This window comes from Barnesiella sp. WM24 (genome assembly GCF_004570975.1).
Taxonomy (GTDB): domain Bacteria; phylum Bacteroidota; class Bacteroidia; order Bacteroidales; family Muribaculaceae; genus Muribaculum.
In genome coordinates this window covers 1-57,671 of sequence record NZ_SPPC01000008.1, presented here as the reverse complement: position 1 = coordinate 57,671, position 57,671 = coordinate 1, and the positions used below count along the sequence as shown (strand labels likewise).

Below are 57,671 nucleotides of genomic sequence, written 5' to 3'. Positions count from 1 at the left end.
CACTTATCTGGATCACCCTCACGACTACGAAAAACGCGTCGTGGAATGGCTCAAATCCATAAAAGACGATGCCAAGGAACTTTACATGCTCGGTGACATACTTGACTATTGGTTTGAGTACAAGACTGTGGTCCCGCGCGGATATGTAAGGTTTTTCGGCGCTCTTGCATCGCTTGCCGACGCCGGAGTAAAAATCTATTGGTTTATCGGCAACCATGACATATGGCTCTTTGACTATCTCCGCGACGAGATAGGGGTGACTGTAATCGACGGATATCTTGTAAAGGAGGTTGAAGGCAAAAAATTCTTCCTGTCCCACGGTGACGGCGTAGGGAAGCTAAAACCATCGTTCCGCTTAATGCGCTCAATTTTCCGCAACAGGACATGTCAGAAGCTGTACAGCGCAATCCATCCCCGCTGGACCATACCGTTTGCACTCCGGTGGTCATGCTCAAGCCGCAACTTCTCAGCCGAGATACCGGTCGTAAAGGATCCTGACGAAGAGTCGCTCGTCAGGTTTGCCAGGGAATATGCCGCAGTACACAGTGACATTGATTATTTTGTATTCGGTCACCGTCATGTACTGCTTGACTACAATATTTCAAATCATTGTCACGTTATCATATTGGGCGACTGGATTCACCACTTCTCGTTTGCACGATTTAACGGAGAGTCCATGGAGATATACAGATATGTACAAGAATTTAATAAAATAGTACATATTTAGAAAATTTCAAAGATTTAAATATCTGTTAACATTAGTAACAAACCATTATGATACAGATATTTACACCATCAAAGCCGAATAACCGGCAATGCTATTCGCCAAAAGCATGTTGCTAAACATGTTTTTTTGCTTGGTTAACTCAAAAAAAAGGGTGACCTTTGTACCACAAACCTAAAACAATCTTTTTTACCTTAGAAATTGTACCTATTGGAAACCCATAAAAAGGAGCTTAAGTGATTAAGCTCCTTTTTATTTTTGCTTAAACCGCGAGTATTGAGTAATTTTGTAAACATGACTGAGACAACGATATATTGCATAATAGTCGCAGCCGGAACCGGTACACGGTTTGGCTCCGACCTTCCCAAGCAGTTCTGCGACATGAACGGCAAACCGGTTCTCATGCACACAATCGACGGATTAAGAAAAGCATGCAGAAATGTTAAAATAGTATTAGTCTTAAACAAGGCGCATATTGACTTCTGGCACGAACTGTGTGCCGGTCATGATTTCATTTCACCGACTGAAGTCACCGGAGGCGGCACACGTTGGGAATCAGTCAAAAACGCGCTTTCCACAATCACGATTCCGGAAAGCGGCAAAAGCATAATAATGGTACATGACGGAGCCCGTCCGGTCGTGGACAGCCAACTTGTAGCACGCATTATCGAAGCGGCAAGACAATCGACCGGGGTAATCCCGGTAGTCCCGGTGAGTGATTCGCTGAGACACCTCAGTCCCGACGGAAGCTCGACTCCGGTTGACCGCAGCGAATTTCGCGCAGTCCAGACCCCGCAGGCATTTGACGGCAAATTGCTGCTTGACGCCTACAGCCTGCCCTACCGTCACGACTTTACTGACGACGCATCGGTCATGGCAGCAGCCGGTCATGACGACATAACACTCGTAGACGGAGACCCCCACAATATAAAAATCACGCTCCCCGACGACATTAAAATCGCGTCGCTTTATATCGAGAAATGAACCGCCTGCGTAGTCTTGACATAAAATTTCTGCGTGGAATCGGTCCGAAACGTGCCGAACTGCTGAACAAGCAGCTTGGCATATCGTCATATCGCGACCTTCTCTACCATTTCCCTCACCGGTATGTCGACCGCTCCACCTTTTATAAAATCTCTCAGTTTGAAGGCGACATGCCGGCAATACAGGTCAAAGGGAGATTCCTTGCATTTGCTATTCACGGCGAGGGTGCCAAAACAAGGCTTGTAGGGGTGTTTACCGACGGGACGACCACGATGGAAGTCGTGTGGTTCCGCAAGGTAAAACAGCTAAAAGACAGCTATCACACCGGCAACCAGTACATACTTTTCGGTAAACCGGAAAGCTTTAACGGCAAATGGAGCATGGTGCATCCTGAAGTAGACATGCCCGACTCAGCGGGTGCCGCCCAGGGATTGCGCGGGATATACCCTCTCACCGACACACTCCGCAACCAGGGCATAGCCACAAGGCAGATTTTCACATGGGTACAGACTGCCCTTGCCGCAGCGCCCCACATGACGGAAACGCTGCCCGACCACATCATAAGGAAGCTGAGACTCATGCCACTGCGTGACGCCCTGGTCAACATACATAATCCGAAGTCAATCGACGCGCTGAACGCGGCAAAGCTCAGGCTTAAATTTGAAGAGCTGTTTTATCTTCAGCTCAACATCCAGCGCTATTCACGCCAACGCAACATGGCGCTTGCCGGATTCCGCTTTTCAAGGATCGGCGATTACTTCAACCGGTTCTATTTTGAGCGCCTGCCCTTTGAGCTTACAGGCGCCCAAAAACGCGTGATAAAGGAGATTCGCGCCGATATTGCCACAGGGAGGCAGATGAACCGCCTTCTACAGGGAGATGTCGGCAGCGGCAAAACGCTTGTGGCACTACTCTGCATGCTGATTGCACTTGACAACGACACCCAGGCATGCCTGATGGCGCCTACTGAAATCCTTGCCACTCAGCATTTCGAGACTATATACAAGCTTGCCGCACCTCTCGGAATCAACATCAAACTGCTTACCGGGTCGACCGGCAAAGCCGAGCGCGACATTATTCACCGACAGCTCCATGACGGGTCACTGCACATATTAATCGGCACCCATGCTGTGATTGAGGACAATGTGCAGTTCAAAAATCTCGGATTTGTAGTGATTGACGAGCAACACCGCTTCGGTGTCGCCCAACGCGCGAGACTATGGTCAAAAAACCGCATAGCCCCTCATGTCCTTGTCATGACAGCGACCCCTATCCCCCGCACTCTCGCCATGACCATCTACGGCGACTTGAGCGTATCGGTCATCGACGAGCTTCCTCCCGGAAGAAAACCGGTCACTACATTATTACGGTATGACGACAACCGCATGAGCGTCTATCAGGCAATCGGCAGGCAACTTAAAGAAGGACGGCAGGCATACATCGTATATCCGCTTATCAAGGAGAACGAGAAACTTGACCTGCGCTGTCTTGAAGAAGGTTACGAACTTGTCAGGGAAACTTTTCCGCAATACAAGGTATGTTATGTACACGGAAAGATGAAACCGGCGGAAAAAGACCACCAGATGACACTGTTTGCATCAGGACAAGCCCATATAATGGTAGCCACGACTGTAATAGAAGTCGGGGTAAATGTGCCAAACGCCACAGTGATGCTTATCGAGAATGCTGAGCGTTTCGGGCTTTCGCAGCTCCATCAGCTCAGAGGACGTGTTGGCAGAGGAGCCGACAAAAGCTACTGTATACTGATGTCTCATCATAAAATAGCCAAAGAAACGCGACGGCGCCTCGAGATAATGACATCGACGACCGACGGATTTGTCATAGCTGAAGCCGACCTCAAAATGAGAGGCCCGGGCGACATTGAGGGCACAATGCAAAGCGGAATGCCTATCGAACTGAATATTGCAAATCTTGCCACCGACGGTCAGATTGTACAGCTCGCGCGTGACACCGCCATCGAGGTTCTTGACACCGACCCGGAGCTGAAAGCACCTGAAAACACAGTTTTACGCAACGAACTCGCCATGTCGGGCAACAACCGTGTTGACTGGTCGCGCATAAGCTAACAGCCTCACACAACATATTTTAACATTATTACAGGTCGAGAAACAGGCACGACAACAAGGAAGTTTGAAAACATGTTGTAAAACATATTTCTATAAAACATCTGATTAACAGTGTTTTATCTCGACATTTTAATTTCTGTTGATATTTTTTGCACTTTTTGTCTTGACAATGTATTCAACCCAAGCGGAAAATTTCTTATATTTGAAGTACAGACGTAAGAAAAGGTTAAAATATCAAAACTGACATGGAGCAAACTTTAGTAATACTCAAGCCCTCTGCCATACATCGTGGACTGACCGGTAAAATCATCGGTAGATTTCAGGACAAGGGACTCATCATCACAGGAATGAAGATGATGCAACTTGACGAGACAATACTTCGCGAGCATTATGCTCACTTGGTAGAAAAACCTTTTTTCCCATTTATCCTGGACTCCATGATGGCGACTCCCGTCATTGTAATGTGTCTTAAAGGCATCGATGCCGTAGAGACCGTAAGACTAATGACCGGAGCCACAAACGGAAGGAAAGCTCTCCCCGGCACAATCAGAGGAGACTTCTCCATGAGCGGGCAAGAGAATATCGTGCATGCCTCCGACAGCGTTGAGAGTGCTAAAATCGAATTAAACAGATTCTTCAAGCCGGAAGAAATATTTGATTACACTCCATCTGATTTGAGCTTTTTCTACTCGCCTGACGCCAATTAATTGAAAAAACAGACCGATGCAATTTAATATCAAAAAATTTACCGCCGCGACGGCATTAGCTTTAGCAACTGTACTTTCGGTATCGGCACAAACCAATTTCAACCGCCGACCCGCACAGCACAACGCCGAGCACCAGGATTTGCTCGCGTACCAGACAAACATCGACGAACAGATCAAGCTGAAAGAAACGCTTGATTACATGGACAATATCTTCAATGAAGAAGAAGAGCCCGAAATGGACATCTACACCGAAGGATGGGACAGCGGAACCGTCAATCCCTACCGCAGCTCAGATGTTCCGGAGACAAAAAAGATAGATGTAAGTAATTTTGCCATGCCTACCAACGGCTACGTGACATCACCCTACGGATATCGTCCGAGGTTCCGCCGTATGCACAAAGGAATCGACCTCAAAGTGCAGATAGGCGACACGATACGTGCTGCATTTGACGGAAAGGTGAGACTCACCAAATTTGAGCGCAAAGGTTACGGATATTATGTAATCGTTCGCCACGAAAACGGGCTTGAGACCGTGTACGGTCACTTGTCAAAATTCCTTGTAAAGCCCGATGAATATGTAAAGGCAGGTGATCCTATCGCACTCGGCGGCAACACCGGACGTTCGACCGGACCCCATCTCCACTTCGAGACACGCTATATGGGATATGCGATAAATCCCGCAGCAATTTTCGACTTTGCCAACCAGACAACTCATACTGACGAGTTTACATTCAACAAGAGTACCTACCAGAACTCTCGCGACTACTCGCCAAAGAAGAAATCCACAAAAGCAGTTGCCTCTTCAAGCAAATCGGGAAATTCGTCAACTGTCAGAATAAAGAAGGGCGACACGCTTTCTAAAATAGCAAAAGCCAACGGCACTACAGTCGACAAGCTGTGCAAGCTCAACGGCATAAGCCGCACAACAACCCTTACAGCCGGCAAACCCTTGAAAGTAAGATAAAACAATACGCTTCAATACATTCTTCTCAATAGGATTTATACAAAAGGTCACCGGAAAAACCGGTGACCTTTTCCTTGAATATCCGCGCGGTGTTGACAACAGTGTAAATAACTGTGTTGATAACTTTGTTGATAACTGCCGAACAAATAAATTAAATTAACATTTTGAAATCTGACGGCAACTCCGTAACTTTGTATTGTGAATTTGATGATACGTCATATTGAGTACTTGATGCTGCGACACGAATGTGTGGCAATACCCGGTTTTGGAGCTATCATAGCCCATTACCGTCCGGCGTATATTGACCGTGAGCTTGGTTGCATGTTTCCGCCGTCACGCACCCTTGGATTCAATCCCGACATCACCCACAATGACGGACTGCTCGCATCATCAATAGCAAGAGGGACAGAGACAACCTTTGATAATGCTATGGCAATGCTGTCGAAAGAAGTGGCGGCATTAAAGCTTCAACTTGAAAACTCAGGTGAATTTGCTCTCGGACGCTTAGGCATATTCAGCCGCAGCGACAATGGCGCCATAACCTTTGAGCCTTTTTCAAAGACAGCCATCACCCCTCGCCTTGCCGGATTACGGGCAATAGCCATGACCCCGATATCGGAAACTGTCAGAAACGAGGCTGAAGCCACTGCTTCAGAACAGGCAAACACATCTTCTGTGCGCCGTCGTGTTCTTAACATAGCGGCATCAATCGCCCTACTCTTATGCCTGGGCGTGACAATGACCACCCCGATTATTGAAAACAAGGCGGCATTTGCCGGTATCGCAAGCGGCATCACATCCACGTCTCATATTGAAGAACCGATGTTTGAGCCTGTGTCACAGCCCGACCTTGACTTGCGTATCGCTCTTCCCGCAAAGGAAGAAAGCAGTATCATCAAAAGCGTTGCAGTCGCTGAAATCACACAAAACACCGTACCTGCCGCAACATTGCATCTTGACCCGTCTGACAGATATTACCTTATAGTAGCGTCACTCCCCACGCTGGAGAAAGCAAAGGAATATATCGCCTCTCAAAATCATGGCGACAGAATGGAAATTACTGAAGCCGACGGAAGATTCCGTGTATATATCGCAACCGGCAGCACCATTGACATGGCGCGCCAACCGGTAACTATTGACCAATATGCGATAAGATACCCTAACGCATGGGTGTGCCGTCGTTAATCCCGACATCAATTTTCTCATATATTTACCAGCACAATATCTTATGAGCGATTTTCATAACCTTATTGTCAATCGACGCAGCATACGCCGATATACAGAAGAAGAGATTAATCCCGAGGACGTAAAGACAATCCTTGAAGCCGCACTCATGGCTCCGTCATCAAAAAGCACACGCCCCTGGCATTTCGTAGTAGTGGAGGACTCCGCTGTGCTTGAAGCTTTAAGCAAGTGCAAGGAACACGGAGCAGGACCTGTAGCCGGGTGCTCACTCGCAATCGTGGTGGCTGTGGATGTAGAGGCCACCGACCCCTGGATTGAAGACGCAGCAATAGCCGCTACCTATATTCAGCTACAGGCTCAGGACCTCGGACTCGGAAGCTGCTGGATACAGCTCCGCGGAAGATACACGGCAAACGACATGGAGTCGGAGACATACGTGCAAAATCTGCTTGAAATGCCCGATATAATACTGCCTGTGTGCATAATAACTCTCGGACACAAGGCAGAAGAGCGCAAGCCTCAGGCAACCGATAAGCTCCTTTGGGAAAAAGTGCATATAGGCACATGGAAAGAACGCTGAACGGGATTGAAGGTGGAGTTGTAATACTCGGTGCCGGCAATGTCGCGACACATCTTGCGATAAATCTTGCGCGACACACTCACGTCAGGCAAATATACAACCATAATCTGTCAGGAGCAGAAGTCCTTGCCGCAAAAGTAGGGGCACAGGCTATTGACAGTCTTGATTCGCTATGCACTGACGCGGGGTTATATATCATATCGGTAAAAGATGACGCCATAGCCGAGATAGCACAAAAGCTCAAAGGCGTGGGTGGCTTGTGGGCACACACCTCAGGCTCTGTAGGGATGGAAGCACTTGCCGCAATTTCATGCGACTATGGCGTATTTTACCCGATGCAGACATTTTCCAAGGATGTCGATGTCAATATGCACGAGGTGCCGATATTCATAGAGGGCAACAACCCTGAGACAGCGAGACTTCTCAAGCAATATGCATCACTTATCTCAGAAAAGGTCTATTATGCCGACAGTGAACACAGGGCAAAGCTGCATATCGCCGCGGTATTTGCCTGCAATTTCACCAACAGGCTATGGGACATCTCTGCATCGCTGCTTAAAGAACTTGGACTTGGATTCGAGACAATGCGCCCGCTTGTAGAAGCAATGCTCGCAAAAGCCTGCGAGGTGACTCCCCGGGAAGGACAGACAGGACCGGCTCGAAGAAACGACAGGAAAATCATCAACAAGCACCTTGAAATGCTTGACGGAGAGAATAAAGAGCTATATTCCATTCTTTCAGAAAGCATTATAAAACAATACTATCCTCATGAGCAAGATTAATTATGACCTTGGCAAAATTCGCGCGATAGCCTTTGATGTAGACGGAGTGTTGTCACCCTCCACGATTCCGCTTGGCGAAAACGGCGTCCCATCGAGAATGGTAAATATCAAAGATGGCTACGCGTTACAGCTCGCGGTAAAACACGGCTATATACTATCCATAATAACAGGAGCCGACAGCGAGGCGATAAGAACAAGATTTGCCGCCCTCGGCATCAAGGATATATACATGAAGGCGGGAGTCAAAATAAATATACTCAAGGAGTGGATGGAATGTTACGGGCTCAAGCCGGAGGAGGTAGCATTTGTCGGCGACGACATTCCCGACTATGAGTCGATGTGTCACGTAGGACTCCCTGTCGCCCCCGCCGACGCTGCCACAGAAATCAGAGAAGCGGCACGATATATCTCGCCGGTAAACGGCGGCTACGGTGTGGCACGCGACCTGATTGAAGAAATAATGAAAGCACAAGACTGCTGGATGTCATCAGAAAAGGCATTCGGATGGTAATCAACCCTATACGTTAACCCCAAAATACTTTCCAAATGCCGCTACGAAATCTTGACGGGAAAAAGATTCTCCTTGCAAGCCACTCTCCCCGACGCCGCGAGTTGCTCGGGATGCTCGGCATAGACTTTGACATAGCTGACATAATTGAGGTCGATGAGAGCTATCCCGATGACATGCCGGCAGAATCAGTGGCAGAATATCTTTCAGCAAAAAAAGGCAAAGCCTATCTGCCGACAATAACACCTGACACAATTATAATAACCGCCGACACGGTAGTGATTGTTGACGGCATGATTTTAGGCAAGCCGTCATCGGAAGAGAGGGCAAAGGAAATGCTGAAAATGCTATCAGGGAAAAGCCATAAAGTCGTAACAGGTGTGACCGTGTCTACATCGGTCAAAAGCGCGTCATTTTCAGCCGAGACAAAAGTCACATTTGACAATCTCACCGATGAAGAAATCGATTATTACATCAATAAATACCGTCCCTATGACAAAGCCGGGGCATATGGAATCCAGGAATGGATAGGCGCTGTTGGCATAAAAGGAATCGACGGAAGTTTCTACAATGTCATGGGGCTGCCTGTACACAAGCTTTACAAGCATCTGTCGGAAATAAGCTGACCGCCGGCTTCCATAATAAAGTTGAACCCGCCGGCTGAAGGTGGGGTAAGAAACACGCTACCTTTCAGTAATTTCCCATTTTCAATCACCGGAGCGGTCACCGATGAAGGAACGCCTGACAATACACGGTAGACACCCGTAACCCCATCAGGAAGATAGCGCGATTTCAAGATATGGGCTACAACCCCCATTGTCATGCGAAGATTAAGCTCTATGCATGGAGCTATCATGCCACTCTCCGTAATCAGCATATCAACTCCGAAGTAACCTTCGTAGGCGTCACCGATTATATCAGCAAATACATCGACAAGGAGATCGCGTATCGCATGCAGCCGCTCACGCGCAGCTCCATTTGCAACCAGCAGATCTTCAATCCGGCTGTCATCGGCAAGCATATTTCCGCCATAAGCATCGCCGACAGCATTGAAAAAAAACGAATACCCCACCCAACTGACTATACCGCCGGATATATTAAACAGCATGGCGAAATCACATTTCTTTTCAAGAGCATCCTCGACAAGCACGCTTCCTTGACGACGCAACACGCCTTCAACACGGGCAAGCACACGCTCATCAACAGTATCTACCCTAAACACACCCCTGCCGCTGCTTGACCACGGCGCCTTGACATAGACGGGAGATTCTGAAACACGCCGCAGCAGACTCCCTGTATCGGAAATCTCAACCGGCACACGAGGAAGAGGGAAGTCCAGATTCTCATGCAACCGTTGCATGATTCTTACGGTCACCCTTCTATGACTCAACGAGGCAATAGCGTCGATTTTTTCGTCACTAATTACAGCAGCCCCGGCTGACGAAAGCCTGCGCGACGCATCAAACGACCACCCCCAAGGAGAACCATTGTATACCCCATGACGGCAAGACTTGGTCACGTCAGCCCCGATGCCAAACGAAGCCCTCACAAAGTCAAGCCACTCCCCATCATGACAAACACCTAAAACAGCGTCACAATCAGAAGCGTACCACATAGGCAGTAACGCGCCGTCATCATGCAGGCGGGCGACATTCTGTGACATCGTGAACCTCCGCCTGCCATAAGCGAGCGCGATGTCATTCTCCGGATTAAAAAGATATAATTTCATTATTAAGAGTAAAGTTAGCTATATTTGCAAAAAGAGAAATCAAAAAGACGGTGAAAATTCTGATCATAACATACAACACGGGAAAAGGAATTGCCGAAATCATAAAAAAGGCAAACGCATCACATCACGAAATAATTGTGGCAGCAGCGGAAAAGCAGGAAATAACCGCTCCACCACCGGCAATAAAGATAGGGTCCAAAGCCGACAGGTTAATTCATAGAACCCTCGGCTACATCAGCGACTCGTATCACCTCCATTCGATAAGAGCCACGTCTACCCTCCTTGACCGTATTGCAGAAGTACGTCCCGACATTATACATATTTACACCCTTGACGGAGACTATCTCAACCTGCCGATGCTCGCCTATGTACTGATGAGATATAAGATACCTACCCTCTTGACGCTTTCCAATCCCGCCGACATCTACCAGACAAGAAAAGCCCTCATAAAAAGAGAATCCTACAACCGCAAACTCTTTAACAAAATACTCTCAGACTGGGAACTGCTCCACATAGCTTTTGAAAACAGAGAGATGACATGTCACGAACTGACTGATCCTCATCCCGGATATATAATAGGCCCGGCAGATCCGGCAAGCTCCTACCTGGAGATCTACGAAACCATATGACATCAAAAAAGCCACTCTCACGAGTGGCTTTATTCGTTTTGGCTTTCGCCAAGTAATCAACCTAAAACATTAATTAATCAAAAACACTTTTCATCATTGTATAAACTAACTATCCTAATTCTTCACATCAAAAATACTAACCCTTTTTAATAACTTTTCTAATCTTAGACTGAGTAATTTATTTTACACATTGCAAAGATATATCATGAATTTACATAAAACACATCTATCATAATTCAATATAAAACTAAATTTCTCTATATAACAGATAACAATTTGTCATACACTATATTACAATTATCTATTTTAAATAATTACATAATGTATTTTTTTGTTAAAAACCACCATTATTACATCGTTTTGATAATTTTTCCACCAAGAAACAAGAAATGAATCATCGAAAAGAGACACCCAACCCACTTTTAACTTAAAAACTTCTACACAAAATCGGGAGCAGCATCTCCCGATGTCGCTCCCGATTTTACGCCCTTGCGGGCATTCAACCTTTACTAACTAACATCAATCTTTCCTATTCAAAAATAATACCTATTGAGTTCTGTTTTTTCAATATATATGTCAGCAAGTCAATAATAGCCGATATAACTCCACTATAGCTTTATTTATTCGCTCAAGAGAAAGCAATAAAGACAATAAGTGGCGTGAAAAATCGTCCTTGGACATCAATCACGGCACAAAAATAATAATTGAGACATGGGATTGTCAACACTATCTCATGTCAATATAACACAATATAAGAAATCAAGTGAGCAACAGCCTGAGAATCAACCAAAATCAACACAAGCCATCACAAGACCATATAAACAGTTTCAAAAAAGACATCAGCCGACACCGCCAATATTAAGAATATCCCGCTCAAAAGTATCCCTGTTCTTCGCCCTGCTTTTCAGGCGGTTACGATAGGTGTAAACTGTATTCAACGAAAGCCCGAGAAAACGCGCCATCTTTGCGCTGTCCTCAAGCCCGAGACGCATAAACGCAAGAATCCTCAGCTCTGGAGTAAGCTTCTTAGTGTCAGCCAGCACAAACTTCTTGTCGTCAAGAAGCAGAAGATTCACGTCATGAATAAAATCAGGATATATATTTATGAACGCATTGTCAAATACATCATAAAACAGCTTCGTCTGCTCATCAATAAAACGCCCCGACTTCACCATGCCATACAAATCCTCAATCTGTCCGGCAGTAATCTTGCGGCTGACGGTGCGGTTAAACTCCTCAAGCTTATCCATATACACCGAACACAGCGAAAGGAATTCCGCTATATAAGTTTCCTTTACGGCATTAGCCTTTGCAAGCTTCACCTTTAAATCGCTAAGCCGCTTTAAGTCGCGCATCTTATTACGCATAATCATAAACACCAGAAAACATATCAGCAAAAGGCAAGCCAGCACCGTCCATAATATATATGTGTACCGCTCCTGCTGAAGCCGGTAAGCGCCCTCAACCATAGGGAAAGCCCCCGCGACATGCATACTACGGATTAGTGCGCCGCTCGAAGCGATGTCCTCCTGAGAGGTAAACAGGTAACTATAAGCGCGATTGACGTCACCGCGTTCATACAAGCGCGGACTAATCTGACGAAGCGCCTCACCGTCAGTATATCCATTCACCACCTCAAAATGAGCATTCAGCGTCAAGAAATAAAGCCATAGATCCATTCGTCCCCGGATAAACTGGGCAATCGCAAGATTAGCAGCCGCATCACCGAAACACGCATTACTCATATCTATCGACTCAAGATAATCGCTAAGGGTAGCCATTGCAAGCGACAACTGATTGGAACCGAGATAATGACAGCCAAGATAAAGCTTATGCTCAGGCACATCCTCCGGAGTAACCGAAAGCAAAGAATCATTATAAGCGACATACCGCTCAAAATAGCTGTCATTCAAAGCGTGGGGAGAATATAAAGACGTGATACACAGCAGCGCACTGCGCGCATTTTTAAAGAATGAGCGTTTCAAGTCACTGTCAAGAGACATGGCGTTCACCGAGTCTATCCTCATCAACGCTTCATGTACATACCCTCGCAGAGGCAAAATGTCAATCTGGTTAAGATACAGCCTCATAGCGCGCGCAGAATCTCCATTCTCCCGTGAAAGAGCAATCGCCCTTTCCGAATACGCATATGCCGAATCCACTTGGATATGCCGGAATGCCCCTGCAATCTGCTCCAGTAGTAATATCTCGTCATTATACCCTATGCCGGGCGCTGAAAGTTCCCGGCGCAAAGAGTCTATCAATCCATTGACTTCATCAATCTTGTCCTGCCTGTTTTCCAACGCCTTGTCAAGTGACTTCAACGCCCGGTCAAGCGTAGGCGGGAACTGTGCATCGGCCCGACAAGTCACAGAATAAGCACTTATCAACAAAACAAATATTGATATAATGAAACGGTATCGCATTAGGTCTTTTGGTAAACAATTAGTAATCCAAGGTTTTCACTTACAAATATACATCAAAATTCCGACGCTCCAATCGCATTAACACTTTTTCACTCAAACGAAATCAATAATGCGATTCAAGTTTCTTAATTTAGCAACATAAAAAGCGGTCATTGAAACAAACAAAAATGGCCGCTTCTCACGAAGTGGCCATTTTTGTGCCTTCTTTCAAAGGCTTTCAAACCTAACATAAAACACATTTACTATTATGCACTATTTACATTCGTCACATTGTTGGAAAAACTGACAGTTCGATTTATATCGTTCTTTCAGCATTACAAAATTAATCAATTGTTCATTACATGCCTACTATATACGATATAGATACAAAAATATTAGATACAAATATAAATATTTAATACTGATAATCAGAGTATATCCATGTAATAATATAGATTATGATTGAAACTCAATTAATCCCATTATCTTATTTTGATTTACGATTTCAAACAAAAAGTCCACCTATTTCAGCGACAAAATCCACAAGAACAAATCCGGTCAAGAAGCATTTGCTATTTTTAAGATTTGGGATTACCTTTGCACCATGAAAACATCAAACTTCAGGCAGCAGCTCAAACCGTGGATACTGCCGATAGCAATGGTCATCGGAATCATATTGCATGACTACATCGGCATGGTTGCATTTCTGTCACCATGTCTTATATTTATCATGCTTCTGATTACTTTCTGCCGCGTGTCGCCCAAAGTCTTCAAAATAACACGCTTTATCTGGGCGATGCTTGCAGTCCAGATTATAGGCTCCATCGCCGCCTACATCGCCATCCTGCCATTTAACGCCGACATAGCGCAGGGAGCGTTTATCTGCATATTCTGCCCCACAGCCACAGCTGCGCCGGTAATAACAGGCATGCTCGGAGGATCTGTCTCGCGAGTCGTCACCTACTCTATTTTCAGCAACATTGCGGTAGCCCTGCTCGCCCCTCTGCTCTTCTCCTTGATGGGCACGGAGGCAGAAATAGGATTTATCGAGTCAGCGACAACGATATGCGTCAAGGTGCTTCCACTTATACTGTCACCGCTTGCTCTTGCGCTTCTATTCCAGGTGTTCGCACCGAGAATACATCACGAAATCGCCAATCGCCAGTCACTTTCGTTCTATATATGGGCGGTCGCCCTGATAATTGTGGTAGGCAACGCTGTGAGCTTTGTCATGAAAGAACCTGCCGACCGCATCCCTGAAATGATCCTTATCGCTCTCGCATCGCTTGCCGCCTGTATGCTGCAATTCTATATCGGGAGAAAAATAGGTTCGCGCCTCGGCGACAAGATTTCAGGCGCACAAGGATTAGGACAAAAAAACACCGTACTGGCAATATGGATGGCACTCACTTACCTGAATCCCATAGCATCGGTAGGACCGGCGGCATATGTAGCATGGCAGAATACAATTAATTCCCTTCAGCTGTTTTTCAAGACAAGACAGGAGAAAACCCGACAGGATTAACCCTTATTTGGTTAATTTTAAAAACTTTTATAAAACATCAGCGTTTAATATAATACATTATAATACCAGAGTCATGAACAGCATGTATGAAATACTGATGGAGCTCCCGCTGTTTAAAGGAGTAAGCCGCTACAAGCTATCGGAAGTCGTTGGCACTACCAAATTTCATTTTCTGAAATATCTTTCAGATGAGACTGTGGTAAATGCAGGCGACCCGTGTACACATATAGTGTTCATAATCTCAGGCAAATTGAGAGTAACAATCGCCAATGCCAACAACCGTCTCAAGGTCTCGCAGACACTTGAAGCTCCAAATGTGCTCTCCCCCGAATTTTTATTCGGCAAAGCTCCGTTTTATCCATGCTCGGCAGTGGCTATAGAGCCCACAAGCATCCTACAGATTTCAAAAGCCGACTATACAAAGATACTTAACACAGACGAAATATTTCTGTTCAACTTCCTCAACATACTGTCGCGCAACGCACAAAAGGCGGTTGACGGCATCCTGTCGATAACAGCGGGAAGCCTTGAGGAGCGTATCGCATTCTGGATAATCTCGCTTACACAGCCCGGCGGCACTGACATAGCGCTTACGTGCAAACAGAGAGACTTATATTCAATGTTTGGCGTGCAGCGCACATCCTTTATATCCACTCTTGAAAGCCTTAAAGAGCGCGGGATAATCGAGTATGACACCAACGAGATACGCATTATCTCCCGTCAGGCACTGCTCGACATCCTACACACGACAGCCGACTAAGACCCCGTTCCCCAATATTTGTTAACGCCGGGGAACGGGGTCTAACCATCAGCAAAGTTCACAGATTAATGTCGCCGACGACGAGCCGGTGACACGCACACGCGCGACATCACCGATACGGAAATCACCGCGCGGAAATACACATGTCTTGTTTTGCTGATTGCGCCCTACCATCTGCTCCTTTGAACGCTTTGACACACCCTCGACAAGCACATCAAAAGTCTTGCCTATGTCTCGGCGGTTAGACTCAGCCGACAGCTCGTTCTGAAGTGCAATCATCCGGTTAAGGCGATCAATCTTGACCTCCTCAGGCACATTGTCGGGCATAGTGCGCGCAGCAAGCGTACCAGGGCGCTCCGAATACTTGAACATAAACGCGGAATCAAATCCCACCTCACGCATCAGGCTCAGCGTCTCTTCAAAGTCATCCTCGGTCTCACCGTGGAAGCCCGTGAACATATCGGTGGAGATTCCACAGTCAGGGATAGCGCGACGAATTGCCGCTATGCGCCCGAGATACCATTCACGCGTGTATTTACGATTCATCGCCTTCAGCACAGAGTCAGAGCCCGACTGCACAGGCAGGTGAATGTGATTGCATATATTGTCATGGGAAGCTATCGCGTCAATGATGTCGTCGCTCATATCCTTAGGATGGCTTGTCGTAAACCTCACCCTCATGTCAGGCGCAGCCTCCGCCACCATCGACAGCAGGCGGGCGAAATCCACAGTGTCACCATCGGGCGACACATAATTATAAGAGTTCACATTCTGCCCGAGCAGGGTCACCTCCTTGAACCCACGCTCACGCAGGTCGGCGAGTTCCCTCAATATACTTTCAGCCTCCCGGCTACGCTCCCTGCCTCTTGTATAAGGCACAATGCAATAAGAGCAGAAATTATTACATCCGCGCATTATGCTTATGAATCCCGACACCCTGTTGCCGGTTATCTTCATCGGGATTATATCACGGTAAGTCTCAGTAGTCGACAAATCAACGTTTATAGCCTTTTCACCCGCCTCGACCGCGCCTATCAGCGCAGGCAAGTCAAGATAGGAGTCAGGACCGGCAACCATGTCCACACCATGATTGGCGATAAGGTCATCCTTGACACGCTCCGCCATGCAGCCGATCACGCCTACAATAAGTCCGCCCTGACGCTTACGCTTCAACGACGCAAGATACTGCAAGCGCGAATGAATCTTCTGCTCGGCATTGTCGCGGATGGAGCATGTGTTAAGCAGCACAGCGTCGGCAAGATTAATGTCATCGGTCATGTCATAGCCGGCAGTCGACATCACGGCTGCCACGACCTCACTGTCTGCCACATTCATCTGGCAGCCATATGTCTCTATATACAACCGTCTCTCAGCGACGGCGCCATTCATCTTATCAGTCATAATCAACTATTTTATCATTATTTATATATCATGTCAAGCAATCCTTTCCACGTGTCCATAATCAGTGCAAAATACATTTCAATCACGCCACCGCCATGCACCGCGCCTTTTCCGGATTACTTAATCTCCAATTATTGCAAGTATCGCTTATCAAAATAACCAATCCTCAGATTGAAAAATTTTGTTTGTTGCGCACTTTTATTTACTTTTGTGCAAAATTACGAATTTTTCCTTAAACGACTTTATAATTATCACGACAATGGCATTCCCGATCCTTACAGCTCAAGAAGCTGCCGACATCATTAAGAACGGTGACAACCTCGGCATCTCAGGATTTACCGCTGCCGGTACCCCCAAAGCAGTAACCGAGGCACTGGCTCAAAAAGCGGAAAAAGAGCACGCCGAAGGCAGGCCCTTTAAAGTGAACATATTTTCAGGCGCGTCAACCAACGACCATATCGACGGAGCCCTCGCCCGCGCCAACGCCATAGACAAGCGCACCCCCTATCAAAGTTCAGCCGACCTCCGCAAGCGCATCAACGCTCATGAGGCAAACTACTTTGACCTTCACCTGTCAGAGCTTGCACAGAAGCTCCGTTATGGCACATTCGGCGACATCGACGTGGCAATAATCGAGGCTGCGCGCGTCAGCGACAACGGTGAGATACTTCTCGGCACCGGTGTAGGCATGACACCTACCGTTGCAAAAATGGCAAAAAAAATCATCATCGAGCTCAACGACGCCATCCCCGAATCAGTCGAAGGGCTTCATGACCTCTATCTCCCGCTGGATCCCCCCTACCGCCGCGAAATCCCCATCTACAAGCCGAGCGACCGCATAGGCGACACCTTGCTGAAAGTCGACCCGTCAAAAATAGTAGGAATTGTCCGCACTAACAGCACCGACGGTGTACACGGCTTCTCTCCGCTCGACCAGGTAACCGAACAGATCGGAGCCAACGTATGCAACTTCCTCATCAACGAACTCCGCCGCGGAGCCATCCCCGCCACATTCCTCCCCCTGCAGAGCGGTGTGGGCAACGTGGCAAACGCCGTATTGTTCGGTCTTGGCGACTCACCCGAAATCCCGGCGTTCGAGATGTACACCGAAGTTATCCAGGACGCTGTAGTCGACCTTATGGAAAACGGCAAATGTAAATTTGCATCCACCTGCTCGATGACATTCTCCGATGCCAAAATGGCTGAGGTGTTCAACAACATAGACTTCTTCCGCGACAAGATTCTCATCCGTCCGGGCGAAATATCCAACAGCCCTGAGGTCGTGCGCCGACTCGGTGTCATAACCATGAACACCGCGCTCGAAGCCGACATATTCGGTAACATAAACTCGACCCACGTGACCGGAACAAAGATGATGAACGGAATCGGCGGCTCAGGCGACTTCACCCGCAACGCCTACATCTCCATTTTCAGCTGTCCGTCAATAGCAAAGGGAGGCCTCATCTCCACTATTGTACCGATGGTGTCACACCTCGACCACAGCGAGCACTCCGTAGATGTAATAATCACCGACCAGGGTATCGCCGACCTTCGCGGCAAATCACCGATACAGAAAGCTCAAACTGTAATCGAAAATTGTGTCAACCCCGAGTACAAACAGCTTCTCTGGGACTACCTGAAGCTTACGAAGGGCGGTCACACTCCTCACTCACTCAATGCAGCCCTCGCCTTCCACACTACTTTTGCAGCTGAAGGCGACATGCGCAAGACCGACTGGTCAAAATTTGCATAATCAGCTAATTTTCAATATCATACTTCCGGTCAGCGATTTAAATCACCGACCGGAAGTATTTTTTTTACAACCAAATACTTGACAAGCCGTCAATTATGTTGTAAATTTGCACGTCATTAGGCAATTATCGCCCCGTGACACCATATATGGAGAAAAAAGGTAAAAAAGGCATATCTACATTTTCAGCTCAGATAACATCGACAGTCAGTGTCGCGCTTGTACTCTTGCTGCTCGGCATAATCTCAATGCTCGGCATAGCGGCAAGGTCAATAACCACAGAAATACGCGAAAACATGGGATTCAGCGTGATTCTTTCCGACACAGCCACAGTAACCAATGTCAATTACCTGAAGAAACACTTTTCTTCAACGCAGGGAGTGTCAGGCATCAGGTACTTTTCACCGGAAGACGCCTTGCAAAAATGGCAGGAAGAGACGGGCGAAGACCTCATAAAGGTGCTTGGAGTCAACCCGCTGCCGGGAGAGCTTGAAATAAAAGTAAAAGCCGCTTACGCCTCCACCGACTCGATAGAAACCCTCATCGCCCCGCTAAAGAAGCTGCCCTATATAAGCGAAATCAGCGTACACTCCGACATGGTCGATGCCATCAACCACAACATCAAGTCAGTAGCCCTTATTCTGACAATTGTGGCGGCGGCATTGCTATTCATATCCTTTGCCCTGATTAACAATACAGTAAGGCTCACAGTGTATTCCCGCAGATTCCTTATACACACGATGAAACTCGTAGGCGCCACCGGAAGCTTCATCCGCCGCCCGATAATAAACAGCAATATCCTTGGCGGATTTCTCGCTGCAATCATAGCCGACCTGCTGCTTGCAGGCGCGCTGTTCTACCTACATTCAGCCGACAAAGTAATCGCCTCGGCAATACCGTGGGACCAGGCGGCATGGGTGTTTGGAGGCATTATAGTCATCGGCATCGCAATATGCGCTGTCGCCTCATTGTTTGCCACAAACAAGTACCTGCGCTCCGACTACGACGACATGTTTAAATGACAACGACAAAATAATACACCCCGACATATGGCAACAAACAACAAAACAAGAGCCGACAAAAACTCCGGCGACATAATAGAGACAGAGCCGCGCAGCCGCTTTGCCCTTACAAAGATTAACTTCATCCTTATGGCGATAGCCGGCTTTGTTATCCTGACCGGCTTCCTGCTGATGCTTGGCGGAAGCACCACTGTCGAGTCGTTCAACCCCGACATTTTCTCGACCAGGCGCATAGTGGTCGGCCCGACAATCGCATTTCTCGGATTCATTTTCATGGGTGTGGCTATAGTCTTCCGCCCGCGCAAAAAATAACAGACATTATTATAATCTACAATATATAATATATAAGACATGGACTGGATTGACGCCCTTATACTGGGCATAATACAAGGGCTTTCGGAATATCTGCCGATAAGCAGCAGCGGACATCTTGAAATATTCAAGCAGATACTCGGCGTGCATCTCGACCCCGACGCATCGCTTGAGTTCAGCATCATGCTTCATGTAGCCACAGTATTAAGTACGATTGTAATCTTGTGGCATGAGTTCTATCCCCTGGTAGTGTCATTTTTCACAGTAAAGCGCGACGACCGCTTCTACACCGTGTGCAAGATTCTGCTTTCATGTATTCCGGTGGGGATTGTAGGCGCATTTTTCCAAAAAGATGTAGAAGAGTTTTTCAAGGGCAATCTTACAGTAGTGGGCATCTGCCTTATCGTCACTGCCGCACTACTTTGCTTCGCCTACTTCACCCGCACCCGCGCCGCCATCAAAAATCCCGGAAGTCCTCAGGGCAGAGACATAACCTGGCTTGACGCATTCATCATCGGTTGCGCGCAGGCGATAGCAGTTCTCCCGGGGCTTTCACGCTCAGGCACCACAATCGCGACCGGTATAATCCTTGGCGACAACAGAGAGAAGGTAGCACAATTTTCTTTCCTCATGGTCATCATCCCCATCCTTGGCAAAGGACTTCTTGACCTCAAAGACATGATTTTCCCCGACGCTGCCGCCTCAGCCGCACCTTCGATAGGCACACTTCCCCTTGTCGTAGGCTTCCTCGCCTCGTTCATCGTAGGCTGCATAGCGTGCAAATGGATGCTCGACATCATCAAGAAGGGCAAGCTTGTATGGTTTGCCGTGTATTGTGTCATCGCCGGTATCGTCTGTCTAATCTGGTAATATCGCGATGAATTTTATTGACGGAGAAATATTATATATCGACAAGCCACTCGGCTGGACATCGTTTGACGCTGTAAAGCGCGTAAGAGGCGCGCTGCTGCGGCGCATGAAAATCAAGAAGCTCAAGGTAGGACATGCGGGCACTCTCGACCCCCTTGCCACCGGCGTAATGATGATATGCACCGGCAAAGCCACCAAGCAGATAGACACCCTGCAGGCTCATGTCAAAGAGTATGTGGCTACGATAGCCCTCGGGGCGACCACGCCGTCATTTGATCTCGAGACAGAGATTGACGCGACATATCCTACGTCACACATTACACGCGAACTTGTCGAGGAAACGCTAAAAAAGTTCACCGGCCCCATATCACAGATACCGCCGGCATTCTCCGCATGCAAGGTAAATGGCGTAAGGGCTTATGAACGGGCACGCAAAGGCAAAGAGGTCGTGATAAAGCCCAAGATGCTTGTAATCGACGCTATCGAATTACTGACATTCACTCCCGAAAGCATTGAAATCAGGGTAGTGTGCAGCAAAGGCACATATATCAGAGCTCTCGCACGTGACATCGGAGAAGCTCTCGGGTCAGGCGGACATCTCACTGCGCTGCGGCGCACAAGGGTGGGCACCGTGCATGTCGACAACTGCCTGTCGGTTGACAACGCAATAAAACTCATAGGCGAGACCCCCATCGAAATGCCGGAAGAACAAAGTAACTGACAAATCGGAAATTAACAACATTACCGTATATACGTTTATGAAACTTTCTCAATTTAAATTCAAACTTCCCGATGAGCTTATAGCCACGGAACCATGTGACGTTCGTGACGAGTCACGACTTATGGTAGTGCACCGCTCTACCGGCGAGATTGAACATCGCCAATTCAAGGAAATCATCAACTATTTTGACGAAGGTGACATGTTCATCTTCAACGACACAAAAGTATTTCCCGCGCTCCTCTATGGCAACAAGGAGAAGACAGGCGCAAAAATCGAGGTATTCCTGTTGCGCGAACTTAATGAAGAGAATAAATTGTGGGATGTACTCGTAGAGCCTGCCCGCAAGATACGTATCGGAAACAAGCTGTATTTCGGCGACGACGAGTCAATGGTGGCAGAAGTCATCGACAACACGACCTCACGCGGAAGGACACTGCGCTTTCTCTATGACGGAAGCCACGAAGAATTTAAGGAAGCGCTTTACAAGCTCGGACAGACACCGCTTCCCCCCTACATTAAGCGCGAGCCGGTGCCTGAGGATGCCGAACGCTATCAGTGTATCTTCGCTAAGAAAGAAGGCGCGGTAGTGGCTCCATCGGCAGGCATGCATTTCAGCCGCGAGCTACTTAAACGCATGGAGATAAAAGGTATCGAGTCAGGATTTCTGACCGTACACTCCGGTCTTGGCAATTACAGGGAAATCGACGTGGAAGACCTTACTAAACACCGCATGGACTCGGAGGAAATGGAAGTAAGCGATACTCTTGTTGACCGGGTAAACGAGACAAAAGATGCCGGTAAGCGCGTATGTGCCGTCGGCACTTCAGTGCTGCGTGGAATCGAGAGTGCGGTAAGCATGGGCGGACACATGAAGACTTTTACCGGCTGGACCAACAAGTTTATCTTCCCTCCCTACGACTTTACCGTCGCAAACGCAATGGTGAGCGGATTTCACATGCCCTACTCCACCATGCTCATGATGGTCACCGCATTTGGCGGCTATGACCTTGTGATGAAAGCCTATGAAGTCGCGGTGAAAGAAAAATACCGCTTCGGAGCCTACGGAGACGCGATGCTCATCATCGACTAATCCCGAAGACTCACTCCATCTATACCGCATAGACGCGCTGTCATTGCCCCGGCAAGGTCAGCGCGTATTTTTATCGTCATCTCGCAGGCATTGTCAAATATCTGGTCGACAATCTTTACCTCCGGGTCTTTTACAGCTTTCATCACGTCATTCATCACAAGATACGGGAACGTGAAGCCGATTGTCGCCTGCTCGTGACACTCTATGACAGTGCCTGCCGCTATAGCCTCTCTCGCCGCCTCGCGATAAGCCACGATAAGTCCGCTCGTACCGAGCTTTATACCGCCGAAATATCTCACGACCACGATGACTATGTTAGTGAGATTAAAAGAATTTATCTGACCGAGAATAGGCTTTCCGGCAGTGCCCGACGGCTCGCCGTTGTCATTGGATAGAAATTCAGTGCGCGCCGCCCCTATCATGTATGCCCAGCACACGTGACGCGCGTCATGATACTTCTTCTGAAAGGATGATATAACCTCTTTTGCCTCCGCGGCGCTATCGACCGGGACGGCAAATGCGAGAAACTTGCTCATCTTCTCCTTATACCATCCCTCTGCGGGAGCCTCAAGTGTATAAAATGTGTCACCCATAATCCTTTAGTTTCCTGCAAAGGTAAGGATTATGGGTGACAATCTGAAATTTATTGTCAAGCCGGGGCTTAACCGGCCGTGATTACCCCGGCATCTATGACCGGTCAATAAGAGTGGCTGTCACTTTCCATCTCTTCGGGCGTGAACTGTCCGCGGTCCATCTTGTACCACACATAAGCGATGTATGCGACAACGACAGGAATCAGTATCGACACAAAACTCATCACCTTCAATGTGAAGTAAGTCGACGAACTGTTCTGTATCGTCAGCGAGCTTGACGGATCGGTAAGCGACGGATAATAAGGAGTGTCATTATATCCGGCGACAAAGAAGAGAGAAAGCACGACAATAAATGTGCCGATGCCCGACCACCATATACCCTTTGTATAATGGTCAGACACACTTGACCTGAACACGGCATACAAAACCATCACTACTCCTACAAGAAACAAGACAAGACACCACCACATCTCGATAAAGTTAAGCAGATAGCGGTTAGACTCCTGCAAGAAACTGTGGGCACCGGTAGTGCGGTAACCGTCAGCCATAAGCAACATCCCTACAAAAACGAGGAAAAACACGACGAAGATAACTCCGTTGACAAGCACCCTGCGCTTGTTTAGTCTAAAGAAATGGTCATCGTCACCTACATTGTTCATGAAGTATAATGCAGCCTGCATACGCGCCAGAAACACCACTGCTATGCCAAGAATCCAGTTTTTCCAGCAGAAGATAGCCTCAAATCCATGAGTCGGCGCCCACCTTGAAATCACAGGCGAGCCTGAATCAAGAATATTACCCATCTTGACCGAGAACTCTGCACCGAAGAAAAACATCGACACAGCCACTCCAAGCAGGAAGCAGCCAAGCACCCCGTTAATCATCAGCAGCCAGTCGTAGAACGACGTGCCGTAAAGATTTCCTGCCTTACGCCTGTACTGGAAGCTCACAGCCTGCCCTACAAAAGTAAACAGAATCAGCATCCACAGCCAGTAGGCTCCACCGAAACTGGTGCTGTAAAACAGTGGAAAAGATGCAAAAAACGCCCCGCCAAACACGACAAGCGTAGTAAATGTCAGCTCCCACTTTTTTCCTATCGAGTTTATTATAAGATTACGCTCCATCGGGTTGCGTGTGCAAAGTATCATCGACTGTCCTCCCTGGACAAACAGAAGAAATACAAGCAGTGCGCCCAACACTGAGATGAGCAGCCACCAATATATCTGTAAATGTTCAAGTCCCATAGCTGTTATTCTTTAGATATTATTGATAAATCTTCCTTTGAATGTTTGTTTATCTGAGTAAGCATTATGCTCACCTCGGCGGCAAGCAGAATCGTAAACACCGCTGCAAACATCCAGAAGGTCACTATTACCGACGACTCGCTTATCTGGCTGATTGCCGCGCGCGTAGGCATAAGATTCTGAATCACCCAAGGCTGACGGCCCACCTCGGCGGTAATCCATCCGCTCTGAGAGCAGACCCATACAACGATTATCGACAGCATGCCAACCCAATTGACAAGTCTGTTTTTAAGCCACGACGGCTTTCTATAGGCGGCAAACAGGGCAACTGCGAAAAAGAGCAGCAGATAACCGCCGGCAATCACCATGATTCTGAAAGCATAAAATGTCATCGCCACAGGCGGCACCGCTTCTTCCGGCGAGTCAAAATAGCCATAGCCGAAATACTCATATTTTGACTTCAATTCCTTTTCAGCTTCAGCCATCGCCTCGACGTCGCCGGCAGCCATCGCCTTGTCATAGGCACGCAGAGCCTCATGGGCCTCCCTGCCAAGTGTTATACGCTCGCCGTATCCTACAGTCTTTATAGTGTCGCCGTTTTCATCAATCTCTATACCCTCGATAAGGTCATTGATACCGGGCACAAACGCATGGGGGTCATGAGTCGCAAGAAATGACAACCCATAAGGGATGCTGACATGGAACAGGTAAGGATTTTCATCGTTGCCGACCTCCTTTGACGGGTTAAGCACCCCTAAAGCCACAAGTTCCTGTCCGCGGCTACCATTGTAAAGGCCCTCCATCGCGGCAAGTTTCATAGGCTGATGCTTTGCCACGTTGACAGCCGAGAGGTCGCCGGTCGCGAGCGTGACAAGTATGCCGGCACCCCCGATCCATCCTGCAACCTTTATCGAATCCATAGCCATCTCTACATGACGCCTCTTCAACAAGAACCATGAGCTTACGCCAATCACAAACACTCCGGCTACAACCCAGGCGCTCGAAACCGTATGGGTAAACTTGGCCACTGCCGTATCAGAGAAGACAAGAGCCCAGAAATCGTCCATCACATTGCGCATCTGAGCGGGGTCAAACTCCATGCCGGCAGGCTGCTGCATCCATGCATTGGCTATAAGAATCCACATCGCCGACAAGGCTGTGCCGGCAGCGGTGAGCCACGTAGCCGTCAGATGAAAAGCGGGACTCACCCTCTTCCATCCGAAAAACATAACGGCAATGAATGTCGACTCCATGAAAAACGCCACTATACCTTCTATTGCAAGCGGGGCGCCGAATATGTCGCCGACAAACCAACTGTAATTGGACCAGTTTGTACCAAACTCAAATTCAAGAATGATGCCGGTAGCCACTCCGATGGCAAAGTTTATGCCAAAGAGAAGCATCCAGAATTTTGTCATGGCAAGCCACTTCATCTCCTTGGTTCTCACATAAATGCTTTCCATAACTGCCACGATGAGAGCCAGACCGATTGTAAGAGGCACAAATAGCCAGTGATACATCGCGGTAAGCGCAAATTGCCATCGCGACCACTCTACTACACTAATTAAGTCATCCATAAGCGATTGTTATTATTTTTGTTGATATTGATTTCTATCCTCATCAATAAGCGCACTTCTTACAGCCTGGGCACGCTCACGGTCATCATCATAGTCTCTTTTAAGTATATCGGGGAAGAAAAAGAGCTTAAACACAAAAAACAGTATAAATAATTTAAGGATAATCATAAGCCACAGATAGCGACCTACGGTCATTGAACGGAAACCATCGCGATAGAAACGGTAAATCCGCATAAATATATTGCCCTTCACGGACTCTTGTATAGGGTTCATGATATATTTGCTTTTAACAAAAGTAAACTTTACTTTTATTAAAAACAAATTAAATCACTTAATAGTTTCACAGTATCGGAATAAGGCGGCCGGAGCAGTCACAAAAGATAAAAACGCTCACGTAAAGACACAAAAAAAGCTGATCACTTAGTGGTCAGCTTATTTCATGCTGTTTGAATAATAATTATTCAGCAACAACTGCAGAGTCAGCTACAACAGCAGCAGAGTCAGCAACTACTGAATCAGCAGGAGCTACTTCTTCAACAGCTACAACTTCTTCCTCTACAACAACTGCAGAATCAGCAGCAGCGTCAGTAGCCTCAGATGACTTGCAAGCGAACATTGATACGCTGAACATAACAGCAAGTAATAAAACTAACTTTTTCATTTCTTTGTGAATTAATAATAAAACAATTTTTAGCTTCAAAAACGTTGCAAAGTTAATACAAAATTGGAATACTACAACATTTTTTAGAATATTTTTTTGCAGCAAAATGCGTTTTTATTAAACAGCGCAAAATTGTGCATTATTTTAACTTGATTTTTAATAATTTACGCGTTTACCTTGTGGTTGACCTCAGCCCTGCGTGCATCAGCAATCTTATTAGCCATCACTACAGCCTTCGTTATATGGTCGCAGATATGGTCGTTTCCGACAAGACTGTCGATACCCGACTTGACAAGAGTCTGGCGCACCTGCTGGTTTACTCCCGACAACACAACGTGTATACCCTCGCTCTGCGACGACTTGATAAGAAGTTCAAGGTTATGCACGGCAGTGGCATCGATAAACGGCACCTTACGCATGCGGATTATGCGCACAACCGGTTTGGTGCCGAGGGTCGACCTCATCGTCTCGTCAAACTTGGTAGCTACGCCAAAGAAAAACGGTCCGTCGATTTCATATACACTCACACCCTGCGCCACATCAAGCACTTCATGCTGCGTCAGCTCTGTCCCCTCAGCAACATCGAGCTGCTCGGAATACACCTTGATTTCGGTATTTTCCATGACTCGGCGCAAAAACAATATGACCGCCAGCAGCAGACCGATCTCTATGGCTATCGTAAGGTCAAATATAACAGTAAGGAGGAATGTCACCACAAGCACTGACACGTCACTCTTCGGAGCCTTGAAGATTCCTACCACTGTACGCCATCCGCTCATATTATATGACACGACAATAAGCACGGCGGCAAGGCAGCTCATCGGCACCAGGTTGATAAGAGGCATAAGGAAGAGGAATATCAACAGAAGCACGACTGTGTGTATGATTCCGGCAACCGGTGTACGACCGCCGTTGGTGATATTGGTCATTGTACGCGCGATAGCGCCCGTCACGGGTATGCCGCCGAAAAACGGCACGACAACATTTGCTATACCCTGACCTATAAGCTCCGTGTTGCTGTTAGTGCGCGAGCCTGTCACACCATCGGCGACAGTCGCGGAAAGCAACGACTCGATGGCACATAATATAGCGATTGTAAATGCCGAGGGCATAAGCATGTTTATAGTGTTCATCGACAGTTCAAAGCCTTGTGGCTGAGGGATGTCGGTAGGAAGACTGCCGAAGCGGTCGCCGATAGTCTCCACTTCCATGCCGGGAATCAAGCCCTCCATAAAATATACAAGCGCCGTTACTATCACAATAGCGATAAGCGAACCGGGAAGTTTCTTTGACAACTTCGGAGTAAACACGATTATCAACAGCGACACGATGCCGACTCCAAGCGTAGGCAGGTCGATGTTACCGAAGTTAGAGATAAACACCCCCCACTTTGAGAAGAAATCGCTCGGCACATCTTTCAGTCCAAGCCCGAAAAAGTCGTTAATCTGCGTAGAGAAGATTGTAAGCGCGATACCGCTCGTAAACCCAACGACAATCGGATAAGGGATAAACTTGATGACAGTGCCAAGATGAAACAGCCCTAAAAGAATCAGTATAAGTCCTGCCATCAGAGTCGCGATTGCGAGCCCCTGCAATCCGAAATTCTGGATGATGCTGTAGACTATTACGATAAACGCGCCTGTAGGGCCGCCGATCTGGACAGAGTTACCTCCACAAGCCGACACAAGAAAACCACCTATGATAGCGGTAATCAATCCCACAGTCGGGCTTACACCTGAAGCGATACCAAATGCGATAGCAAGCGGGAGTGCCACGATACCGACTACTATACCCGCGATAAGGTCGTCTTTAAAACGACTCAATGAATAGTGACGCAACGCCGAAACCAATTTCGGACGAAAGTCAATTGTACCTGAAAGATTCATCTCAAACGATGATAAAGTTTAACAATTTTTATAGATTGGAAAATGAAAGCGCAAATTTAATAAAAAATCCTATTCCCGACAAAAACATGACACAACTGTAAATAAACTGTAAAGACTCTCTCAAAATATCCCCATCTTACAAGCAACGGCGAGCAGAAGTTCTCCTAACATCTCCCGGCTTCGCCCGGTCAGGCTTACATCCGCGACATCAGCGTCTACACGTGGATGTCGCGGATGTCGTAAGGAGTCTCCTGATATACGAAATAGTTCAGCCAGTTGCTGAACAGCAGGTTGGCATGGGAACGCCAACGCACGATAGGACCTTTCGCAGGGTCATCGTCAACATAGTAATGTGCCGGCACTGACGGGTTCATGCCCTTTTCAAGATCACGGCGATACTCGAAATCAAGGGTCCCGGGCGAGTATTCAGAATGTCCGGTAATAAAAAACTCCCTGCCGTTTCGTGCCATCACCATGTATACCCCGCTTTCAGGGCTTTCAGCAATTATGTCAAGCCCATTCACAGCCTCCACCTCTTCACGCCTCAACTCACTGAAGCGGCTGTGGGGCACATAAAACTCATCGTCAAACCCACGGAATATGGGATTGCGCGGATCACTGACATAATGAGGAAACACTCCGGAGATTTTATGGTCGATGACATGTTTCGGCACACCGTAGTGGTGATACAGCCCGGCAAACGCAGCCCAGCATATATATAATGTAGAGGTGACATGGGTACGCGCCCAGTCAAATATGCCACATAGCTCTTCCCAGTAGTCGACCTCTTCAAAATCCACTTTTTCCACCGGAGCGCCTGTTATTATGAATCCGTCATAGTTTTGTCCGCGTATATCCTCAAAGGTCTTGTAAAACTCTTCGACATGCTCGCGTGGAGTATTACGCGACACATGTGATGCCGTGTCGATAAGGTCAAGCTCAATCTGCAGCGGCGTATTGGATATAAGCCTCAACAGATCGGTCTCCGTCATTATCTTCAGCGGCATGAGATTTAAGATACCGATACGAAGCGGACGGATGTCCTGTGACGAGGCGCGTTGCTCGTCAATGACAAATATGTTTTCTTCGCGGAGTGTCTCGACTGCTGGCAGTGACACAGGGACTCTTACTGGCATAATTATAATGAATTGTCGGTTTTTAATAAAGCAAAAGCGGCATCTCTGCCAAGATTGACTCTCTCCGGATAATGGGCGTCACTGTTGACCACCATCTTCACTCCGGCATCGGCAAGCCTCTGCCAGTAGCGGAGCGACGGGAAAAAGCGACCTGCCGACACGTAAGTCTTTGTATTAATCTCGGCAATAATATCCTTCTCTATCACGAGGTCAATAAGGTCGTTTACCAGGCGGCAATACCAGTCTTCATCCTCTATGCCCGGCCGGAACAAAGAGGCATTGTGACCTATCTTGTCAAGATGACCGATTATGTCAAATCCTCCGGCTTCGACCATCGCCATTGACTGGTGGTAAAACAGGTTGACGACATGGCGTATGTCATTACTGAAATATTCAGCCATCTTCACCTTGAACGACTCAAAACTGCCGTCGACATCTACATATCCCTTGTCTGACGGGACAAAATGCACTGACCCTATGCGATAATCCAGCGGCAAATTCCTGAAATAAGGAGTCGCCGCCCCCCAGTTGTCACCGAGATAGTCGATTTCCATCGAAGCATAAAGACTGATTCGGTCACCATATATCCCCTTCAGCCTCTCCACCTCCGAGAGGTAGGTCTCGACATCCCCGGCATACATGTTGCACGGCGACTCAAACGGCACCGGCGAGTGAGGCGAAAATCCCCAGTGCTGCATGCCGGCGTCAATCGCCGCACGAGTCATCACCTCCATGTCGACACGTCCGTCGCAAAACTGAGTGTGACTATGAAAATTATATTTGTCGGTAGAGCCGTATATGGCAATAATGTCAGTATCAGTCATGAATCAGTCCTCAACTATATTAAACGATTTGGAATAAACTACCTTGCGCATAAACCACACGCAGACAAGCAATGCTGAAACGAGCCCTGCGCCGACCGACAACGAGTAGTCGAGATGGAATCCTTCAGGAGCAAACAATATATAGGTCATGCATACACATGTCATGAACATCGCCGGAATCATGGTTATCCAGTAAATCTTTCCATGTCGTGCGAGATAAACGGTTATCGCCCAAAGGGTAAACACGGAAAGAGCCTGATTGCACCACGCGAAATATCGCCAGAGGATTTCAAAATCCATCTGCATGATAAAAAATGTGATTGCAAAAATCGGGATAGAGACAATAAGACGACGCACGATGGTGCGCTGGTCGTAACGCATAAAATCAGCAGCAATCAGGCGCGCGCTTCTCAAAGCGGTGTCGCCGGTAGTGATCGGGGCGGCGATTACGCCAAGTATCGCCAACACTCCTCCGAAAGCGCCCAGCCAGCTGATAGAGATGTCGTGGACAAGAGCGCCCGCTCCACCGCCTGCCGACAGATATTCGCCAAGCTGACCATATCCTCCGGTAAATGCTATCGCGGCGGCAGCCCATATGAGCGCCACAAGCCCCTCAGCCACCATCGCGCCATAAAACACCGGGCGCGCAAGCCTCTCGTTTTTAAGACACCGCGCCATCATCGGCGACTGCGTGGCATGAAATCCCGAGATAGCACCGCAAGCGATAGAGACAAACATCATGGGGAACAGAGGCATTGACCCTGCATCAGCCCTGCGGTTGTACAATCCTTCCGACAACCCGTCAGGAATGGTCACATCACCAAATATCAGCACACACATTATGCCTGCGGCCATGAATAACAGCGCAAAGCCAAAGACAGGATATATATTGCCGATAAGCTTGTCGATAGGCAATACCGTAGCAAGCATATAATACAGGAATATCGCAAATATCCAGAAGCGGGTATCCATCCATTCCGGTGTCATGCCGGCGATAAGGCCCGCCGGGGTGAGCACAAACACGGCACCGACAAGCACCATAAGAAGCAGCGAGAACACTCTCATCAGCTGCTTGACTCCGCCGCCGAGTTCATTTCCGACAATCTCCGGCAGAGACGCACCGTCGCGGCGCACGGAAATCACGCCCGACAAAAAATCATGCACGGCACCGGCAAACACGGTCCCGAGCACAATCCAAAGGAAGGCAGCCGGACCAAACATGATACCCATTATCGCACCGAATATAGGTCCCAGCCCTGCTATATTAAGAAATTGAATCAAAAATACTTTCCACACGGGAAGAGGCATATAGTCCACCCCGTCCTGCCTGGTGTAGCATGGCATCTGACGTTTCGGGTCACATCCTATGACCCGCTCAACAAGCATGCCGTAAACAAAGTAGCCGGCGACAAGCACCACCACTGCTACAAGAAATGTGGTCATAAACAGCTATTATCTAATTAAGTGAATAAAGGTTCCGGTCATCGTTCCGCTTTTACTACCTCATTGGCTTTTGCCTTGAGCTCCTCACGCGCGGCAATAACACGCTTCTCAAGACGCAACACAGCGTCCTTCACGCTGCGGTCGCCGTCATGGTAACGCACACGCAGGGCGGCAAGTTCATCAAGATCCTTGTCAAGGGCGTCCTTACTCCTGACATATTCCTCCATCTGATGACGCGCACGAGGCTTCTTGAAATCATCCCATGTCGTATAGACCCTGCCTCCGGGAAGCGCAAAGCGGAAATCCTCTTTCTTTACCTTGCGGTCAGGATCAATAGCCTCGATTTCAGCAAGAAGACCGGAATAATCATCCCCCTCAGCCCATGTCGACCGATAAGACGTGACACGCGCCTTTGCAGCAAGGTCGGGAGTATCGACAGGATAATTGTTACGCAAATCTGACGGGATAAACTTATATATGGTAATATAGTCACCAAGCTGATTGCGGTCAGTCGCCCACCATCCCACTCCTGTCACTTCATCAATGGCAAGCAGATAGTCATCGTAGGGCGAATTGTATGGCATGCCTATGTTCTGAGGCTGCAAAAAGTCATCCTCGTCTTTACGACTGATGAATATGTCATAACCGCCGAGCGACTCATCGCCATCGTTGGCATAGTACAGCGTCACACCGTCTGACATCATGAACGGATAATTGCTGTCACCGTTCATCGCAAGCGACTCTCCAAGCACCCTTGGAGCCTCCCATGAACCGTCGAAAAGCTGATTTGCCCCGACAAGTACATAATTTTCCATTGAGTCAGGAGCCGCCCATGCCATAAAAGAGCGGGTCTCAGGCATATAGACCGCAGTCATGGATGCAGCCTCATAGCCCTGAGGGAGCACATCGGCATCATTTACCGAGCCGCTTTCAGGCGACAGCCTGTAAGCCTTGAAAAACTCGTCACGATTCACGGCAACGCTGTCGATTATGACTATTTTCTCAACACGGTCAAGCATGTTGCGGGCAATATCGATACGCGCCTGCAACGCCTCCATATCTTCGGGCAGCGGCTTGCGCGACTTCTTCAGGCTCTTCTCATAACGCTCTATATATTCCTCAGCCTTGTCAAAGTCATAGTCATAAAACGCCAGCTCGGCAAGGTATCTCGGAGCCTCGGCAACACCCTTGTCATGGGCAAATCTAAGATATTTCACAGCCTCGTCGGGACGCCCTTCCTGGATAAGGCAAACACCTATCCACTGATTGAGCGACGCATCCCGCGGCTTTGTCTTGTAAGCGTCAAGAAACACAGGAAGCGCCCCGGTAAAATCACCGGCACGATACATCTCCTTTGCCTCATCAAGCGTAACGGCCGAGCCGCCAATCGCGACCGACAGCAAAACGGCAGAAAAATATGATTTTAAATTTTTATTCCACATATGGTCAAAATATGTCAAAAAACAAGTTCAAATTTACGCATTATAATCCTAACTTCAAAAATTAACTGCCTCAGGTAATAAAATTCATCATAGTTTAGCTATCTTTGTAAGCATTATTAAGATTAACATGGTAAGATTTATTACAATATCGCTGTTTCTTGCCGCATTGTTGTGTAACCGGTTATCGGTCCATGCCGACACTACAGCCGACTCTCTGCCGGAGCTTGAGATAAGCCTCATAACATGCTCCCCGGGCGCAGAAATATATGAGCTTTGCGGACACACGGCTCTCCGTATAAAACAAGAGCCTATGGACATAGCCGTAAATTACGGGACTTTTGACTTCAATACGCCAAATTTCGTGTACCGCTTTGTCAAAGGCGAGACCGATTATATGGTGACCGCCTACCCGTTCCGGTATTTTATGGAAGAATATAGCCGAAGCGGAAGGAGCGTCATTGAGCAACCGCTTAACCTTTCGCAGGAAGAAGCCGCAAAGCTGCTGTCAATGCTACAGGAAAACACTTTGCCGGAAAACCGCACCTACCGATACAACTACGTAAAAGACAACTGCTCGACGCGACCGCTCGCCATGATTGAGAAAGCGCTGGGCGACACAATAGACCTGCATGCCACCTCCGGAAGCGACACACTGACGACATTCCGCGACATAATGCGCCATTACCATGCAGCCTATCCCTGGTATCAGTTTGGCATCGACCTCGCGCTCGGAAGCGGTATCGACTACCCTGTAAGTATCCGCGAAAAGGCATTTGCCCCGTTGATACTCAAAGAGATGATGGACAGCGCCACAATCAACGGGCGACCGGTCGTCAAGGAGTCACGCGTAATCTTGAATGCCCGCGAAGGCGGCGGGCCGCTCCCGGCGACTCCCCCGTATATGACACCACTGGCTGTAGGCTGCATCGTGCTTGCCCTTGTAATCGTGGTGGCAATACACGACTTCAGGAAGAGAAAAGTGACCCGCTGGGTAGATGCAATCATGTTTTTTATCTTCGGTCTATGCGGGCTGTTGCTCTCCTTTCTTGTATTTATATCAGTCCATGAAGCCACCTCACCCAACTGGCTTCTCCTGTGGCTCAATCCGTTATGCCTCATCGTGCCGATATTCATTTATATAAAAAAGTGTGGCAGGTTGGTAAAATTATACGGATTTATTAACTTTGCAGCGTTAATATTGTTAATTGTCATGTGGGGCTTTACGGGTCAGTCGGGAAATCCCGCGTTTATCCCTCTGATTGCCGCCGATATTATTTTGACAGTACGATATTTATACATTACACTATGCGCCGAAAAAACGAATTCTTTATAACCTCCCGTCTAATCACGGCTCTTGTCGCGTCAATGGTGACACTTACCGTTGCCGCACAGGCTCCGTCACCGCGTCCGCGTCTTGTAGTGGGCATAATGATTGACGGATTGAGGGAGGATTACCTCGATCTTCTGAAAGGCTATTTCGGAGAAGACGGTTTCAAGCGCATAATGCGCGAGGGAGTGATGTTTGACGATGTCAACTACGGCACAGCCGTTGATGTCGCGGCGGCTACTGCAATGATTTATACCGGCAGTTCTCCGGCAATCAACGGAATCCCGGCGGCAATGGTCTACGACACGGAAAAGCGCATAAGCTATCCCGTGGTTCACGACCCGTCGAAAATAGGCAATTACACTGACGAGACATATTCACCTAAAGCCATAAAGGTAAGCACACTCTCCGACGAGGTGCGCATCGACGGCGGTGGTCTCGGCAACGTATATTCGATTGCTCCGTCGGCGCCTCAATCAATCATTCTCGCAGGTCACGCCGGCAACAGCGCCTTCTGGATAAATGACGTGACAGGGCGATGGGCGACAACCACCTATTATAAAGACGTGCCGTCGCCAATGCAGTCACGCAACTATTCAAAGCCGCTCGCGACGCGCCTTGACACGCTTACATGGCGTCCGCTCATGGAGCCGGAGAAATATCCCGACCTGCCTGCCTATAAGAAGTATTACCCGTTTCGCTATCTTTTCCAGCGCAACGACATAGACCGGTTCCGCAATTACAAGACATCGGGACCGGTAAACACAGAGCTTACCGACATAGCGTCAGATTACATAAAAGGTCTTCGCCTTGGCAACGGCAATGCAATGGACATGCTGAGCATCGGCTACACGCTTGCCCCCTTCGCGGCGGCAAAAGACGCCGACAGCCGCATCGAGACAATGGACAGCTATATAAGGCTTGACTCAGAGCTTGCAAGGCTGTTTAAGACAATAGACTCCAACGTTGGGCTCGCCAATACTTTCATAATGATTGCAGGCACGCCGCCTGTACAGAACAACAAGCGCGACGATGAAAAATGGGGAATCCCCGACGGTGAATTTTCTCCCCGTCAGGCAATCTCGCTGCTCAACGTGTATCTGATGGCAAAATATGGCAACGGGGAGTGGGTATCGGGATACTATAACGGACAGATGTATCTCAACCACAAGCTCATAAAAGAGCATGACCTCGATGTAAAGACCGTACGTGCCGAGGCTGCCGACTTCCTTGTGAGGATGAGCGCGGTAAGCCGTGTATGGACCATTGACGACATTCTCGCGGGGAGAGCCGGCGTAAATGCCGACGCCATAAAACGCAACACCCATGTCGACTATGCCGGTGATGTGCTTATCGAGGTAAACCCCGGCTGGGAGATAGTGGAGACCGACCCTGTAAACAAGAAAGAACGCAGGTCGACTATGCGCACAGGCACCATGACCGCACCGGTATTCCTGTTGTCGCCCGACCTGAAGCCACAACACATATCGACAGAGACTGACGCACGCTCTATCGCCCCGACTGTGGCGCGACTGCTGCGCATAAGGTCGCCCAATGCGGCTGAATTTCCTCCGTTACGCCTTGAAAAGAAGTAATCAGGCATCGCCGTTATATCCAGCCAAGGCATTTCCCTCTTCTCCGTCAATACAATCAATTTTGCTAATTTAAACATTACAATACATGTCATTTACATCAATTCTCAGCAAGCTGTTTGGAAACAAATCGCAGCGCGATCTAAAGGAAATCCAGCCTATTGTCGACCAGATAAACGCTCTGGGTCCGAAAATGAAAGAGCTCACCAACGACGAGTTGCGTGACACCATAACAAACATCAAGAAAGAGTTTGCCAAAGCGACAGAGGCTGACACCACAGCCATTGCCGAAATAAAGGCAAAGATTGACGAGCTTCCCTTTGACGAGCGCCAGCCGCTATGGGACGACATCGATGCCCGTGAAAAGAATATCCTTGAGACTTATGAAACCGAGCTCGACAGGGTGCTTCCCACGGTATTTGCCGCCATGCGCGAGACTGCGGCACGTTTTGCCGCCAACGAGACTATCGAGGTCACAGCGACCCAGATGGACCGCGACCTTGCCGCCGCAGGCAAAGACTTCGTAAGCATCGAAGGCGACAAGGCGATATACAAAAACCACTGGATTGCCGGCGGTAATGAAATCAAGTGGGACATGGTACATTACGATGTGCAGCTCATCGGTGGTATCGTGCTTCACCAGGGCAAAATCGCCGAGATGGCGACCGGTGAAGGTAAAACTCTCGTCGCCACTCTCCCTGTCTTCCTCCGCTCGCTCACCGGACGCGGCGTACACGTGGTAACAGTCAACGACTACCTGTCAAAGCGTGACTCGGAATGGATGGGACCGCTGTACATGTTCCACGGACAGACAGTGGACTGCATCGACAAGCACCAGCCAAACTCGGAAGCGCGCCGCAAAGCTTATGCCTGTGACATAACATTCGGTACCAACAATGAATTCGGATTTGACTATCTTCGTGACAACATGGCTATGTCGCCTCAGGACATGGTGCAGCGCAAACACTATTATGCAATTGTCGACGAGGTAGACTCCGTGCTTATTGACGATGCCCGTACACCGCTTATCATCTCGGGACCAGTACCCAAAGGCGAAGACCAGCTCTTCAACGAGTATAAATATAATGTAGAAAAGGTATTTGAGGCACAGCGCAAACTTGTTGCCAAACTTCTTGTCGAGGCAAAAGAAAAAATAGCCAGCGACGACAAAGAGACAAGAAAAGAGGGAGCCCTCCAGCTCTTCCGCGCCTACAAGGGTCTGCCCAAGTACGGTGCCCTCATCAAGTATCTGTCAACCGAGGGAATCAAGCCGCTGCTGCTTGAGACCGAGGGCTACTACATGCAGGACAACGGCAGGGAGATGCCAAAGGCTGTCGAGCCCCTGTACTTTGTGATTGATGAAAAAAACCGCTCTGTCGAACTGACCGACAAGGGTATCGACGAGCTTACAGGCAGAAGCCAGGACCCCCAGTTCTTCGTGCTTCCTGACATAGCCGCACAACTCTCTGAGGTGGAAGGTGACCAGTCGCTTGCCCCCGCCGACCGTCAGCAGAAAAAAGATGACCTCATGCAGAACTATGCTGTCAAGGCCGAGCGTGTCCACACAGTCAACCAGCTGCTCAAGGCTTACGCTCTATTTGAGAAAGATGTCGAGTATGTGATTGACGACAACAAAATCAAGATTGTAGACGAGCAGACCGGTCGTATCATGGAAGGACGCCGCTATTCCGACGGTCTACACCAGGCTATCGAAGCAAAAGAAGGTGTAAAAGTCGAGGCTGCGACCCAGACCTTTGCGACAATCACCCTCCAGAATTACTTCCGCATGTATCACAAGCTTGCCGGTATGACCGGTACGGCAGAGACCGAGGCAGGCGAGTTCTGGGACATCTACAAGCTCGATGTCGTGACTATCCCGACCAATAAGCCGGTGGCACGTATCGACATGAACGACCGAGTATATCGCACAAAGAAAGAAAAATATGCAGCTGTAATCGAAGAGATTGTAGAGCTTGTAAAGCAGGGACGTCCTGTCCTTGTCGGCACTACTTCAGTCGAGATTTCAGAATTGCTGTCACGAATGTTGACTTTACGCCACATACCCCACAATGTGCTGAATGCAAAGCTTCACCAGAAAGAAGCCGACATTGTGGCTCAGGCAGGAAAGAAAGGCACCGTGACCATAGCCACCAATATGGCGGGTCGTGGTACCGACATCAAGCTTCCTTCAGAAGTGAAGGATGCCGGAGGTCTTGCCATCATCGGTACCGAGCGCCATGAATCACGCCGCGTCGACCGTCAGTTGCGTGGTCGTGCAGGTCGTCAGGGAGACCCGGGTTCATCTGTATTCTATCTGTCGTTTGAAGACCAGCTGATGCGTCTGTTTGCAGGCGACCGCGTAACCAAGATGCTTGACACTCTCGGCGTAAAAGAAGGAGAGATGATTGAGTCAAAGATGGTGAACCGCGCTATCGAGAACGCTCAGAAACGAGTTGAGGAAAACAACTTCGGTATACGTAAGCGCCTTCTGGAATATGACGACGTGATGAACAAGCAGCGTCAGTACATATACGGACGCCGCCACCATGCACTGATGGGTGAACGTGTCGGAATAGACATCAACAACATGCTCTATGACACCGTAGAAAACATCCTCAACACCTATGACTCGCCTGCCGACTATGCCGACCTCTCAATGGAGCTTCTCAAGGTATTTGCCATCGAGACTCCGTTTACGGAAGAGGAATACCGCGGCATGCCGAAGAAAGAAGCATTTGACCGTGTGTTTGCAACTGTCAACGAAGCGTTCCAGCGCAAGGGCGAGCGCATAATCGAGATTGCGATGCCGGTAATAAAGGACTGGGTGGAGAATAAGGGCGCCGGTGAGAAAGGCGGCAGAATCCTTGTCCCCATCACCGACGGCAAAAGGGTGTTCAACATTCCCTGTGACATCAACGAGGCATACAGGACCGAGTGCAAATCAATACTCAAGGAGTGGCACAAGGCAATACTTCTCGTGACAATCGACGAAGTGTGGAAAGAGCATCTCCGCGAACTTGACCAGCTGCGCCAGTCAGTGCAGAATGCATCATACGAGCAGAAAGACCCGCTTGTAATCTACAAGGTAGAGTCATTCCACCTCTTTGAGGCGGCTATGAACACCCTCAACACAAAGGCGGCGTCATCGCTCCTGCGCGGTCAGATATTCATTCCGCAGCCCCAGGCTCCGCGTGCAAGCGACGCTCAGCTAAGCTCGGAAAAAGAGCAGCCACGCCAGCAGCCGCAGATGAAGGAGGCTATGCCCGAGCGACCCAACGATTATAGCCGCTATAAGGCAAGCAAGGAGCAATATCCCGGCTCGGAAGCACAGCGCAATGCCGCATCGGCACCACAAGGAGAACAGCGCCGCACTCAGCCGATTGTCAACGCGCCAAGAGTAGGAAGAAACGATCCTTGTCCCTGTGGCTCAGGTAAAAAATACAAAAACTGTCACGGCAAGAATGCCTGACAACATATAAACATCAGACAACAATGAAACAATCCATAATACTTCCGGTAATGGCATTGATAGCAACAGGCGTGACAGCCGGGGAGCTGAATTATCCGGAAGCTCCAAAATCTGACACGACCGACAATTATTTTGGCATGGAGGTTAAAGACCCCTATCGCCCGCTGGAAAACGACACATCGGCAACCACCCTTAAATGGGTGGAAGCCGAGCGTGGCGTCACCGAGGACTACCTGTCTAAAATACCGTTCCGCGAGACACTGCGCAAGCGTCTTACCTCACTGTTTGACTACCATAAGTCGGGCATGCCGTCAAAACGCGACGGATGGTATTACTTCTATGAAAATGACGGGCTGCAGAATCAGTCGGTATTATACCGCACCCGCAAACTCGGAGAGAAAGCGGAAGTGTTTCTCGACCCCAACAAGCTAAGCGATGACGGCACAGTGGCGCTTACCGGAGTAAGCATCTCCAATGACGGGAAATATACCGCCTACACCATCTCCCGCAGCGGCTCTGACTGGACCGAAATCTATGTAATGGACACAGAGACCCGCCAACTCTTGCCCGACCATATTGAATGGGCGAAGTTCACCGGAGCCAACTGGGACGGCAACGGATTCTATTACAGCGCATATGACCGTCCGACAGGAGGAAAAGAATTTTCCAACGCCAATGAAAACCACAGGGTGTACTATCACAAGCTCGGCACCCCGCAGAGCGAAGACATCCTTGTGTTTGAAGACAAGGCTCATCCACTTCACTTCCATTCAGCCTACGTGCCTGAAGATGAATCGGTAATCTTCATCTACGGCGGAGGCGAAGGTCTCGGTGAATCAGTGATGATGAAAAATCTAAAAGAGAAAAATGCCGGATGGGTCACCATTGAACCGTCGCAGGATTATGAAATATCGGTGCTTGACGTAATCAACGACACCCTGATTATCTACACCAACTACGGAGCGCCGCGCTATCGCTTGATGACAGCTCCTGTAAATGCACCTCAACGCGAAAACTGGAAAGAGCTCGTGGCTGAGCAAAAAGGAGTCTTGACAGGTGTAGATTTTGCCGATGACAAACTCATCCTCTCTTATGACATCGACGCGGCAAGCAAGTCATATCTCTACTCACGTGACGGCAAACTGCTTAACGAAATTCATTTTCCGAGCGTAGGCTCGGCAGGATTCTCGTCAAGCAAAAAGCATGACGAGGTGTTCTACACCTTCACCTCTTTCATCTATCCTTCAGAGATTTACCGTTACGACTTGTCGACAGGAAAGTCAGAACTCTACAAGGCTACAGAAATCGAAGGCTTCAAAAGCGATGATTACGTGACAGAACAGGTATTCTACCCTTCTGCCGACGGCACCAAGATACCTATGTTCATCACCTACAAGAAAGGATTGAAACGCGACGGCAAGAATCCGGTTTATCTTTACGGCTACGGAGGCTTCAATGTCTCGCTCAATCCCGGATTCTCGGCTCAGCGTATATTATGGCTTGAAAACGGAGGCATCTACGCCCAGGCAAACCTCCGCGGAGGAGGCGAATATGGAGAGCCGTGGCATCTTGCCGGTACAAAGCAGCAGAAGCTTAACGTGTTCAACGACTTTATCGCGGCTGCCGAATACATGATAAAAGAAGGCTGGACCAATCCTGAATTACTTACAATCGAGGGAGGTTCTAACGGCGGACTTCTTGTAGGAGCCACTGTCAACATGCGCCCCGACCTTTTCAAAGTGGCAATCCCGCGTGTAGGCGTAATGGACATGATGCGCTATCATCTCTTCACTATCGGCTGGAACTGGGCTTCTGACTACGGCACCAGCGCCGACTCGCCCGAGATGGCAAAGTATCTGCTCGACTATTCACCTGTACACAACATAAAGAATGACGGTACACCCTACCCCGCAATCATGGTCACCACCGCCGACCATGACGACCGTGTAGTGCCCGCCCACTCATTCAAGTATGCGGCTACACTGCAGGCAAGCGACACCGGGTCACAGCCTAAAATAATCAGAATCGACTCCAAGGCAGGACATGGCGCCGGAAAACCCGTGTCAAAGGTAATCGACGAGTATGCCGACATCTATTCATTCATCTTCTACAATCTGGGCATCGACCCCACTGCTGAATGATGAAAGGCTGCTCTCTTCTGATCTCAATAATCATGATGCTCTCGATGTCGGGTTGTTTCACCGGCATCGAGAGCACTCCTAAAATCACTGCCGACGACGTTAAGCGTCAGCAGGCTGTCGCAAGCGATGAAGAGCGTTTCCTAAAAGACATCGCTCCTCAGCAACTGTCGGACTGGGAAAAAGGCAAACTTTTTTATGTTACCGACGACAAGATAAGCCTTGCTCTCGAACCCGGGAGCAAATCCTATCCGAAAGCCACTGAATATATAGAATTTCAGTCATCTCATGAATTGCCCTCGATGACAGGGAAACCTGACACAGAGCTCATCTTTCTCAATCAGGCAGGCGACGAAGTGAGATACCGCATACAAGCACCCTCCGACGAGCTTGACAAGCGCAGAAAAATTGAGATTCCGTTTACCGTGGAGACATCTATCGTGGATGATGTAAAAAAGGCTTTGCTCGGAAACACTTATTACATACGCACCTCGACATGGTTTGACGACAATGGCGCGGCTCTGCGCGGCAACAAATTTATACCGGTAAAAATTACCGATGTGCTGCCTGGCAATACAGTCTATCCCGTAAAACTGCAATTTACGCCGGCATCAGAAAATCTGCATCCCGCCTACCTCTACATGTCAGCGGGCGATGCCGCCAAAGGAGCGCGCGACTTTGCCTCGCTATTCTATTTTGACGATCCCCACAAGCGCTATCCAAATATCACTGACGAGACCTGGAATAATATCATACGCGGAAAAGTAGCCCTATACATGACCCGTGAGGAGTGCAGGCTCGCTCTCGGCTCACCGGCCTCAATTGACCGTAGACCGGGCATAAGCACAATGAGGGAACTATGGACCTACGAAAACGGAATCTATCTGATATTTGACGACGGAATACTCCAAAGTTTCAGAAACTAACACTGACCGATGAAAATATCCCATGACTTTGACCTTACAGGGGTAACGACATTTCATATACCCGTAAAAGCCCGCATATATGCCGAATATGAAAGTATCGACGAACTGCGGAGCCTGCTCACTGCACCGGCATATGCCGGCATGTCGCGCCTGCACATAGGAGGCGGCAGCAATCTGCTGTTCACAGAAGACTATGACGGGCTTGTAATGCACTCCGCCATACGGCAGATAGCAATAGCCCGGGAAACGGGAAGCGATGTATATCTGAAAGTGTCGGCAGGTGTGAATTTGGACAGCTTCGTAGAGTATTGTATCGAGCATAATCTCTATGGAGCCGAAAACCTATCCTACATCCCGGGAGAAGCCGGCGCGTCGGCAGTACAGAATGTAGGAGCCTACGGAGTAGAGGCAAAAGACCTCATCAGCGAAGTTTTTACAATCGACACCGCAACAGGCGACGAAATGATATTTCAGGCGGAAGAGTGTGACTACGGTTACCGCCACAGCATCTTCAAGACCAAGGATTTTGCCGGAAGATATATTGTCACCGATGTTGTGTACCGGTTGTCGCGAGAAAAGCACTTCACCCTTGATTACGGTCCATTGAAAGAGCTTGCCTCGGTTGACGGGCTGACGCTGCGCGATGTAAGAAACCGTGTGATAGAGATACGCCGGTCAAAACTTCCGGAGCCTGACCGGCTCGGTAGCGCAGGCTCATTCTTTAAAAATCCGGTTGTAACAATTGAGAAGTACAACGAGCTGAAAGCCGAATATCCGGAAACACCCTCCTACCCTACACCTGACGGAGTGAAAATTCCCGCAGCATGGCTGATTGAAAACACCGGAATGAAAGGAAAATCAACAGGAGGCGCACAGGTATATCCACGCCAATGTCTCGTGATAGTAAACAATGGTGACGCCACGGCTGCCGATGTGGTGGCTCTCTTCGGTGAAATCAGGGAAAAAGTCGCTGCAAAATTCGGCATAACGCTTTCGCCCGAGGTAAACATAATAGGGAAGCTATGAAACTGAGATTTCTCGGCACCGGCACATCCACCGGTGTGCCACAGATAGGCTGCACATGCCCGACATGCATTTCAACCGATCAGCATGACAAGCGCCTTCGTGCTTCGGCCATCGTAACTGTCGGCGACAAAAATCTGCTTATCGACTGCGGTCCCGATTTCAGACAGCAAATCATAAACGCCGGAGCGCCCCGACTTGAAGCCGCCCTGCTCACCCACAGCCACTATGACCATGTAGGAGGGATTGACGACCTCCGCCCCTATTGCTACTCAACCGACAATGGATTTCCCCTTTACTGCAAGCCTGACGTAGCCGAGGATTTACGCAACCGTGTCCCCTACTGCTTCCGTAAACATCTCTATCCCGGAGTGCCTACATTTGACATCCATGAGATAAGCGACAAGCCGTTTGCCGTCGGTGACATCAAGATAACGCCCCTGCCTGTAATGCACCACAAGCTCCCGATAGTAGGCTTCCGCATAGACAATTTTGCCTATATCACCGATGCCAAGACCATCCCCGACGAAACATTCCGACTGATGGAAGGCATTGACACACTTGTAATCAATGCCCTGCGAAAAAAAGAGCATCTATCCCACATGACTCTTGACGAAGCGATAGCGGCAATTACCCGCATCAGGCCGAGAGTCACCTATCTCACTCATTTTGCCGATGCGATAGGCCGGCAGGCTGAAATAGAGCCGACACTACCGCCGGGCATACATATGGCATATGACAATCTGACAATTGAAATTCCGTAATAAGATTTTCAGCCTTCCATTAAACTTTATCAGTGGTAAAACGTCACTATATTATACAATCACTAAATTAAATTGACATGAATAAATTCAGACTTATAGCCGGCATGACAATCATTGCATCGCTCGTCACATCTTGTGGAGTGACTAAAAAAAGTACCGGTACCCAATCTCAGACAACGACACAACAACCGGTTGTAACGCAACCCAACCACTCAAAGATTTCGTCAGACGCTCTCGCCGGTGAATGGACTGTCTACACCGTAGGCGGCAACAAGGTGACAGGAGAGACACGCCCCTACATCAACTTCAACATGGATGACCACAGAATATATGGCTCAAACGGCTGTAATATCATAAATGGCGATTTTGAACTTTCAGGAGGCTCAAAGTTAAAGATAGGCAATGTCATCTCGACAATGATGATGTGTCACGACGCTCCTTATGAACAGGCTATCAATCTGGCGCTTGCGGCAGTACAGTCATTTGACATAACAAAAAAAGGTCACGAGTATTATCTTGAGCTACGCGACAGCAAGGGAGCAAATCTGATGACTCTCCGCAAACACAACATGGACTTCCTGAACGGCACATGGGAAGTATCGGAAATAAACGGCAAGGCATATGACAACCCCGACATGCAGATGGTCATCGACATTCAGGAACAGAAACTTCATGGCAACACCGGATGCAATATTGTCAACGGCTCACTAATGATTGACCCTGACAAGTCCAACTCCATTCAATTCCAGAATCTCGGAACAACACGCATGGCATGTCCGGAGGAAATCATGAAGGGAGAGACAGCCCTTCTTGTCGCGCTCGAAAGTGTTGAATATGCCAAGAAAGGCAGAACCGGCACGGTTGTAATGATGGACAAGAACAACACCCCCGTACTGGTGTTGAAAAAAGTGGATGTCGAGCGTCAGTAACACGCCCTGTCGACAATCCTACAGCAGATAACAGAGCCGGTTAAAAAACCGGCTCTTATTTTTTGCCGAAAGATGCCGGGACCTTTATCAGCGATGTCACGGCTATTGTAGCCACACAGCAGCCAATAATCCACCAGAAAAATCCACAATACCCCATCATCTCCTGCAACCATCCCGCCATCATGCCGGGCAACATCATGCCAAGGGCCATAAAACCGGTGCATATGGCGTAATGTGCCGTGCGGAACGGTCCTTCACTGAAATAAATGAGATACAGCATGTAAGCAGTGAATCCGAAACCATAGCCAAACTGCTCAACAAACACACATATGTTGACCGACAGCATGTCGTCGGGCTGCACAATGGCAAGATACAAGAATGTCCCGCAAGTCAGCGAAATGCTCCAGGCCATAGGCATAAGCCACTTCTTCAATCCGCCGCGGGCAGCCACTATACCTCCGACGATACCCCCGAGTGTAAGCCCGATGATACCTATCGTGCCATATACAAAACCTACCTGAGCCGTAGAAAGCCCAAGACCGCCCACATCCCTGCCGTCAAGCAAAAACGGATTTATCATCTTTACAAGCTGTGCCTCCGGGAAGCGGTAAAGCAGCATAAAAGCGACAGCCACGCCTACATTAGGTTTCTTAAAAAATGAAATGAATGTCGAAAGGAATTCCTTCCCGACATTACGCAATGTCACTCCGGGCACCGGATGATCGGAGGCAGAGCGCGGCAAGACGAGCCGGTGGTAAAGCGAGACCAGAAGAAAAAATACCGACAGCACAGCCATGACCACCATCCATGCAAGAGGTGTATAATCCATGCTTTCTCCCGGCAAAACCGCGTCATTGCGGCTCTCTATGTATCCGGCAAGCATAACCAGCAGTCCTTGACCGACGATGGTGGATATGCGATAAAACGTACTGCGTATACCGACATAAAACGACTGGTCATGCTCCGACAATGCAATCATATAATAGCCGTCGGCAGCTATGTCATGGGTAGCACTTACAAAAGCGATAGCCCAGAACACGGCAAGCGTGGACTGGAAGAAAAATGTAGCCGGTATAGTAAACGCAACTCCGGCAAACCCGATTGCGATAAGCAATTCCATCATTATAATCCACCATCGCTTTGTCCGGAACAGATCGACCACCGGACTCCAGAATGGCTTTATCACCCACGGCAGATACAACCACGAGGTATAGAGCGCTATATCAGTGTTGGATATACCAAGACGCTTATACATTATCACCGAGATAGTCATCACCGCCACATAAGGCAGCCCCTGCGCAAAATAGAGCGTCGACACCCAACTCCAGGGCGAGACACGACGGTCAGTAGAGTTTCTTGATTTCAGCATCCTTAAAATAATGTAGTAGTATTTCACGATAATCATAACCCTCAGCTCCCATCACTGCAGCACCAATCTGGCACAAACCGACACCATGTCCCCATCCCGCGCCGTAGAGCGTAAACCCGGCATCGGTCCTGACCGGCACAAATGCCGAGCTGTAAAGATGGCTGCGGGAGAGCCAGCGGCGTATCTCAAGCTCCTTTCCCACGATGTGGGTATGCTTTGTCCCGACAATCTCAAGACGGTATATCCTGCCCGATGTGCCGCGCGCAAGCGGACGCAGCTCGACTATATCACCGAAATCAATACCAGACCGTTCACGGACAATCGCCGACAGTTCCTCAACACTATAATCGACCTTCCAACGATAAAAATCAGTTGTCGCACGGTCATAGTCATTCAATACCTGACGCAATATGCCGGGAGTGGCACGCGAGCAAAACGCGTCAGGGCGCGACATTATCCAGTCACATGCCGCCGCCTCGATGCGCAAGTCAGGCAGTGAACCGGCAGGCAAAAGATCCCTCGCCCCAACAAGATAGCTATGTCTTACCGGTTCCCAGCAATTCTCAAATTCCTCAAAAGCGCCTCCGCAACATTTTGAGAAACGGGTGTCACACAACCTGCCTCCGGCAATCATCACCTCCCCGCGTGTCTCCATGACCGCATCGCGTGCCTCCGAACGTGTAACCCTAGTAATACCCTGATAACGCTGACAATGGTCATCGGCACACACATCAAATCCGGCATGGTCGTCATGATCATACCATTTTACAGTCTCTGCGTCACTGACCGTGCAGGTGTTTGACGACGGAAGCTTCTTCGCGCCCAACTGGGCGAGCACCCAGCTCCGTGAAATCACTGCATGGGCGCGTAGCAGTGCCGGTGATGCCTCCGCACTCATCTCGGAAGAGATTACACTCATCAGATACTCTTCTACCGAAATTATGTTGACCGCAGTCTCCATCCCGTCATCTCCCTTCATAAGCTGCAAGGCTCCGTGAAAACGCTGACACTCCTTGCGTTCCCAATGAAAATCCACACCGATTGTCACATCGTCAAGCTCAAACCAGCAATCGGGAGATGACGGAAAAAATGTGTCGCCCTCCCTTATGTATTCACCGTGAAGAGAATAATTCACTTCCTTTGCGCTCATGATGCCTACCCGCAATACAGGCGTCTCATCCACTACAGCCACTTCTGAAAACACGGAAGCAAGCAACTCCCCGTTGACAGCATCATAATCGGCTGCGGAGGTAGTGATAACGGTGCCGAGCATGTCTATCGCCCCCGGACTTATCTTCACTTTATCATAACATGAAGGACGGTGGGCGACCCGAGGCACTATCACAGCCTCATAAGTCCCGTCACCTCGGTGATGTACCGCGGCATTAAACTGCGGCTCTTCATAGCCGGCAAGCGGCAATGACGCTATAGCTTGCCCCATCTGCTTCTTCACCATGTCCAAGTCACCGGTAAAATAAATCCTGCGGAAGGGATATTCCCTATTCAACGGAAGGTATTCTTCAGGCACTGCCTGAAAATGACAGTGATCGGGTGCAGACGCACCACATCCCGCACCATTATAAAACACGGTATATCCCGCAAGCTCAGCGGCGAGGTCGACAAAATCGTCAACCCTCCCCGACAGCAGCTGCCTTTCATGAGCCCTCAACACGATTGTCAGATGACCGGGAAAAACCGGAAACGGATTGACAAGTATGTCATAGTCTCTCCATCTGACCGAAGACTGCATTTCCGGACGATTTTCCGCACACAGAAAACACCGGCGCGCCTTTATCGACTCCTCGTCGACCTTAGCATTAGTGCTGACACTTCTTGCAGGATTAAACATGACTTTCCACTCTGTATCGCCGACACACACGCTTTTTGTCTTGACTGAACATAACGCCTCATGACGAATGGCAGCCTCTCTCCATGAGTCAAGCTGCCTTGATATAAACAGGTCTATGTCACTTCTCTTCATCACGCTGAAGGTTTAATCTCTTACGCTCCATAAGTTCCCATGTGCGCAATCGGTCTTTATACATATTGTTACGGTTAACCGCTTCAAGTGAGAGAGCCGCATCGGAATTGCCCGACCAGCGGCGGCAGAGATACAGAGAATCATAAATCCTGCCAACCTTATGACATCGCGACATGGCAAGACACATGCCATAGTCTTCCCCATAGCTCGTGTCAGGAAATAGTATTTTCCTTGCCAGTCCGGTAAAAAAGGCGCGTGGCGCACCGAAGCCGTTTATACGCAACGCGTTGTTACGACCGTTTTCATCGCTCCATTCATCATGGGAAATCAATCCGGGAGCCAAGACGTTGCGATCAAAGTCAGTAAGCGTATAAGCCCCGACCACCAACGCACAACGCTCGGCATGGAATTTATCTACAATGCGCTGTAGCGTGGATGCCGACGAGTAGATGTCGTCACTGTCAAGCTGCACCGCAAAACGCCCGCAACAGGGCGAATTGACAGCAAGATTCCAGCAGCCTCCTATACCGAGTCCGGTAATCTCAGGCACGATATGACACAGGCGGCTGTCTCTCTTAGCCAAATCCTGCAGCACCTCAGTAGTGCCGTCGGTAGAATGATTGTCAACAACTATGACATTGTAAGTGAACGACGTTTCCTGCGACAAGGCACTCTCCACGGCATCCATGATTGTCGACCGACGGTTTCTTACAGGTATAACAACGGAAGCCTCGACGGGATAGTCGCCCGTAAAATCCACATCATCATTGACCGGATTAAGATATGCGCCTACAGCCTTCAAGTGGTCGGAACAGGCATGCTCCATCTCAATCTGGACTTCCCGGTTACGGGGGTCGACATAATCAAATTGTGACACCGCTCCCGATGCCGATTCTACTTTGTAGACAGGCTCTGAAAGATGTGTGACCGGACCTTGCCGTGACAAAGCAAGACGCAGCGCATAGAACGCGGCATAACGGTAATCCCTGACAATCGCCCCCGACGCATTGACTAAAGCGCGGGAATCAATCAACAACAGTTTGCCGAAATCAAAGTCATCGCGCAGTGCCCCTTCCTGACAGTCGATAAGCTGATGAAGCGACAGGCTGCCGTCAACATTGACATCATAGAAATCAGCATAAACCATGGCTGCGCCTGTCATGCGGGCAACCTGCTCCATGCGATGCCCGGCATCAGGCATAGGAATCACATTTTCTCCGGCAACTGACAATGACACCATGACATAATCACTGTCAACACAGGTAATAAGCGATTTCAGGCTGCGGGTGTCACACAGCGGCTCTATATTAATCATATGTATATATCTTTACAATTTAGAAATCTTCACTCTCTTGCCCTTGATTTTTTCAGTAGCGACTGTGCGCAGGACCGAGTCAGCCTTGCCGGCAGGGACTGCGACTATAGCCGAGTGGTCACGCACTATGATACGCCCCACCTCGTCAGCGGCAAGACCGCCTGTCTTCATTAGAAATCCGGCTATGTCACCTCGCGAGATACGCTCTTTTCTGCCGGCGCTGAAATAAAGCGTCGCACAGTCGGCATGTATCGGGTCGGCAGATGTGCCGGTAGGCACATAAGAGCGGTCAAACGTAACGTAGTCAGGAATATTATCGGACTCCGACGTGATGACATATATCGTACCAGTCGCATCGACTCGTGCCGTGCGGCCGTTACGGTGAGTCCAGGTCTCCTTTGTCAGGGGCATGTGGTAATGTATTATCGATTTCACCTCTTCGATGTCAAGACCTCTTGCCCCAAGATCGGTCGACACAAGCACAGGGGTCGTGCCGTTATTAAGCAGGTCCACAGCCTTCTCACGGTCATTCTGGTCAAGCGCGCCATGATAGATGCCTACAGGCAAACCGGCTTTTTTCAAGTGGTCATATAGTCGCGTGGCACTCTCGCGATGGTTTACAAAAACAATCACCCTGCCATTAGGAAGCGACTTTAAAAGATCTACAAGCGTATCGACTTTATCCTTAGCCGGACTCTCTACCCTGACGACCGACATGCGTGTGCGCGGTTTTGCCACAGATGACAGGAAATCCATGACCACGGGATTTTTAACCTTCATGAACTCAGGCAGCCTGTCGGAAAGCGGAGTAGCCGAAGTGAGCACCGTGCGGCTAAGATTTGGCATAAGCCGCAGTATTTTCCTCATCTCGTCGTGAAAGCCAAGTTCAAGCGACTTGTCATATTCATCAAGTACAAGCACCTTTGTATTATACAAGTCGAGAAGTTTTCGGTTTAGATGGTCGAGAAGACGTCCCGGCGTAGCGATTACAATGTCGGGTACGGGGGTCAGGGAGTTTTTTTCATCAGTCATCGAATGTCCGCCATAAAGCGCCACAGTCTTATAGCCGGTGGCGACTTCACGCACAACGCGGTAAATCTGCATTACAAGCTCGCGGGAAGGGGCTATGACTACAGCCTGCACCTCTCCCTTAGGCTTTCCGAGAGCCTGAAGCATTGAGATTGTAAATGCAACGGTCTTGCCGGAGCCGGTGGGCGATAAAAGCACCACATCATGAGCCTGCGATGACATCAGCTCCCGCTGCATCGGATTCAACTCGGCAATGCCGAGACGCGAGGAAATATTTTCAAGTATTACGGATTGTTTCATATTTAATCAATCATTAATATTTATTTTACATGAGGTAAACACTGCAGGATGACACTTCTTTAAATATTCACGCCAACCTACTTTTTCGGTTTACCTGTCTACAAAGATAATCAATCATGAGAAATGAGCAAATTTAGAAGCATGTTATTGTACCGACGACAATAAATCGTTTACAAATGTTAACAACAGGTATTCAATAAGATATTTTCAACTAATTTTATCAAAAAAGATGTTAATATAGCGTGAAAAATTTGTGCGGTTTCGGAAAAAATGCCTACATTTGTGAGTGTGTTTTTCATAGTATTAGATTAAGATAAAGGTTTAAACGTAAAGGGATGTCGTGAGACATCCCTTTATTAATTTATATAAGTTTATATTTATCAGCATTTTACAGTAATATCTATAATATTTTCCCGTCCAGAATGTAGAAATGGGCAAATATTTAATCCGGATTTTAACAGTCTCCGCGTTTCATTACACATTATTAAAACAGAGTGAGGTCAGACTCATCTATAGAAGGAAACCATTGGCGCAGGCGCGACTTCGCCCTTTCATGGGTCGACGGGGTAATATTGTTCCATATGCGTGACAGTGCCCACATGAGCGCACTGATGTCGTCCGTATAGCCCAGCGGTCCCAGAATATCGGGAATAAAGTCAGTAGGACAGATAAAATAACCGAGAGCCCCTACCACAATAATCTTGTCACGAAGAGGCACCTTCCCGTCGGCAAGCGCGTAATAGAGCAAAAGTGCCGCATAGACTCCCTTTACTCCCGCCTTTTTTGCCACACGGCTTATCTTGTCAAATAACTTTGTGCGCGAATACCATTTGTCAAACTTCAGCAGCACCTGCCTGCTCGGTAAAAAATCATGCTTATCATCCTGTCTTTCCATAGTCAACCTATAATAAATTGAGAGACGGAGATTAACACCCCGTCTCTCATATAACAATTATTTGTCAAATTTTATCATAAAACGGGTTGCGCTGACGAAGGCGACGGAGTCTGACGAGCCTCCCAGCCGAGGGCGCTCGCGCCAAGCACTGCCGCATCACTCTCCTTCAGTTCAGAAAGCAACAGCTTTGTCTTTCCCTTGAATATCGGCAGGATGTTGCGGTCAAGAGATTCCTTTATAGGCTTCATAAGCAATTCTCCCGAACGGGCAAGACCGCCAAACAGCACAATTGCCTCAGGGCTTGAGAATGCGATAAAATCGGCAAACGCACGTCCCATGATGTCGCCGGTGTACTGGAACACATCTTTTGCAAGCTTGTCGCCCGACATGGCGGCGTCATATACATCCTTTGATGTAATCTCTTCGATAGGAAAATCACGCAGTTTTGACGGCTCGGTACGGATTTCAAGGAACTCGCGGGCTGTACGCGCCACGCCTGTCGCAGAGCAATATGCCTCAAGACATCCGGTCCTGCCACATCCACACATGCGTCCGTTGGAAGGTTTCACGATGACATGACCAAGCTCTCCGGCAAATCCGTCATGTCCATATACAAGCTGACCGTTTACCACGATTCCGCTGCCGACTCCTGTGCCAAGTGTTATCATGATAAAGTCTTTCATGCCGCGCGCCACTCCATAGGTCATCTCGCCTATCGCTGCAGCGTTTGCATCATTGGTTATCGCCACAGGCACTCCAAAAGCTTCGTGAAGCAAGTGAGCCAAAGGCACTTTGCCTTTCCATGGCAAATTGGGAGCATCCTCAATCATGCCGGTAAAATAATTGGCATTAGGCGCACCGACACCGATACCTGCTATCTTATCTTTTGCATCATGTGCCTCGATCAAGGAATTAAGAGCGTCTTTCAGCTCCGCAATGTAGTCGTTGACATCGGCATGCTTGCCGGTCTTTATCGAATTGCTGGCAATGACATTGCCCCTCGCGTCAACTATCCCGAATACTGTGTTGGTACCACCTATGTCGATACCTACTACATAAGGTTTCATCTTTTCTAACATTAATAGGTTAACTGAATGTAAAGTTGCTCCACAAAGATAGCTAAAAAAGCGGAAACTCAAAGTAAAGAATATCGAAAGTAGACAAATTTGACAAAAAATAAGAGGATTGACCCGAAAGTCAATCCTCATTGAGTGGCGGGAGCAGGACTCGAACCTGCGACCTTTGGGTTATGAGCCCAACGAGCTACCACTGCTCCATCCCGCGATGTTATTTTTGTGAGTGCAAAGTTATGGAGTTTATTTGAACTATCCAAATATTTCTTCATGTTTTTGTGTTAAAATATATTACTATGGTGATTTACAAGGGCTCGGGAGAAGCAGGAATCACCATCCGCAACTGCCGCCCCGGCTCAGATTTCATGACACACGACAACTGATATTTGCACAGGACGCGGAGATTGAGTAACTTTGTGGTATGGGAAGACTTATGTCTATTGACTATGGAAGGAAGCGTTGCGGCATCGCCGTGACCGACACGCTGCGTATTGTCGCCACCGGACTCGACACAGTGCCCACCCATAAGCTGACAGAGTATGTCACAGCTTACGTGGCGCGCGAACCGGTAGACATAATCGTCGTCGGCAAACCGACCACAATGCAGGGCGCTCCCTCGGAATCGATGCGCTACATCGAGCCCGGGATACGTAAATTGCGGGCTGCACTGCCTGAAAATATCAGGATTGAGTTTTTTGACGAGCGATTCACTTCGGCAATAGCTCACCGGGCGATGATTGACAGCGGTATGCGTAAAAGCAGACGCCGGGACAAGGCGGCAGTCGATGAAATGGCAGCGACAATAATACTTAATGACTATATACAAAGTAAAACATATAACCAATGAAATTACCGATATACCTGTACGGACACCCTGTGCTCCGCAAAGAATCTAAGGATATCACTCCTGACTATCCGGACCTGAAGACCCTTGTCGCCGACATGTGGGAAACAATGTATTATTCGGAAGGTGTAGGACTCGCCGCCCCGCAAATCGGGAAAAACGACCGCATTGTCGTGATTGACGCCTCGCCTGTGTCTGAACACTTTCCGGAATGTGAGGGTAAGAAATTCACGCTTATAAATCCCGTGGTCGAGGTGCTCGACGGAGAGACGGTGACACGTGACGAGGGTTGCCTCAGCCTGCCCGACCTAAGCGAGGCTGTGCCACGTGTAGAACATATCCGCCTGAAATGGGTTGACGAGAATTTTGAACCTCACGAAGAGGAGATTTCAGGATTTCTTGCCAGAATAGTGCAACACGAGTGTGACCACCTTGAGGCAAAACTCTATATCGACCATATCTCCCCCATTCGCCGACAGCTTATCAGAAGTAAACTCAACAATATAATCTCGGGCAAAAAACGCGTCGACTATCCGGTGCGCTACGCCCCCAAAAAGAAATAACAATCTATGGCAGACGACAAGAAAATCATATTTTCAATGGTGGGTGTCAGCAAGATATATCCACCTCAGAAGCAAGTGTTGAAAGACATATACCTATCTTTCTTCTACGGTGCAAAAATAGGTATAATCGGTCTTAACGGCTCGGGTAAGTCTTCTCTACTGAAAATTATCGCCGGCATTGACAAGCAATATCAAGGAGAAGTGGTGTTTTCACCCGGTTACTCAGTGGGCTATCTTGAGCAGGAGCCTAAACTCGATCCTGACAAGACGGTAATCGAAGTGGTGCGCGAGGGCGTGCAGCCGATAATGGACCTTCTTGCCGAATTTGACAAAGTAAACGAGGCATTTGCCGACCCCGACGTGCTTGAAGACCCCGACAAGATGGATGCGCTCATAGCGCGCCAGGCTGAGCTTCAGGACAAACTCGATGCCGCCGACGCATGGAATATCGACAGCAAGCTCGAACGCGCAATGGACGCGCTGCAATGTCCGCCCGACGACCAGGTAATATCCACCCTGTCGGGAGGAGAGCGCCGACGCGTGGCCCTCTGCCGCCTTCTGCTGCAACAGCCCGACGTGCTGCTCCTTGACGAGCCTACCAACCACCTTGACGCAGAGTCCATCGACTGGCTTGAGCAGCATCTGCAGCAATATCCCGGCACAGTAATCGCCATCACCCACGACCGCTACTTCCTCGACCACGTGGCAGGATGGATTCTCGAGCTTGACCGTGGCGAAGGCATTCCCTGGAAAGGAAATTACACATCATGGCTTGACCAGAAGACGAAACGCATGGCCCAGGAAGAGAAGCAGGCAAGCAAACGCCGCAAGACTCTTGAACGTGAGCTTGAATGGGTGCGCATGGCTCCAAAGGCACGCCAGGCAAAAGGAAAAGCGCGACTTAACTCTTATGACCGACTGCTTAACGAAGACCAGAAAGCGCGTGAAGAACGTCTTGAGATATTCATACCCAATGGACCGCGCCTCGGCAACAAGGTAATTGAAGCGACAAATCTTGCCAAGGCATTCGGCAAGAAGCAACTGTTCAACGACCTCAGCTTCGCTCTTCCGCCAAATGGAATCGTAGGTGTCATCGGTCCTAACGGAGCGGGAAAGACAACACTCTTCCGCCTAATTATGGGACAGGAAACTCCCGATAACGGAACTTTCGACGTAGGAGAGACTGTAAAGATAGCTTATGTAGACCAGACCCACCACGACCTTCTTCCTGACAAGTCGGTATATGAGGTTATATCGCAAGGCACTGACACATTCCGCATGGGCGGCAAAGACATAAACGCACGCGCCTACCTCTCTAAGTTCAATTTTACCGGTGCTGACCAGGAAAAGAAAATCGGTGTGCTCTCAGGTGGAGAAAGAAACCGCCTGCACCTTGCAATGGCGCTTAAAGAGGAGGGCAACGTATTGCTTCTCGACGAACCGACCAACGACATTGACGTAAACACGCTCCGTGCGCTTGAAGAAGGTCTTGACGACTTTGCGGGCTGCGCGGTGGTTGTCAGCCACGACCGCTGGTTCCTTGACCGCATATGCACTCATATCCTCTCTTTTGAAGGAGATGGAAATGTTGTGTTCTATGAAGGCTCTTACTCCGACTACGAGGAATACAAGAAAGCTCGCAACGGTGGCAAAGAGCTGCCACGCAAGCGTTATAGAAAGCTGATGGAATAATTACAGAATAAAAATTTATCCTATACCGGCGCGGGAAGAAGATTGGATGCTTCTTCCCGCGCTTTTATCTTCAAAAAACATGTTATAAAACATTTTTCCGCTGCCGCATGTTATAATTATGATTCACTTAGAGAGATAAAACTAAAATTTAGCTGTTATGAAAAGTATTACTAAATGTCTATCTGTCACCCTTACAGCTATTGCAGCCGGGTGTTTTATTGCAAACGCACAGATGCCGGTACTGAATACCGGTGTAGGTCCTGCAATCGCAGGAAGCTACAACCCGAACAATCTGCCTGAACGCGCATTAAAATTTGTCAGGGACTACTACGGAAACCACTATGCCAAAAGCTGCGAAAAGGACTATAACACCGAAAACTATGACCTCACAATGACCGACGGCACTGAAATCGAATTTGACTATCAGGGCAAGGTAATGGAGATTGAGGCTCCCGACAATTCGGTCATATCTGCCGATGCAGTAAAAAAGATAGTGCCACGCGATGTCTACAAAAAGCTGGCAGAACTCGGAGTAACTGACAAAATAGAAAAAATTGACCGCGAGAAGCGCGGATTTGACATAGACCTTACAGATGGAGCAAATCTAAACGAGCTCTACATCAGCACTGACGGCAAATTGCTTGCACAGAAATAGTCAAGAATTAAATAGTTTTAAACATGGAGCTGCACTTCCCGGTGTAGCTCCTTTTCTTTAATGCGGGTGTGGCGCTGCAGCGCTATGCTGAATTCACAATAATCGGTTGGGGTATGGGTAAAAAAAGAGGCTGCAAGGGTTGCTTGCAGCCTCGAAGGGGGCGGTTACCTACTCTCCCACTTTCGCAGTACCATCGGCGTGGCGGGGTTTAACTTCTCTGTTCGGAATGGGAAGAGGTGGAGCCCC

The 57,671-nt window shown here is 48.6% G+C and carries 50 protein-coding genes, 1 tRNA gene and 1 rRNA gene (1 of these 52 running past the window's edge); 31 read left to right on the top strand and 21 right to left on the bottom strand.

Annotated features, from left to right (window positions below; all coding sequences use genetic code 11):
* From E4T81_RS09835 to E4T81_RS09790, 10 genes are all read left to right on the top strand, one after another.
* Nucleotides 1-727 carry the 3' portion of a UDP-2,3-diacylglucosamine diphosphatase gene (locus tag E4T81_RS09835; RefSeq protein ID WP_245207053.1) on the top strand. The gene continues 92 nt to the left of window position 1, outside the view, so the window shows 727 of its 819 coding nt (coding positions 93-819); its start codon lies beyond the left edge, outside the window; it ends in the stop codon at nucleotides 725-727.
* A gap of 291 nt (nucleotides 728-1,018) precedes the next feature.
* Nucleotides 1,019-1,708 carry a 2-C-methyl-D-erythritol 4-phosphate cytidylyltransferase gene (ispD, locus tag E4T81_RS09830; protein WP_135044058.1) on the top strand — a complete coding sequence of 230 codons (690 nt, stop codon included), beginning with the start codon at nucleotides 1,019-1,021 and terminating at the stop codon, nucleotides 1,706-1,708.
* Nucleotides 1,705-3,795 carry an ATP-dependent DNA helicase RecG gene (recG, locus tag E4T81_RS09825; protein ID WP_135044056.1) on the top strand — a complete coding sequence of 697 codons (2,091 nt, stop codon included), beginning with the start codon at nucleotides 1,705-1,707 and terminating at the stop codon, nucleotides 3,793-3,795. Before ispD ends, recG begins: the two co-directional genes overlap by 4 nt.
* A gap of 245 nt (nucleotides 3,796-4,040) precedes the next feature.
* Entirely contained in the window at nucleotides 4,041-4,502 is a 462-nt protein-coding gene (ndk, locus tag E4T81_RS09820) for a nucleoside-diphosphate kinase (RefSeq protein WP_135044054.1), read from the top strand.
* A gap of 16 nt (nucleotides 4,503-4,518) precedes the next feature.
* Nucleotides 4,519-5,466, top strand: a complete 948-nt coding sequence (locus tag E4T81_RS09815; protein ID WP_135044052.1) for a peptidoglycan DD-metalloendopeptidase family protein — start codon at nucleotides 4,519-4,521, stop codon at nucleotides 5,464-5,466.
* 207 nt (nucleotides 5,467-5,673) lie between these two features.
* Nucleotides 5,674-6,651 carry a hypothetical protein gene (locus tag E4T81_RS09810; RefSeq protein ID WP_256371513.1) on the top strand — a complete coding sequence of 326 codons (978 nt, stop codon included), beginning with the start codon at nucleotides 5,674-5,676 and terminating at the stop codon, nucleotides 6,649-6,651.
* Between the two features lie 43 nt (nucleotides 6,652-6,694).
* Nucleotides 6,695-7,231, top strand: coding sequence for a nitroreductase family protein (locus E4T81_RS09805; protein ID WP_135044048.1), 537 nt, complete (start codon nucleotides 6,695-6,697; stop codon nucleotides 7,229-7,231).
* Nucleotides 7,216-8,013 (top strand): Rossmann-like and DUF2520 domain-containing protein, encoded by a 798-nt coding sequence (locus E4T81_RS09800; RefSeq protein WP_135044046.1) that lies wholly within the window; start codon nucleotides 7,216-7,218, stop codon nucleotides 8,011-8,013. The genes E4T81_RS09805 and E4T81_RS09800 overlap by 16 nt, the downstream gene beginning before the upstream one ends.
* Nucleotides 8,000-8,524, top strand: coding sequence for an HAD family hydrolase (locus E4T81_RS09795; RefSeq protein ID WP_135044044.1), 525 nt, complete (start codon nucleotides 8,000-8,002; stop codon nucleotides 8,522-8,524). Before E4T81_RS09800 ends, E4T81_RS09795 begins: the two co-directional genes overlap by 14 nt.
* A 35-nt stretch (nucleotides 8,525-8,559) precedes the next feature.
* Nucleotides 8,560-9,147 (top strand): Maf family nucleotide pyrophosphatase, encoded by a 588-nt coding sequence (locus E4T81_RS09790; RefSeq protein ID WP_135044042.1) that lies wholly within the window; start codon nucleotides 8,560-8,562, stop codon nucleotides 9,145-9,147.
* Here the strand turns inward: E4T81_RS09790 and E4T81_RS09785 are convergent.
* Nucleotides 9,120-10,250: a hypothetical protein gene (locus E4T81_RS09785; protein WP_135044040.1), complete on the bottom strand. Its 1,131-nt coding sequence runs from the start codon at nucleotides 10,248-10,250 to the stop codon at nucleotides 9,120-9,122. The genes E4T81_RS09790 and E4T81_RS09785 overlap by 28 nt on opposite strands.
* 50 nt (nucleotides 10,251-10,300) lie before the next feature.
* Between E4T81_RS09785 and E4T81_RS09780 the strand changes: the two genes are divergently transcribed.
* Entirely contained in the window at nucleotides 10,301-10,879 is a 579-nt protein-coding gene (locus E4T81_RS09780) for a hypothetical protein (RefSeq protein WP_135044038.1), read from the top strand.
* A gap of 839 nt (nucleotides 10,880-11,718) precedes the next feature.
* Here the strand turns inward: E4T81_RS09780 and E4T81_RS09775 are convergent.
* Nucleotides 11,719-13,251, bottom strand: a complete 1,533-nt coding sequence (locus E4T81_RS09775) for a DUF6377 domain-containing protein (RefSeq protein ID WP_135044036.1) — start codon at nucleotides 13,249-13,251, stop codon at nucleotides 11,719-11,721.
* A 637-nt stretch (nucleotides 13,252-13,888) separates the two neighbouring features.
* Between E4T81_RS09775 and E4T81_RS09770 the strand changes: the two genes are divergently transcribed.
* Together E4T81_RS09770 and E4T81_RS09765 are read left to right on the top strand one after the other, a co-directional pair.
* Nucleotides 13,889-14,809, top strand: coding sequence for a bile acid:sodium symporter family protein (locus E4T81_RS09770; protein WP_135044034.1), 921 nt, complete (start codon nucleotides 13,889-13,891; stop codon nucleotides 14,807-14,809).
* A 73-nt stretch (nucleotides 14,810-14,882) separates the two neighbouring features.
* The gene (locus E4T81_RS09765; RefSeq protein WP_135044032.1) at nucleotides 14,883-15,569 is read left to right on the top strand and encodes a Crp/Fnr family transcriptional regulator; all 687 of its coding nucleotides are present in this window, start codon (nucleotides 14,883-14,885) and stop codon (nucleotides 15,567-15,569) included.
* A 48-nt stretch (nucleotides 15,570-15,617) separates the two neighbouring features.
* Here E4T81_RS09765 and miaB read toward each other — a convergent pair whose 3' ends face one another.
* Nucleotides 15,618-16,970, bottom strand: coding sequence for a tRNA (N6-isopentenyl adenosine(37)-C2)-methylthiotransferase MiaB (miaB, locus tag E4T81_RS09760; protein WP_135044030.1), 1,353 nt, complete (start codon nucleotides 16,968-16,970; stop codon nucleotides 15,618-15,620).
* 259 nt (nucleotides 16,971-17,229) lie between these two features.
* On the opposite strand from miaB, the gene E4T81_RS09755 reads away from it, so the two are divergent.
* From E4T81_RS09755 to queA, 6 genes are all read left to right on the top strand, one after another.
* Entirely contained in the window at nucleotides 17,230-18,723 is a 1,494-nt protein-coding gene (locus E4T81_RS09755; protein WP_135044028.1) for a succinate CoA transferase, read from the top strand.
* A gap of 146 nt (nucleotides 18,724-18,869) precedes the next feature.
* Nucleotides 18,870-19,742, top strand: coding sequence for an ABC transporter permease (locus tag E4T81_RS09750; protein ID WP_135044026.1), 873 nt, complete (start codon nucleotides 18,870-18,872; stop codon nucleotides 19,740-19,742).
* A gap of 27 nt (nucleotides 19,743-19,769) precedes the next feature.
* A complete protein-coding gene (locus tag E4T81_RS09745; protein WP_135044024.1) occupies nucleotides 19,770-20,054 on the top strand; it encodes a DUF3098 domain-containing protein in 285 nt (94 codons plus the stop codon).
* A gap of 39 nt (nucleotides 20,055-20,093) precedes the next feature.
* Nucleotides 20,094-20,924: an undecaprenyl-diphosphate phosphatase gene (locus E4T81_RS09740; protein ID WP_135044022.1), complete on the top strand. Its 831-nt coding sequence runs from the start codon at nucleotides 20,094-20,096 to the stop codon at nucleotides 20,922-20,924.
* 7 nt (nucleotides 20,925-20,931) lie between these two features.
* Nucleotides 20,932-21,645, top strand: coding sequence for a tRNA pseudouridine(55) synthase TruB (gene truB / locus E4T81_RS09735; RefSeq protein ID WP_135044020.1), 714 nt, complete (start codon nucleotides 20,932-20,934; stop codon nucleotides 21,643-21,645).
* Nucleotides 21,646-21,682: 37 nt separating this feature from the next.
* Nucleotides 21,683-22,735, top strand: coding sequence for a tRNA preQ1(34) S-adenosylmethionine ribosyltransferase-isomerase QueA (queA, locus tag E4T81_RS09730; RefSeq protein ID WP_135044018.1), 1,053 nt, complete (start codon nucleotides 21,683-21,685; stop codon nucleotides 22,733-22,735).
* Here the strand turns inward: queA and E4T81_RS09725 are convergent.
* The 10 genes from E4T81_RS09725 to E4T81_RS09680 form a co-directional block, all read right to left on the bottom strand.
* Nucleotides 22,732-23,328 carry a YigZ family protein gene (locus E4T81_RS09725; protein ID WP_135044016.1) on the bottom strand — a complete coding sequence of 199 codons (597 nt, stop codon included), beginning with the start codon at nucleotides 23,326-23,328 and terminating at the stop codon, nucleotides 22,732-22,734. The two genes, queA and E4T81_RS09725, sit on opposite strands and share 4 nt — an antisense overlap.
* 104 nt (nucleotides 23,329-23,432) lie before the next feature.
* Entirely contained in the window at nucleotides 23,433-24,572 is a 1,140-nt protein-coding gene (locus E4T81_RS09720) for a cytochrome d ubiquinol oxidase subunit II (RefSeq protein WP_135044014.1), read from the bottom strand.
* Between the two features lie 5 nt (nucleotides 24,573-24,577).
* Nucleotides 24,578-26,149 carry a cytochrome ubiquinol oxidase subunit I gene (locus E4T81_RS09715; RefSeq protein WP_135044012.1) on the bottom strand — a complete coding sequence of 524 codons (1,572 nt, stop codon included), beginning with the start codon at nucleotides 26,147-26,149 and terminating at the stop codon, nucleotides 24,578-24,580.
* A gap of 12 nt (nucleotides 26,150-26,161) precedes the next feature.
* Nucleotides 26,162-26,422, bottom strand: a complete 261-nt coding sequence (locus E4T81_RS09710) for a DUF4492 domain-containing protein (RefSeq protein ID WP_135044010.1) — start codon at nucleotides 26,420-26,422, stop codon at nucleotides 26,162-26,164.
* 184 nt (nucleotides 26,423-26,606) lie between these two features.
* Nucleotides 26,607-26,915: a hypothetical protein gene (locus tag E4T81_RS09705; protein WP_245207052.1), complete on the bottom strand. Its 309-nt coding sequence runs from the start codon at nucleotides 26,913-26,915 to the stop codon at nucleotides 26,607-26,609.
* Nucleotides 26,916-26,974: 59 nt separating this feature from the next.
* Entirely contained in the window at nucleotides 26,975-28,696 is a 1,722-nt protein-coding gene (locus E4T81_RS09700; protein WP_135044008.1) for a SulP family inorganic anion transporter, read from the bottom strand.
* Nucleotides 28,697-28,911: 215 nt separating this feature from the next.
* On the bottom strand, nucleotides 28,912-29,832 hold the full coding sequence (gene metA, locus E4T81_RS09695; RefSeq protein WP_135044006.1) for a homoserine O-succinyltransferase: 921 nt from the start codon (nucleotides 29,830-29,832) through the stop codon (nucleotides 28,912-28,914).
* Between the two features lie 2 nt (nucleotides 29,833-29,834).
* Nucleotides 29,835-30,656, bottom strand: a complete 822-nt coding sequence (locus E4T81_RS09690; protein WP_135044004.1) for a histidinol-phosphatase — start codon at nucleotides 30,654-30,656, stop codon at nucleotides 29,835-29,837.
* A gap of 3 nt (nucleotides 30,657-30,659) precedes the next feature.
* Nucleotides 30,660-32,099, bottom strand: a complete 1,440-nt coding sequence (locus E4T81_RS09685) for a carbon starvation protein A (RefSeq protein ID WP_135044002.1) — start codon at nucleotides 32,097-32,099, stop codon at nucleotides 30,660-30,662.
* Between the two features lie 38 nt (nucleotides 32,100-32,137).
* Nucleotides 32,138-33,541 carry a hypothetical protein gene (locus E4T81_RS09680; protein WP_135043999.1) on the bottom strand — a complete coding sequence of 468 codons (1,404 nt, stop codon included), beginning with the start codon at nucleotides 33,539-33,541 and terminating at the stop codon, nucleotides 32,138-32,140.
* 127 nt (nucleotides 33,542-33,668) lie between these two features.
* Here E4T81_RS09680 and E4T81_RS09675 point away from each other — a divergent pair, with 127 nt between their 5' ends.
* The 8 genes from E4T81_RS09675 to E4T81_RS09640 all read left to right on the top strand — a co-directional run bounded on the left by E4T81_RS09675 (nucleotide 33,669) and on the right by E4T81_RS09640 (nucleotide 45,709).
* The gene (locus E4T81_RS09675) at nucleotides 33,669-34,874 is read left to right on the top strand and encodes a DUF4105 domain-containing protein (protein ID WP_135043997.1); all 1,206 of its coding nucleotides are present in this window, start codon (nucleotides 33,669-33,671) and stop codon (nucleotides 34,872-34,874) included.
* A complete protein-coding gene (locus tag E4T81_RS09670) occupies nucleotides 34,847-36,463 on the top strand; it encodes an alkaline phosphatase family protein (RefSeq protein WP_135043995.1) in 1,617 nt (538 codons plus the stop codon). The genes E4T81_RS09675 and E4T81_RS09670 overlap by 28 nt, the downstream gene beginning before the upstream one ends.
* Before the next feature lie 85 nt (nucleotides 36,464-36,548).
* Complete coding sequence (gene secA, locus E4T81_RS09665; protein WP_135043993.1) at nucleotides 36,549-39,929, top strand: preprotein translocase subunit SecA; 3,381 nt, start codon at nucleotides 36,549-36,551, stop codon at nucleotides 39,927-39,929.
* Nucleotides 39,930-39,952: 23 nt separating this feature from the next.
* Nucleotides 39,953-42,070 (top strand): prolyl oligopeptidase family protein, encoded by a 2,118-nt coding sequence (locus E4T81_RS09660; protein ID WP_135043991.1) that lies wholly within the window; start codon nucleotides 39,953-39,955, stop codon nucleotides 42,068-42,070.
* Nucleotides 42,067-42,993, top strand: a complete 927-nt coding sequence (locus tag E4T81_RS09655) for a hypothetical protein (RefSeq protein ID WP_135043989.1) — start codon at nucleotides 42,067-42,069, stop codon at nucleotides 42,991-42,993. The genes E4T81_RS09660 and E4T81_RS09655 overlap by 4 nt, the downstream gene beginning before the upstream one ends.
* 9 nt (nucleotides 42,994-43,002) lie before the next feature.
* Entirely contained in the window at nucleotides 43,003-44,019 is a 1,017-nt protein-coding gene (murB, locus tag E4T81_RS09650; protein WP_135043987.1) for a UDP-N-acetylmuramate dehydrogenase, read from the top strand.
* On the top strand, nucleotides 44,016-44,780 hold the full coding sequence (locus tag E4T81_RS09645) for an MBL fold metallo-hydrolase (RefSeq protein WP_135043985.1): 765 nt from the start codon (nucleotides 44,016-44,018) through the stop codon (nucleotides 44,778-44,780). The genes murB and E4T81_RS09645 overlap by 4 nt, the downstream gene beginning before the upstream one ends.
* A 77-nt stretch (nucleotides 44,781-44,857) precedes the next feature.
* Nucleotides 44,858-45,709 carry an META domain-containing protein gene (locus E4T81_RS09640; protein ID WP_135043983.1) on the top strand — a complete coding sequence of 284 codons (852 nt, stop codon included), beginning with the start codon at nucleotides 44,858-44,860 and terminating at the stop codon, nucleotides 45,707-45,709.
* Nucleotides 45,710-45,764: 55 nt separating this feature from the next.
* On the opposite strand, the gene E4T81_RS09635 is transcribed toward E4T81_RS09640, so the two are convergent.
* The 7 genes from E4T81_RS09635 to E4T81_RS09605 all read right to left on the bottom strand — a co-directional run bounded on the left by E4T81_RS09635 (nucleotide 45,765) and on the right by E4T81_RS09605 (nucleotide 53,882).
* A complete protein-coding gene (locus tag E4T81_RS09635) occupies nucleotides 45,765-47,078 on the bottom strand; it encodes an MFS transporter (RefSeq protein WP_135043981.1) in 1,314 nt (437 codons plus the stop codon).
* A complete protein-coding gene (locus E4T81_RS09630) occupies nucleotides 47,053-49,059 on the bottom strand; it encodes a DUF4922 domain-containing protein (RefSeq protein WP_135043979.1) in 2,007 nt (668 codons plus the stop codon). The genes E4T81_RS09635 and E4T81_RS09630 overlap by 26 nt, the downstream gene beginning before the upstream one ends.
* Nucleotides 49,046-50,374 carry a glycosyltransferase family A protein gene (locus E4T81_RS09625; protein ID WP_135043977.1) on the bottom strand — a complete coding sequence of 443 codons (1,329 nt, stop codon included), beginning with the start codon at nucleotides 50,372-50,374 and terminating at the stop codon, nucleotides 49,046-49,048. Before E4T81_RS09625 ends, E4T81_RS09630 begins: the two co-directional genes overlap by 14 nt.
* 12 nt (nucleotides 50,375-50,386) lie before the next feature.
* Entirely contained in the window at nucleotides 50,387-51,703 is a 1,317-nt protein-coding gene (locus E4T81_RS09620; RefSeq protein ID WP_135043976.1) for a DEAD/DEAH box helicase, read from the bottom strand.
* A 484-nt stretch (nucleotides 51,704-52,187) separates the two neighbouring features.
* Nucleotides 52,188-52,598 (bottom strand): YkvA family protein, encoded by a 411-nt coding sequence (locus E4T81_RS09615; RefSeq protein WP_209308180.1) that lies wholly within the window; start codon nucleotides 52,596-52,598, stop codon nucleotides 52,188-52,190.
* Between the two features lie 74 nt (nucleotides 52,599-52,672).
* Complete coding sequence (locus E4T81_RS09610) at nucleotides 52,673-53,665, bottom strand: ROK family protein (protein ID WP_371683043.1); 993 nt, start codon at nucleotides 53,663-53,665, stop codon at nucleotides 52,673-52,675.
* Nucleotides 53,666-53,810: 145 nt separating this feature from the next.
* Nucleotides 53,811-53,882: transfer RNA gene (locus tag E4T81_RS09605), tRNA-Met, on the bottom strand.
* 210 nt (nucleotides 53,883-54,092) lie between these two features.
* On the opposite strand from E4T81_RS09605, the gene ruvX reads away from it, so the two are divergent.
* The 4 genes from ruvX (at nucleotide 54,093) to E4T81_RS09585 (ending at nucleotide 57,425) form a co-directional block, all read left to right on the top strand.
* The gene (ruvX, locus tag E4T81_RS09600; RefSeq protein ID WP_135043972.1) at nucleotides 54,093-54,518 is read left to right on the top strand and encodes a Holliday junction resolvase RuvX; all 426 of its coding nucleotides are present in this window, start codon (nucleotides 54,093-54,095) and stop codon (nucleotides 54,516-54,518) included.
* Entirely contained in the window at nucleotides 54,515-55,078 is a 564-nt protein-coding gene (gene def, locus E4T81_RS09595; protein WP_135043970.1) for a peptide deformylase, read from the top strand. The genes ruvX and def overlap by 4 nt, the downstream gene beginning before the upstream one ends.
* A gap of 6 nt (nucleotides 55,079-55,084) precedes the next feature.
* Nucleotides 55,085-56,770 (top strand): energy-dependent translational throttle protein EttA, encoded by a 1,686-nt coding sequence (gene ettA, locus E4T81_RS09590; protein ID WP_135043968.1) that lies wholly within the window; start codon nucleotides 55,085-55,087, stop codon nucleotides 56,768-56,770.
* Between the two features lie 157 nt (nucleotides 56,771-56,927).
* Nucleotides 56,928-57,425 carry a PepSY-like domain-containing protein gene (locus E4T81_RS09585; RefSeq protein ID WP_135043966.1) on the top strand — a complete coding sequence of 166 codons (498 nt, stop codon included), beginning with the start codon at nucleotides 56,928-56,930 and terminating at the stop codon, nucleotides 57,423-57,425.
* 155 nt (nucleotides 57,426-57,580) lie between these two features.
* On the opposite strand, the gene rrf is transcribed toward E4T81_RS09585, so the two are convergent.
* Nucleotides 57,581-57,671 (bottom strand): 5S ribosomal RNA (gene rrf / locus E4T81_RS09580); the annotation flags it as partial.

Coding starts and splice junctions, on each gene's coding strand:
- ispD (WP_135044058.1), top strand. CDS start 1,019: ATGACTGAGACAACGATATATTGCATAATAGTCGCAGCCGGAACCGGT.
- recG (WP_135044056.1), top strand. CDS start 1,705: ATGAACCGCCTGCGTAGTCTTGACATAAAATTTCTGCGTGGAATCGGT.
- ndk (WP_135044054.1), top strand. CDS start 4,041: ATGGAGCAAACTTTAGTAATACTCAAGCCCTCTGCCATACATCGTGGA.
- E4T81_RS09815 (WP_135044052.1), top strand. CDS start 4,519: ATGCAATTTAATATCAAAAAATTTACCGCCGCGACGGCATTAGCTTTA.
- E4T81_RS09810 (WP_256371513.1), top strand. CDS start 5,674: ATGATACGTCATATTGAGTACTTGATGCTGCGACACGAATGTGTGGCA.
- E4T81_RS09805 (WP_135044048.1), top strand. CDS start 6,695: ATGAGCGATTTTCATAACCTTATTGTCAATCGACGCAGCATACGCCGA.
- E4T81_RS09800 (WP_135044046.1), top strand. CDS start 7,216: ATGGAAAGAACGCTGAACGGGATTGAAGGTGGAGTTGTAATACTCGGT.
- E4T81_RS09795 (WP_135044044.1), top strand. CDS start 8,000: ATGAGCAAGATTAATTATGACCTTGGCAAAATTCGCGCGATAGCCTTT.
- E4T81_RS09790 (WP_135044042.1), top strand. CDS start 8,560: ATGCCGCTACGAAATCTTGACGGGAAAAAGATTCTCCTTGCAAGCCAC.
- E4T81_RS09785 (WP_135044040.1), bottom strand. CDS start 10,250: ATGAAATTATATCTTTTTAATCCGGAGAATGACATCGCGCTCGCTTAT.
- E4T81_RS09770 (WP_135044034.1), top strand. CDS start 13,889: ATGAAAACATCAAACTTCAGGCAGCAGCTCAAACCGTGGATACTGCCG.
- E4T81_RS09765 (WP_135044032.1), top strand. CDS start 14,883: ATGAACAGCATGTATGAAATACTGATGGAGCTCCCGCTGTTTAAAGGA.
- miaB (WP_135044030.1), bottom strand. CDS start 16,970: ATGACTGATAAGATGAATGGCGCCGTCGCTGAGAGACGGTTGTATATA.
- E4T81_RS09755 (WP_135044028.1), top strand. CDS start 17,230: ATGGCATTCCCGATCCTTACAGCTCAAGAAGCTGCCGACATCATTAAG.
- E4T81_RS09750 (WP_135044026.1), top strand. CDS start 18,870: ATGGAGAAAAAAGGTAAAAAAGGCATATCTACATTTTCAGCTCAGATA.
- E4T81_RS09745 (WP_135044024.1), top strand. CDS start 19,770: ATGGCAACAAACAACAAAACAAGAGCCGACAAAAACTCCGGCGACATA.
- E4T81_RS09740 (WP_135044022.1), top strand. CDS start 20,094: ATGGACTGGATTGACGCCCTTATACTGGGCATAATACAAGGGCTTTCG.
- truB (WP_135044020.1), top strand. CDS start 20,932: ATGAATTTTATTGACGGAGAAATATTATATATCGACAAGCCACTCGGC.
- queA (WP_135044018.1), top strand. CDS start 21,683: ATGAAACTTTCTCAATTTAAATTCAAACTTCCCGATGAGCTTATAGCC.
- E4T81_RS09725 (WP_135044016.1), bottom strand. CDS start 23,328: ATGGGTGACACATTTTATACACTTGAGGCTCCCGCAGAGGGATGGTAT.
- E4T81_RS09720 (WP_135044014.1), bottom strand. CDS start 24,572: ATGGGACTTGAACATTTACAGATATATTGGTGGCTGCTCATCTCAGTG.
- E4T81_RS09715 (WP_135044012.1), bottom strand. CDS start 26,149: ATGGATGACTTAATTAGTGTAGTAGAGTGGTCGCGATGGCAATTTGCG.
- E4T81_RS09710 (WP_135044010.1), bottom strand. CDS start 26,422: ATGAACCCTATACAAGAGTCCGTGAAGGGCAATATATTTATGCGGATT.
- E4T81_RS09700 (WP_135044008.1), bottom strand. CDS start 28,696: ATGAATCTTTCAGGTACAATTGACTTTCGTCCGAAATTGGTTTCGGCG.
- metA (WP_135044006.1), bottom strand. CDS start 29,832: ATGCCAGTAAGAGTCCCTGTGTCACTGCCAGCAGTCGAGACACTCCGC.
- E4T81_RS09690 (WP_135044004.1), bottom strand. CDS start 30,656: ATGACTGATACTGACATTATTGCCATATACGGCTCTACCGACAAATAT.
- E4T81_RS09685 (WP_135044002.1), bottom strand. CDS start 32,099: ATGACCACATTTCTTGTAGCAGTGGTGGTGCTTGTCGCCGGCTACTTT.
- E4T81_RS09680 (WP_135043999.1), bottom strand. CDS start 33,541: ATGTGGAATAAAAATTTAAAATCATATTTTTCTGCCGTTTTGCTGTCG.
- E4T81_RS09675 (WP_135043997.1), top strand. CDS start 33,669: ATGGTAAGATTTATTACAATATCGCTGTTTCTTGCCGCATTGTTGTGT.
- E4T81_RS09670 (WP_135043995.1), top strand. CDS start 34,847: ATGCGCCGAAAAAACGAATTCTTTATAACCTCCCGTCTAATCACGGCT.
- secA (WP_135043993.1), top strand. CDS start 36,549: ATGTCATTTACATCAATTCTCAGCAAGCTGTTTGGAAACAAATCGCAG.
- E4T81_RS09660 (WP_135043991.1), top strand. CDS start 39,953: ATGAAACAATCCATAATACTTCCGGTAATGGCATTGATAGCAACAGGC.
- E4T81_RS09655 (WP_135043989.1), top strand. CDS start 42,067: ATGATGAAAGGCTGCTCTCTTCTGATCTCAATAATCATGATGCTCTCG.
- murB (WP_135043987.1), top strand. CDS start 43,003: ATGAAAATATCCCATGACTTTGACCTTACAGGGGTAACGACATTTCAT.
- E4T81_RS09645 (WP_135043985.1), top strand. CDS start 44,016: ATGAAACTGAGATTTCTCGGCACCGGCACATCCACCGGTGTGCCACAG.
- E4T81_RS09640 (WP_135043983.1), top strand. CDS start 44,858: ATGAATAAATTCAGACTTATAGCCGGCATGACAATCATTGCATCGCTC.
- E4T81_RS09635 (WP_135043981.1), bottom strand. CDS start 47,078: ATGCTGAAATCAAGAAACTCTACTGACCGTCGTGTCTCGCCCTGGAGT.
- E4T81_RS09630 (WP_135043979.1), bottom strand. CDS start 49,059: ATGAAGAGAAGTGACATAGACCTGTTTATATCAAGGCAGCTTGACTCA.
- E4T81_RS09625 (WP_135043977.1), bottom strand. CDS start 50,374: ATGATTAATATAGAGCCGCTGTGTGACACCCGCAGCCTGAAATCGCTT.
- E4T81_RS09620 (WP_135043976.1), bottom strand. CDS start 51,703: ATGAAACAATCCGTAATACTTGAAAATATTTCCTCGCGTCTCGGCATT.
- E4T81_RS09615 (WP_209308180.1), bottom strand. CDS start 52,598: ATGGAAAGACAGGATGATAAGCATGATTTTTTACCGAGCAGGCAGGTG.
- E4T81_RS09610 (WP_371683043.1), bottom strand. CDS start 53,665: ATGAAACCTTATGTAGTAGGTATCGACATAGGTGGTACCAACACAGTA.
- ruvX (WP_135043972.1), top strand. CDS start 54,093: ATGGGAAGACTTATGTCTATTGACTATGGAAGGAAGCGTTGCGGCATC.
- def (WP_135043970.1), top strand. CDS start 54,515: ATGAAATTACCGATATACCTGTACGGACACCCTGTGCTCCGCAAAGAA.
- ettA (WP_135043968.1), top strand. CDS start 55,085: ATGGCAGACGACAAGAAAATCATATTTTCAATGGTGGGTGTCAGCAAG.
- E4T81_RS09585 (WP_135043966.1), top strand. CDS start 56,928: ATGAAAAGTATTACTAAATGTCTATCTGTCACCCTTACAGCTATTGCA.